The 55,168-nt window shown below is 48.6% G+C and carries 63 protein-coding genes (2 of these 63 running past the window's edge); 33 read left to right on the top strand and 30 right to left on the bottom strand.

The genetic code is table 11. From position 1 onward, the window contains the following. The 3 genes in view from CEW91_RS11550 to CEW91_RS11540 are tightly spaced (at most 32 nt apart) and all read left to right on the top strand, a layout consistent with a single transcriptional unit that may run on beyond the window. Positions 1-873 carry the 3' portion of a TrkH family potassium uptake protein gene (locus tag CEW91_RS11550; protein ID WP_088769185.1) on the top strand. The gene continues 498 nt to the left of window position 1, outside the view, so the window shows 873 of its 1,371 coding nt (coding positions 499-1,371); the start codon falls outside the window, past its left edge; the stop codon is at positions 871-873. Between the two features lie 32 nt (positions 874-905). After that, positions 906-2,798, top strand: coding sequence for a methyl-accepting chemotaxis protein (locus tag CEW91_RS11545; protein ID WP_088769184.1), 1,893 nt, complete (start codon positions 906-908; stop codon positions 2,796-2,798). Between the two features lie 27 nt (positions 2,799-2,825). Beyond that, complete coding sequence (locus tag CEW91_RS11540) at positions 2,826-3,263, top strand: DUF4399 domain-containing protein (RefSeq protein ID WP_088769183.1); 438 nt, start codon at positions 2,826-2,828, stop codon at positions 3,261-3,263. On the opposite strand, the gene dinB is transcribed toward CEW91_RS11540, so the two are convergent. After that, on the bottom strand, positions 3,260-4,330 hold the full coding sequence (dinB, locus tag CEW91_RS11535) for a DNA polymerase IV (RefSeq protein WP_088769182.1): 1,071 nt from the start codon (positions 4,328-4,330) through the stop codon (positions 3,260-3,262). The genes CEW91_RS11540 and dinB overlap by 4 nt on opposite strands. An 83-nt stretch (positions 4,331-4,413) precedes the next feature. On the opposite strand from dinB, the gene CEW91_RS11530 reads away from it, so the two are divergent. Together CEW91_RS11530 and CEW91_RS11525 are read left to right on the top strand one after the other, a co-directional pair. After that, complete coding sequence (locus CEW91_RS11530) at positions 4,414-4,839, top strand: c-type cytochrome (RefSeq protein WP_088769181.1); 426 nt, start codon at positions 4,414-4,416, stop codon at positions 4,837-4,839. A 221-nt stretch (positions 4,840-5,060) separates the two neighbouring features. After that, on the top strand, positions 5,061-7,661 hold the full coding sequence (locus CEW91_RS11525) for a sensor domain-containing phosphodiesterase (RefSeq protein WP_088769180.1): 2,601 nt from the start codon (positions 5,061-5,063) through the stop codon (positions 7,659-7,661). On the opposite strand, the gene rep is transcribed toward CEW91_RS11525, so the two are convergent. Beyond that, complete coding sequence (gene rep / locus CEW91_RS11520; protein WP_088769178.1) at positions 7,658-9,670, bottom strand: DNA helicase Rep; 2,013 nt, start codon at positions 9,668-9,670, stop codon at positions 7,658-7,660. The two genes, CEW91_RS11525 and rep, sit on opposite strands and share 4 nt — an antisense overlap. A gap of 110 nt (positions 9,671-9,780) precedes the next feature. On the opposite strand from rep, the gene CEW91_RS11515 reads away from it, so the two are divergent. Beyond that, entirely contained in the window at positions 9,781-10,026 is a 246-nt protein-coding gene (locus tag CEW91_RS11515) for an accessory factor UbiK family protein (RefSeq protein ID WP_011233471.1), read from the top strand. Between the two features lie 9 nt (positions 10,027-10,035). Beyond that, a complete protein-coding gene (locus CEW91_RS11510) occupies positions 10,036-10,776 on the top strand; it encodes a ferredoxin--NADP reductase (protein WP_088769177.1) in 741 nt (246 codons plus the stop codon). A 7-nt stretch (positions 10,777-10,783) separates the two neighbouring features. On the opposite strand, the gene CEW91_RS11505 is transcribed toward CEW91_RS11510, so the two are convergent. Genes CEW91_RS11505 through CEW91_RS11490 form a run of 4 tightly spaced genes read right to left on the bottom strand, consistent with a single transcriptional unit; the run spans position 10,784 to position 14,573 of the window. Continuing rightward, positions 10,784-11,515 (bottom strand): DsbA family protein, encoded by a 732-nt coding sequence (locus CEW91_RS11505; RefSeq protein WP_088769175.1) that lies wholly within the window; start codon positions 11,513-11,515, stop codon positions 10,784-10,786. 29 nt (positions 11,516-11,544) lie between these two features. Beyond that, entirely contained in the window at positions 11,545-12,075 is a 531-nt protein-coding gene (locus tag CEW91_RS11500) for a protein disulfide oxidoreductase (protein ID WP_232506973.1), read from the bottom strand. After that, complete coding sequence (locus CEW91_RS11495; protein ID WP_088769172.1) at positions 12,059-14,143, bottom strand: protein-disulfide reductase DsbD family protein; 2,085 nt, start codon at positions 14,141-14,143, stop codon at positions 12,059-12,061. The genes CEW91_RS11500 and CEW91_RS11495 overlap by 17 nt, the downstream gene beginning before the upstream one ends. 49 nt (positions 14,144-14,192) lie before the next feature. Continuing rightward, positions 14,193-14,573: a hypothetical protein gene (locus CEW91_RS11490; protein ID WP_088769170.1), complete on the bottom strand. Its 381-nt coding sequence runs from the start codon at positions 14,571-14,573 to the stop codon at positions 14,193-14,195. Between the two features lie 179 nt (positions 14,574-14,752). Here CEW91_RS11490 and CEW91_RS11485 point away from each other — a divergent pair, with 179 nt between their 5' ends. Further along, positions 14,753-16,309, top strand: a complete 1,557-nt coding sequence (locus CEW91_RS11485) for a YifB family Mg chelatase-like AAA ATPase (RefSeq protein WP_088769168.1) — start codon at positions 14,753-14,755, stop codon at positions 16,307-16,309. A gap of 102 nt (positions 16,310-16,411) precedes the next feature. On the opposite strand, the gene ltaE is transcribed toward CEW91_RS11485, so the two are convergent. Then, positions 16,412-17,425, bottom strand: a complete 1,014-nt coding sequence (gene ltaE, locus CEW91_RS11480) for a low-specificity L-threonine aldolase (RefSeq protein ID WP_088769418.1) — start codon at positions 17,423-17,425, stop codon at positions 16,412-16,414. Between the two features lie 128 nt (positions 17,426-17,553). Between ltaE and CEW91_RS11475 the strand changes: the two genes are divergently transcribed. From CEW91_RS11475 to CEW91_RS11455, 5 genes are all read left to right on the top strand, one after another. Beyond that, positions 17,554-18,519, top strand: coding sequence for a PLP-dependent cysteine synthase family protein (locus tag CEW91_RS11475; RefSeq protein WP_088769167.1), 966 nt, complete (start codon positions 17,554-17,556; stop codon positions 18,517-18,519). 29 nt (positions 18,520-18,548) lie between these two features. Beyond that, positions 18,549-19,721, top strand: coding sequence for a cystathionine gamma-synthase (locus CEW91_RS11470; protein ID WP_054490908.1), 1,173 nt, complete (start codon positions 18,549-18,551; stop codon positions 19,719-19,721). 200 nt (positions 19,722-19,921) lie between these two features. Continuing rightward, complete coding sequence (locus CEW91_RS11465; protein ID WP_053953218.1) at positions 19,922-20,140, top strand: hypothetical protein; 219 nt, start codon at positions 19,922-19,924, stop codon at positions 20,138-20,140. A gap of 21 nt (positions 20,141-20,161) precedes the next feature. Further along, on the top strand, positions 20,162-20,593 hold the full coding sequence (locus CEW91_RS11460) for a VOC family protein (protein ID WP_088769165.1): 432 nt from the start codon (positions 20,162-20,164) through the stop codon (positions 20,591-20,593). A 33-nt stretch (positions 20,594-20,626) separates the two neighbouring features. Next, complete coding sequence (locus CEW91_RS11455) at positions 20,627-21,235, top strand: YjaG family protein (RefSeq protein ID WP_088769164.1); 609 nt, start codon at positions 20,627-20,629, stop codon at positions 21,233-21,235. On the opposite strand, the gene CEW91_RS11450 is transcribed toward CEW91_RS11455, so the two are convergent. Beyond that, positions 21,201-21,485, bottom strand: coding sequence for a DUF1145 domain-containing protein (locus CEW91_RS11450; protein ID WP_088769162.1), 285 nt, complete (start codon positions 21,483-21,485; stop codon positions 21,201-21,203). The genes CEW91_RS11455 and CEW91_RS11450 overlap by 35 nt on opposite strands. Further along, the gene (gene rsmD, locus CEW91_RS11445; protein WP_232506972.1) at positions 21,482-22,078 is read right to left on the bottom strand and encodes a 16S rRNA (guanine(966)-N(2))-methyltransferase RsmD; all 597 of its coding nucleotides are present in this window, start codon (positions 22,076-22,078) and stop codon (positions 21,482-21,484) included. Before rsmD ends, CEW91_RS11450 begins: the two co-directional genes overlap by 4 nt. Before the next feature lie 101 nt (positions 22,079-22,179). Here rsmD and ftsY point away from each other — a divergent pair, with 101 nt between their 5' ends. The 5 genes from ftsY (at position 22,180) to CEW91_RS11420 (ending at position 26,420) form a co-directional block, all read left to right on the top strand. Continuing rightward, positions 22,180-23,481 (top strand): signal recognition particle-docking protein FtsY, encoded by a 1,302-nt coding sequence (gene ftsY / locus CEW91_RS11440; RefSeq protein WP_088769158.1) that lies wholly within the window; start codon positions 22,180-22,182, stop codon positions 23,479-23,481. 1 nt (position 23,482) lies between these two features. Beyond that, the gene (gene ftsE, locus CEW91_RS11435; RefSeq protein ID WP_088769157.1) at positions 23,483-24,160 is read left to right on the top strand and encodes a cell division ATP-binding protein FtsE; all 678 of its coding nucleotides are present in this window, start codon (positions 23,483-23,485) and stop codon (positions 24,158-24,160) included. Beyond that, on the top strand, positions 24,157-25,146 hold the full coding sequence (ftsX, locus tag CEW91_RS11430) for a permease-like cell division protein FtsX (protein ID WP_088769155.1): 990 nt from the start codon (positions 24,157-24,159) through the stop codon (positions 25,144-25,146). Before ftsE ends, ftsX begins: the two co-directional genes overlap by 4 nt. A 143-nt stretch (positions 25,147-25,289) precedes the next feature. Further along, the gene (gene rpoH, locus CEW91_RS11425) at positions 25,290-26,150 is read left to right on the top strand and encodes an RNA polymerase sigma factor RpoH (protein WP_088769153.1); all 861 of its coding nucleotides are present in this window, start codon (positions 25,290-25,292) and stop codon (positions 26,148-26,150) included. Then, positions 26,151-26,420: a YkgJ family cysteine cluster protein gene (locus CEW91_RS11420; RefSeq protein WP_088769152.1), complete on the top strand. Its 270-nt coding sequence runs from the start codon at positions 26,151-26,153 to the stop codon at positions 26,418-26,420. It begins immediately after the preceding gene. Here CEW91_RS11420 and CEW91_RS11415 read toward each other — a convergent pair. From CEW91_RS11415 to gpmI, 3 genes are read right to left on the bottom strand one after another with little or no spacing between them, the layout of a single operon-like run. Then, complete coding sequence (locus tag CEW91_RS11415; RefSeq protein ID WP_088769150.1) at positions 26,365-27,120, bottom strand: divergent polysaccharide deacetylase family protein; 756 nt, start codon at positions 27,118-27,120, stop codon at positions 26,365-26,367. The genes CEW91_RS11420 and CEW91_RS11415 overlap by 56 nt on opposite strands. Continuing rightward, positions 27,120-28,268, bottom strand: coding sequence for a murein hydrolase activator EnvC family protein (locus CEW91_RS11410; protein ID WP_088769149.1), 1,149 nt, complete (start codon positions 28,266-28,268; stop codon positions 27,120-27,122). The genes CEW91_RS11415 and CEW91_RS11410 overlap by 1 nt, the downstream gene beginning before the upstream one ends. Continuing rightward, positions 28,265-29,800, bottom strand: a complete 1,536-nt coding sequence (gene gpmI / locus CEW91_RS11405; RefSeq protein WP_088769147.1) for a 2,3-bisphosphoglycerate-independent phosphoglycerate mutase — start codon at positions 29,798-29,800, stop codon at positions 28,265-28,267. Before gpmI ends, CEW91_RS11410 begins: the two co-directional genes overlap by 4 nt. A 164-nt stretch (positions 29,801-29,964) precedes the next feature. On the opposite strand from gpmI, the gene CEW91_RS11400 reads away from it, so the two are divergent. From CEW91_RS11400 to gpsA, 3 genes are read left to right on the top strand one after another with little or no spacing between them, the layout of a single operon-like run. Next, a complete protein-coding gene (locus tag CEW91_RS11400; protein WP_088769145.1) occupies positions 29,965-30,393 on the top strand; it encodes a rhodanese-like domain-containing protein in 429 nt (142 codons plus the stop codon). 42 nt (positions 30,394-30,435) lie between these two features. After that, on the top strand, positions 30,436-30,939 hold the full coding sequence (secB, locus tag CEW91_RS11395) for a protein-export chaperone SecB (RefSeq protein ID WP_088769143.1): 504 nt from the start codon (positions 30,436-30,438) through the stop codon (positions 30,937-30,939). Positions 30,940-30,951: 12 nt separating this feature from the next. Beyond that, a complete protein-coding gene (gene gpsA / locus CEW91_RS11390; protein ID WP_088769140.1) occupies positions 30,952-31,953 on the top strand; it encodes an NAD(P)H-dependent glycerol-3-phosphate dehydrogenase in 1,002 nt (333 codons plus the stop codon). Between the two features lie 36 nt (positions 31,954-31,989). Here the strand turns inward: gpsA and slmA are convergent, their stop codons facing one another. From slmA to coaBC, 3 genes are read right to left on the bottom strand one after another with little or no spacing between them, the layout of a single operon-like run. Continuing rightward, complete coding sequence (slmA, locus tag CEW91_RS11385) at positions 31,990-32,580, bottom strand: nucleoid occlusion factor SlmA (protein WP_053953203.1); 591 nt, start codon at positions 32,578-32,580, stop codon at positions 31,990-31,992. A 28-nt stretch (positions 32,581-32,608) separates the two neighbouring features. Further along, positions 32,609-33,064: a dUTP diphosphatase gene (gene dut / locus CEW91_RS11380; RefSeq protein WP_088769138.1), complete on the bottom strand. Its 456-nt coding sequence runs from the start codon at positions 33,062-33,064 to the stop codon at positions 32,609-32,611. Between the two features lie 11 nt (positions 33,065-33,075). Further along, on the bottom strand, positions 33,076-34,314 hold the full coding sequence (coaBC, locus tag CEW91_RS11375; protein WP_088769136.1) for a bifunctional phosphopantothenoylcysteine decarboxylase/phosphopantothenate--cysteine ligase CoaBC: 1,239 nt from the start codon (positions 34,312-34,314) through the stop codon (positions 33,076-33,078). A gap of 100 nt (positions 34,315-34,414) precedes the next feature. Between coaBC and radC the strand changes: the two genes are divergently transcribed. From radC to rpmG, 3 genes are all read left to right on the top strand, one after another. Beyond that, on the top strand, positions 34,415-35,089 hold the full coding sequence (radC, locus tag CEW91_RS11370) for a RadC family protein (RefSeq protein ID WP_088769135.1): 675 nt from the start codon (positions 34,415-34,417) through the stop codon (positions 35,087-35,089). Between the two features lie 181 nt (positions 35,090-35,270). Beyond that, a complete protein-coding gene (rpmB, locus tag CEW91_RS11365) occupies positions 35,271-35,507 on the top strand; it encodes a 50S ribosomal protein L28 (protein ID WP_053953199.1) in 237 nt (78 codons plus the stop codon). Positions 35,508-35,519: 12 nt separating this feature from the next. Then, entirely contained in the window at positions 35,520-35,675 is a 156-nt protein-coding gene (rpmG, locus tag CEW91_RS11360; RefSeq protein WP_008489399.1) for a 50S ribosomal protein L33, read from the top strand. Between the two features lie 68 nt (positions 35,676-35,743). Here the strand turns inward: rpmG and CEW91_RS11355 are convergent, their stop codons facing one another. Then, positions 35,744-36,361: a 2OG-Fe(II) oxygenase gene (locus CEW91_RS11355; protein ID WP_088769133.1), complete on the bottom strand. Its 618-nt coding sequence runs from the start codon at positions 36,359-36,361 to the stop codon at positions 35,744-35,746. A 93-nt stretch (positions 36,362-36,454) separates the two neighbouring features. Between CEW91_RS11355 and CEW91_RS11350 the strand changes: the two genes are divergently transcribed. Both CEW91_RS11350 and mutM read left to right on the top strand, forming a co-directional pair. After that, positions 36,455-36,949: a hypothetical protein gene (locus CEW91_RS11350; RefSeq protein ID WP_088769131.1), complete on the top strand. Its 495-nt coding sequence runs from the start codon at positions 36,455-36,457 to the stop codon at positions 36,947-36,949. A gap of 3 nt (positions 36,950-36,952) precedes the next feature. Next, positions 36,953-37,765, top strand: coding sequence for a bifunctional DNA-formamidopyrimidine glycosylase/DNA-(apurinic or apyrimidinic site) lyase (gene mutM / locus CEW91_RS11345; protein WP_088769129.1), 813 nt, complete (start codon positions 36,953-36,955; stop codon positions 37,763-37,765). Here mutM and bioH read toward each other — a convergent pair. Further along, complete coding sequence (gene bioH / locus CEW91_RS11340; protein ID WP_088769127.1) at positions 37,762-38,529, bottom strand: pimeloyl-ACP methyl ester esterase BioH; 768 nt, start codon at positions 38,527-38,529, stop codon at positions 37,762-37,764. The two genes, mutM and bioH, sit on opposite strands and share 4 nt — an antisense overlap. A 40-nt stretch (positions 38,530-38,569) precedes the next feature. Here bioH and CEW91_RS11335 point away from each other — a divergent pair, with 40 nt between their 5' ends. The 3 genes from CEW91_RS11335 to CEW91_RS11325 all read left to right on the top strand — a co-directional run bounded on the left by CEW91_RS11335 (position 38,570) and on the right by CEW91_RS11325 (position 41,411). Next, positions 38,570-39,253 carry a ComF family protein gene (locus CEW91_RS11335; protein WP_088769417.1) on the top strand — a complete coding sequence of 228 codons (684 nt, stop codon included), beginning with the start codon at positions 38,570-38,572 and terminating at the stop codon, positions 39,251-39,253. Positions 39,254-39,325: 72 nt separating this feature from the next. After that, complete coding sequence (gene nfuA / locus CEW91_RS11330; RefSeq protein WP_088769126.1) at positions 39,326-39,904, top strand: Fe-S biogenesis protein NfuA; 579 nt, start codon at positions 39,326-39,328, stop codon at positions 39,902-39,904. A 118-nt stretch (positions 39,905-40,022) separates the two neighbouring features. Beyond that, the gene (locus CEW91_RS11325; RefSeq protein WP_088769124.1) at positions 40,023-41,411 is read left to right on the top strand and encodes a DUF4397 domain-containing protein; all 1,389 of its coding nucleotides are present in this window, start codon (positions 40,023-40,025) and stop codon (positions 41,409-41,411) included. Here the strand turns inward: CEW91_RS11325 and CEW91_RS11320 are convergent. Beyond that, complete coding sequence (locus CEW91_RS11320) at positions 41,389-42,705, bottom strand: MATE family efflux transporter (protein WP_088769122.1); 1,317 nt, start codon at positions 42,703-42,705, stop codon at positions 41,389-41,391. The genes CEW91_RS11325 and CEW91_RS11320 overlap by 23 nt on opposite strands. A gap of 60 nt (positions 42,706-42,765) precedes the next feature. Between CEW91_RS11320 and CEW91_RS11315 the strand changes: the two genes are divergently transcribed. Beyond that, positions 42,766-43,848 carry a polysaccharide deacetylase family protein gene (locus tag CEW91_RS11315; RefSeq protein ID WP_088769120.1) on the top strand — a complete coding sequence of 361 codons (1,083 nt, stop codon included), beginning with the start codon at positions 42,766-42,768 and terminating at the stop codon, positions 43,846-43,848. Positions 43,849-43,861: 13 nt separating this feature from the next. Here the strand turns inward: CEW91_RS11315 and CEW91_RS11310 are convergent, their stop codons facing one another. From CEW91_RS11310 to CEW91_RS11290, 6 genes are read right to left on the bottom strand one after another with little or no spacing between them, the layout of a single operon-like run. Next, complete coding sequence (locus CEW91_RS11310) at positions 43,862-44,476, bottom strand: SCO family protein (RefSeq protein ID WP_088769118.1); 615 nt, start codon at positions 44,474-44,476, stop codon at positions 43,862-43,864. Between the two features lie 8 nt (positions 44,477-44,484). Next, a complete protein-coding gene (gene cyoE, locus CEW91_RS11305) occupies positions 44,485-45,381 on the bottom strand; it encodes a heme o synthase (protein ID WP_088769116.1) in 897 nt (298 codons plus the stop codon). 12 nt (positions 45,382-45,393) lie between these two features. After that, complete coding sequence (locus CEW91_RS11300) at positions 45,394-46,383, bottom strand: COX15/CtaA family protein (protein WP_088769114.1); 990 nt, start codon at positions 46,381-46,383, stop codon at positions 45,394-45,396. Positions 46,384-46,395: 12 nt separating this feature from the next. After that, entirely contained in the window at positions 46,396-46,701 is a 306-nt protein-coding gene (locus CEW91_RS12420) for a hypothetical protein (protein ID WP_232506971.1), read from the bottom strand. Continuing rightward, positions 46,698-46,940, bottom strand: coding sequence for a hypothetical protein (locus CEW91_RS12415; RefSeq protein WP_232506970.1), 243 nt, complete (start codon positions 46,938-46,940; stop codon positions 46,698-46,700). The genes CEW91_RS12420 and CEW91_RS12415 overlap by 4 nt, the downstream gene beginning before the upstream one ends. Further along, on the bottom strand, positions 46,937-47,692 hold the full coding sequence (locus CEW91_RS11290; RefSeq protein ID WP_088769112.1) for an SURF1 family protein: 756 nt from the start codon (positions 47,690-47,692) through the stop codon (positions 46,937-46,939). Before CEW91_RS11290 ends, CEW91_RS12415 begins: the two co-directional genes overlap by 4 nt. Between CEW91_RS11290 and CEW91_RS11285 the strand changes: the two genes are divergently transcribed. After that, a complete protein-coding gene (locus CEW91_RS11285) occupies positions 47,670-47,885 on the top strand; it encodes a DUF2909 domain-containing protein (RefSeq protein WP_074668897.1) in 216 nt (71 codons plus the stop codon). The two genes, CEW91_RS11290 and CEW91_RS11285, sit on opposite strands and share 23 nt — an antisense overlap. 14 nt (positions 47,886-47,899) lie before the next feature. Here the strand turns inward: CEW91_RS11285 and CEW91_RS11280 are convergent, their stop codons facing one another. The 6 genes from CEW91_RS11280 to lexA form a co-directional block, all read right to left on the bottom strand. Next, a complete protein-coding gene (locus tag CEW91_RS11280; RefSeq protein ID WP_088769110.1) occupies positions 47,900-48,775 on the bottom strand; it encodes a cytochrome c oxidase subunit 3 in 876 nt (291 codons plus the stop codon). 11 nt (positions 48,776-48,786) lie between these two features. Next, positions 48,787-49,356, bottom strand: coding sequence for a cytochrome c oxidase assembly protein (locus CEW91_RS11275; RefSeq protein WP_088769108.1), 570 nt, complete (start codon positions 49,354-49,356; stop codon positions 48,787-48,789). A gap of 5 nt (positions 49,357-49,361) precedes the next feature. After that, positions 49,362-50,948, bottom strand: a complete 1,587-nt coding sequence (gene ctaD / locus CEW91_RS11270) for a cytochrome c oxidase subunit I (protein ID WP_088769106.1) — start codon at positions 50,946-50,948, stop codon at positions 49,362-49,364. A 10-nt stretch (positions 50,949-50,958) separates the two neighbouring features. Further along, entirely contained in the window at positions 50,959-52,080 is a 1,122-nt protein-coding gene (coxB, locus tag CEW91_RS11265) for a cytochrome c oxidase subunit II (RefSeq protein ID WP_088769104.1), read from the bottom strand. 298 nt (positions 52,081-52,378) lie between these two features. Continuing rightward, positions 52,379-52,810 carry an SOS-response cell division inhibitor gene (locus CEW91_RS11260; RefSeq protein WP_088769102.1) on the bottom strand — a complete coding sequence of 144 codons (432 nt, stop codon included), beginning with the start codon at positions 52,808-52,810 and terminating at the stop codon, positions 52,379-52,381. Further along, the gene (gene lexA / locus CEW91_RS11255) at positions 52,807-53,424 is read right to left on the bottom strand and encodes a transcriptional repressor LexA (RefSeq protein ID WP_088769100.1); all 618 of its coding nucleotides are present in this window, start codon (positions 53,422-53,424) and stop codon (positions 52,807-52,809) included. Before lexA ends, CEW91_RS11260 begins: the two co-directional genes overlap by 4 nt. Before the next feature lie 132 nt (positions 53,425-53,556). On the opposite strand from lexA, the gene CEW91_RS12410 reads away from it, so the two are divergent. Both CEW91_RS12410 and plsB read left to right on the top strand, forming a co-directional pair. Further along, complete coding sequence (locus CEW91_RS12410; protein ID WP_232506969.1) at positions 53,557-54,105, top strand: hypothetical protein; 549 nt, start codon at positions 53,557-53,559, stop codon at positions 54,103-54,105. Further along, positions 54,033-55,168, top strand: partial view of a glycerol-3-phosphate 1-O-acyltransferase PlsB gene (plsB, locus tag CEW91_RS11250; protein WP_232506968.1) — the 5' portion only. 841 nt of this gene lie beyond the right edge of the window; the window shows 1,136 of its 1,977 coding nt (coding positions 1-1,136); it begins with the start codon at positions 54,033-54,035; its stop codon lies off the right edge, out of view. The genes CEW91_RS12410 and plsB overlap by 73 nt, the downstream gene beginning before the upstream one ends.

Here is a 55,168-nt window from a genome sequence, read left to right as displayed (position 1 = left end):
AAAGGTTTTGTTGACGCATTGGCTGAAGCGGTATTTTACGCCATTTCTGCTTTTAACAGCGCTGGTTTTGTGCTTTCGCCTAATGGGCTTGTCGATTACGCCAGCAGTATTCCCGTAAACCTTATTGTTAGTATTTTATTCGTAATGGGTGGCTTAGGCTTTTCCGTTATTACGAATATTGCGGAAAAACGACGTTGGCATAAGTTTTCGGTTTATACCCGGGCCATTTTAATCGCGACGTTGATTATTAATGTGGTGTCGATCGCTATTATTTGGCTGTTAGAAATGGACAACCCCGCTACGTTTGCCAATTTGAGCGTAGGTGACCAAGCCATGGCGGCCTGGTTCCAGGCAACAACGCCTCGTTCAGCGGGTTTTAATACCGTTGATACCGGTGCGATGACCGAAGCGACGGCGGTTTTCACCTTGTTGCTGATGCTCATTGGTGGCGGCTCGATGAGTACTGCCGGTGGTATTAAACTCGGCACTTTTATTGTGCTGTTAGTGGCTACGTATGCTTTTCTAAGACGTCGCGAATACGTCACTTTACTGAACAGAACGGTACCACAAGAAATTGTTATGAAGGCTTTGGCGGTGACATTAGTCACTCTGACTTTGATGTTTCTGGGGATATTTCTCCTAATGATTTTGAATCCGCTGCCGTTTATAGATATAACCTTTGAAGTTTTATCGGCGTCTGCGACGGTCGGGCTCTCAAGAGGTATTACTGCTGAGATAACGGCAGCAAGCCAGGTGATACTGGTGTTTTTAATGTTTGCCGGTCGTGTCGGGCCATTAACTCTAGCGTACTTTTTAGCCACGCCACGTAAGCGACACATACGTTTCCCTGAAACCGATATTCAGGTTGGCTAAGCAAAACTTATAATAAAAAGCGATTAAAAATCATGCTGAAGAAACTGAAGTTCACTCAAAAAGTCATTGTCGCTGCATCGGCGATACTGGTGTTGGTCTTGGGTATTTTTACGTTGACTAATTTTTTGCAAATGTCGACGCAAACCAGGAGTGATCTTCAGCAGCAAATGCAGGCATTGTCGGACTCGGTGTCGAACAATATCTCACAGTGGTTTAATGACCGTATGAGCATTGTGCAGGCGACTGCCAACGTCTATGAGCCGTCTGACTCAACCGAGCGCGCGCTGGAACGCGTGCAGCAGTCGAAAGCGGCAGGTAATTTTAAAAACGTGTATTACGGACTCATTGACGGCACCTTTTTACTCGACGATACCAGTATTGACTTACCTGACGACTATGACGCCCGCAGCCGCCCCTGGTATCAGCTGGCGGTTGATGAAGGGCAGCCAACCTACACGACGCCTTATATTGACGTAACCACAGATGAGCTGACGATTACCGCCGTTGTGCCTATGGAACGGAATGGTCGCTTGGTGGGAGTGGCTGGTGGCGACATGATGCTGGATGATATTTCCGCCATTATTAACGACATCGATTTCATGGGCATGGGACAGGCCTTTTTGGTCAGTGATAGCCGAAATATTTTGGTTCATCCGAATGAAAAACGAATTGAGACCTCTTTAAATGACTACATAGGCAGCTCTGTGTCGTTCTCGTCGAGCTTTAAAGAATACCAAGTGGATGGCCAGGATAGCTTGGTCTCTTTTCATAAAATTAAAGGCATTCAAGGCGTTGACTGGTATTTGGGGGTCGTCATTGATCGCACAAAAGCCTATGCCGATGTGTCGACGTTTGGCTGGACTGCCGTTGTTTATTTAGTGCTTGGCATTGTCGCTGTTGTTGTGTCGATGAGCTGGTTGCTGAGGTTATTACTCAAACCGCTACGCCGTCTGAATGAGGCGGTAACGGATATTGCCCGAGGTGAGGGCGATTTAACGCAGCGGCTGCCGGTAGAGTCAGACGATGAGTTCGGTGTTGTGTCGCAGCGTATGAATGAGTTTATCGAGCGAATTCAGAATGCACTACAAGAAGTGACGAGCGCAGCAAAACAAGTCGAACAAAATATCAGTAGTATGACGAAAGCCAGTGACGACTCAATGCATATTGGCCATGAGCAGGCGAATAAGGCGAACTCCGTGGCAACGGCAATTAATGAGCTTGGCGCTAGTGCGACTGAAATTGCAGACAGTGCTGCGAAAGCATCGGCACAAGCGAGCGCGGGTAGTGAAAAAACAACAGCGGCACAGCAGGCCTTGCAACATAACCGTCAGCAAATTCAACACTTATCTGAACGAATGGATGCGTCGGGACAAGCAATAGGCAAGCTAGACGAAGACACGCAAAACATTGGCCAAATTATTGAAGTGATAAAAGGCATTACCGAGCAGACAAACCTGCTGGCGCTTAACGCGGCGATTGAAGCTGCGCGAGCCGGTGAAGCCGGTCGTGGCTTCGCTGTTGTCGCCGATGAAGTTCGTAACTTAGCCCAGCGCACCTCTGATTCGGCGGCTGAAGTTGAAAACATGATTGAGAAAGTTCGACAGGGCACCAAGTCAGCAGTCAGTGTGATTGAAGAGAGCCGTGAAATTAGTGACGCTTGTGTCCAGAGCGCAGAGGAGTCGGCTGAGCATATGAGCGAAATCGACGCTATTATTTCGCAAATTGACGAGGTGAACCACTCGGTTGCATCAGCAACAGAACAACAAACGTCAGTGATCCAAACTCTGGACAAAGACATTATGGATATCAGTAGTATGAACGAGCAAAGCGTCACCAACCTGAACAATACGCAGCGAGCGTGTGGAGAATTAAGCCGCGCCTTTGAGCGCTTGGAAGAATTGGTGACACAGTTTAAACTGAATTGATAGACATCAAATAAAGGAGTTATGGTTATGAATAAGGCTTGGATGATTGGCGCACTTGCGCTGATAGGGACGCCGATATTGGCAACGGCTGAAGCCGCTCAAATGGAGAGAACGGAAGCGTCAGCCGACGCACAGGCTTACATTATTTCACCTCAAGACGGTGAAGTGGTTGGCAAAACCTTCAAAGTGAAATTTGGCTTGAACGGTATGGGTGTTGCGCCAGCGGGTGTCGATGTGAAACATACTGGGCATCACCACTTATTAATCGATAAAGACGAACTGCCGGCGATGAATAAACCGATGGGTGGTGACGTGATTCACTTTGGTGGCGGTCAAACAGAAACCATGGTGACTTTGGAGCCGGGCGAACATACGTTGCAGCTTATCCTGGGTGACAAAAATCACGTACCACACGACCCAGCGGTTGTATCTAAGAAAATCACCATTACGGTAAAAGGCGACTAATCGAGCTCGAGCTCAAGTTGCAGCTGTTCACTGGGATCAGGTAATGCAGCACTGATCCCTAACAGCCTTACCCCTTTCCCTTTGCCTCGTTGCCAGGCTTCGCTCAGCAACTCATAGAACAAACTGGGCGACACAAACTGAGTGCTTCTGGAAACCGTGGTTTGAGTAAAGTCTGAGAATTTCAGTTTAAGTGTTTGGCTTCGTATGGGCTGTTCACGCCAGTGTTTTACTTTCATGCGTTCACGAAGTTTTGGCAGTAAATTTTCCTGCACGTAAGTTTGTGCCGTTGACTCTAATTTCATGTCTGACGTTAATGTTTGCTCTACGCCAACACTTTTTCGAATACGCTCAGTAACGACTTCCCGCTTATCGCGACCATGGCAGCGCTCAAACAATACATAACCAGCTTTTTCGCCCAGTATTTCCTGAAGTTGTTGCAGTTCTATGTTTTGAATGTCTTTTCCCGTCATAAGTCCATAGTTAGTGAGTACTTGCTGACTCTTCGGGCCCACGCCGGGTATTTGCTTTAGGCTAAGTGTGGCTATGTAGCTTAATACTTCGTCAGGAGGCACCACAAATTGGCCATCGGGCTTGTGCTCTTCGCTGGCAATTTTGGCGACCATTTTCTGGTTGGAAATGCCAGCTGAGCCGGTTATTCCTAATGACTTTATCCGTTCTCTTACTGCACTCATGGTTAATGTTGCACTGCCCCGGTACAGTTCGTTGTGAGTAAGGTCTAAATAGAATTCGTCAATAGAGGCCGGCTCTACCCGGTGTGTCACTTCATAAAGAACATCGAGCACTTGATTGGACAATTCCCGGTAATACGCACCATCGGGTTTGACGAAGGTTAGTTGAGGACACAGTTTTCGTGCCTGACTGCCGGGCATGGCACTGCGAACGCCGTATTGACGTGCCAGGTAATTCGCTGTGGCAACCACACCCCGCTCGCCGCCGCCACCGACCGCAAACGGGCGGTGTTTAAGCGCTGGGTTACGCAATTCTTCCGCCGATGCGAAGAAAGCATCCAGATCCAGAAGAGCAATTTTTCGGGCAATTTCAGCCAAGTGTTTATCCTTTGCGCATTTGTGGTTATAATCGCATCCACTAACTGGGCGTGCAAGAACACCAGCCATTTTAGGAGAAACCAGTGAGAGTTATGAATTCATTCTTTGTAAAAAGTGTTTTAGGTACTTTGTCTTTATTGTTTGCGCTGTCTGTAAGCGCTGCGTCAGTACAAGACGACATGTCTCGCGAAGCGATTGCTGAGCGTATTAAACCTATCGGTAAACATTATGTGGCTGGTGAGAGCAGCGCGGCGGAAGAAAGCAGCGGTCCACGTTCAGGTCAGCAGGTATATGATAAGTTCTGTACTGCATGCCATACTAGTGGCGTTATGGGTGCTCCGAAAATCAATAATGCGGCAGACTGGGAAGAGCGTCTGGCTCAGGGTATGGATACTGTATTGAAGCATGCAGTTGAAGGTTTTAATGCGATGCCGCCAATGGGTACCTGTAGCGACTGCTCTGAAGAAGAAATTCAGGCCGCAATTGACTACATGACGAAAGATATCTAAGTCAAAAGTTCTATTGTAAATGTCATAAAAGGTCGCTTTTTGCGACCTTTTTAACGTCAATTGACGTGATCCCCCAGTGTTTTTTCTCTGAATATTCAAATTTTTTCGCAAAATCTTTCCAAACGTCTGACCACTGTCTATACTACCTCTCTGTTAAAAAAATTAACATCTGTTGATTAAGTGTGCTTGGCAAGGAGTGTCGTGCTTACAGGTAAGCAAAAATGACAGAAGGAAAGGTAAACAAGACGGAAGTTCGGCAACTAGAGAGTGAAAATGAACGCCTGAAAAAGGTTGTTGATAGACTCAAGGGGCTGACCCAAAAGTACCGTTCCGCTGAAGTGGTCCAAAAGGCGCTGTTCCGTATTTCGGAACTGGCGGCTTCTGTGCGCGAAATGGATAATTTCTACCGCTCCTTGCATGGAATTATTGGCGAGCTTATGTACGCTCGCAACTTCTATATTTGCCTATATGACGCGAAACAAGAGATTGTTGACTTTGTTTATTTTGTCGATGAAATAGACCAAGACACAATTTTTGAACAAGTTCCTATCGATCAGTTAAGCAAAGGCCTTACTGGCTACGTTTTGCGAAAAGGACAGCCACTGCGTTGCCCGCCAGAAGTCTATCGACGTCTAATAGAACAAGGCGAAATTGAGGGACTAGGAGCTGAACAACAAGACTGGCTGGGTGTCCCTTTAAAGCATGGCAATGCGACTATTGGGATAATGGTGGTACAAAGCTACAACGAAGATGTTCGGTACGACAGTGCGGACGAAGACTTATTGATGTTCGTTTCTCAGCACGTTGTCAACGCGTTGGAGCGTTTGAAGCAGCGCGACCTGATGCAAAGTGAAATTGAGCATCAAACGGCAGAGCTGCGACACGTTAACGAAAGCTTAATGAGTGAAATTACGATTCGAGAGCGTGCAGAGCAGCAGACATCAGTATTATTCGCTATCTCTGAATTAACGAATACGTCAGATGATATGGGCGCGTTTTACCGGCAACTGCACCGACAAATTGGCAAGCTCATTCACGCCGATAACTTCTATGTTGCGCTACTGTCTGACGATAAAAAGTTTCTTCACTTTCCTTACCATGTCGACGAAACCGGTAACAAAGCCGAGAAAAGGCGGATCGGTAAAGGTTTAACTGAGTACGTTATTAAAAGACGCGAGCCTGCTTTTATTGACTCGAGTACACGCCAACAGTTACTCAAAAAAAATGAAATTGAGCTTGGCTATGGCGGTATGAAACTCGCGAAGCAGTGGCTCGGTAGTCCGCTGATGATGAACGGGCAAGTGTTTGGCGTTATCGCCGTGCAAACGTATGACGGTGAGTTTCTTTACAAAAGTGATGACTTAGAGCTTCTTAACTTCGTATCTCAGCACGTTGCGGTGGCGATTGATCGAAAACGTTCCGCAGAAGAGATACAGCGTGTTAACCAGTTTCTTGAAAAGAAAGTGGCGGAACGCACTGAGGAGCTGGTTTCAGAAATTGAACGTCGTAAGAAAACCGAATCGAACCTTTTCCATGCCGCGCATCATGACAATTTGACCGGACTGCCGAATCGAATCTTATTTAATGAGCGACTAAAGCAAGCCGTGGCCCATAAACGGCGCCACCCGGAGCATCATTTTGCAGTGTTGTTTGTTGACTTAGATCGCTTTAAAAACATTAACGACACCCTGGGGCATTCTGCGGGGGATGAGTTTTTATTAGAGGTCAGTAAACGTATTGGTGCCTGTGTCAGAGATAACGATATGGTTGCGCGCTTAGGTGGCGATGAGTTTGTCATTTTGCTGGATACTATTACCTCGATTGAGGATGCAAAGGACGTGGCCAAACGTATCATTCAGCAAATGAATGAACCTTTCCAGTTAAACGGCCAAGAGCATTACTCCGGCGCCAGTATTGGTATCGCTGAATGTCTTGAAAAAACCGACTCAGCTGAGCGTCTGCTGCGTGACGCCGATGCGGCGATGTATCAGGCGAAAGGCATGGGACGTGGTCGCTACGTCCTGTTTGACGACAGCATGCACGAATCATTGGTTGACAGCGTTCGTAAAGAAACAGCGTTGCGGCACGCAAAAGTTGAGAAGGATTTCGGTGTCACCTACCAGCCTATTGTGCAGCTTGATAGTGGCGAGATAACAGGTATTGAAGCGCGCATAGAATGGCAAGACCCGCGTTATTCATTCGACAGTAGTGAGTTGTTGCCGCTTGCGGAGCGCACCGGGCTTATTGTGAAGCTTGATCGTTATGCGCTAAAAACTGCCTGTCAGTGGGTAACAAAGAAAAGTCTTCCCAAAGACGTGATGTTGCACGTGAATTTATCCGTGCGCCATTTGCTTAAAACAAGTCATTTGAATGAGCTGGTTAATATCGTACTGGATAATGGCGTTAAACCGGAGCAACTGGTTTTAGAGTTTGATGAAACCTCATTAGTGCAGGACGGTCGCCGAGTGCTCGCCAGTCTGAGACGTCTATCTGAATTTGGCTTCACGTTAGCGATAGATAATTTTGGTAGTGGTTCAGGACCGCTTCAGTTCCTGTATAACTTCCCGTTCAGTATTTTGAAGCTCGACCATCATTACATTGCCCGTTTGGGCAGCAATTCGCGCGCGCAGGCCATGCTTAAGCATATTGTGACGTTGTGCAACGAGCTGGATATTCAAGTATATGCGGATGGCCTGGAAACCGAAGGTCAAAAGCAGGACGTTGAAGCTCAGGGGGTTGCAGTAGGACAAGGCCGTTTTATCGATACCCACTATGGAGTGGAACTGAAAAAGGACGATGGCAGTCACTTTGTCTGTGCCTAAGATTTCTTCAACGCATTTTTTAGCATGGCCAGCCCCTGACTTCGTTGCTCTTCCCGCTCTTCATCCGACTTTTGCTTGCGGTGTTCCCATTCTAAATCGTCCTGCGGTAATTCCAGCAGAAAACGGCTGGGCTGCGGCTCAAGCTTTTCACCGAACTGTCGGCGCTCTTTCGCCATAGTGAAGACTAACTTATGCTGTGCCCGGGTTATGCCCACATAAGCTAGCCGACGCTCTTCTTCAATGTTGTTTTCATCGATACTGCTTTGGTGCGGTAGCAATCCCTCTTCCATCCCCACCAAAAACACGTGGGGAAACTCCAGACCCTTGGAGGCGTGCAGGGTCATCAACTGTACTTGCTCGAATTGCTCATCCTCTTCATTACGGGACATCATATCGCGCAATGACAAGCGGCTGACCACCTGGTCGATTGACATCGGCTCATGCTCAGCGTCACCTTTTAGCATATCGGACACCCAGCGATGCAGTTCGTACACATTCTTAATGCGCATTTCGGCCGCTTTTGCACTGGGGCTTTGTTCAAACAACCAGTCCTCGTAGCCAATTTCGCTGAGTAACTGTCGCACTGCATCGCTGGCATCTTCCTGATGATCAGCCTGACGGGCCAGGGTATCTATCATGTTGCGGAACACGTCCACATGCTGAAAAACACCGGTGTTGAGCTGCGTTTTTAAATAGGGTGACTGGCAGGCTTCAAATAAGCTGCAACCTAATTCCTGCGACAAACGACCAATGCGCTCCACAGTTTGCGGACCAATGCCACGGCGCGGCGTGTTAATAATACGCAGGAACGCGGTGTCGTCTGTCGGGTTCACCAGTAAGCGCAGGTAAGCCATAATATCTTTTACTTCTGCGCGGGCAAAGAACGACTGGCCACCGGTGATTTTGTAGGGAATGCGGTTGTTCATCAGGGCCTTCTCAAACAAGCGCGACTGATGGTTTCCTCGGTATAAAATGGCAAAATGGTGGTAAGGGGTTTTGCGCAAAAAGCGGTGCTTTACTATTTCTGCCACCACACGTTCGGCTTCATGTTCTTCATTCCGGCCAAAGATAACACTCAGCGGTTCGCCGTATTCCATCTCAGAAAACAGCTTTTTCTCAAAGACGTGTGGGTTATTTTCAATGAGTATGTTGGCTGCTTTCAGAATACGGCCGTGGGACCGGTAATTCTGCTCCAGTTTCACCACTTCCAGTTGCGGAAAGTCCTGTTTTAACAATGCGAGGTTCTTCGGCTGCGCACCGCGCCAGGAGTAAATGGACTGATCATCGTCGCCCACTACGGTAAAACGGGCTCGCTCGCCCACCAGCAACTTGACCAGTTGATACTGGCTGGTGTTGGTGTCTTGATATTCATCCACCAATAAATACTGAAACTTTTTCTGCCAACGCGCGCGGGCGTTTTCGTTAGTTGCCAGCAATAAGGTCGGTAGACGAATCAGGTCGTCAAAGTCGACCGCATTACAGGCACTGAGATTATTTTGGTACTGCTGGTACACTTGCGCAAAAGCGTTTTCCTGATCATTATTCGCTTTTTGCAACGCCTGCTCCGGTGACAGCATGGCGTTTTTCCAGTGACCTATTTGATGCTGACAGGCTTGAATCAGGGCTTTGTCGCCCTCAAATATATCTTCAGTAAGGGCGTTTAGCAGAGCGTAAGTGTCCTGATCATCAAACAACGAAAAACCGGGTTTGAAGCCCAGTGTGCTGAGTTCGCGCCGGATAATATTCAGTCCCAGAGTATGAAAAGTGCACACGGTTAGACCGCGCAACTGCGCTTTTGGCAAGGTTTGCGCGATACGCTCTTTCATCTCTTTGGCGGCTTTATTGGTGAAAGTCACCGCACCAATTTGGCGTGCCGTGTAAATTTGCTGACGAATAAGGTAGGCAATTTTCTCGGTGATCACCCGGGTTTTACCGCTACCGGCACCGGCCAGCACCAATAGAGGTCCCTGAGTATAATGTACAGCCTGGTTCTGGCGATCGTTCAGCATGGGCGCCGCGGAGTTCCTGATTCGTGAAAAAGCCGATAAGAAGCTCGGATTTTACCTGAATCTCCTGCTAAGCTAAATGAATAAGCAACGATTTACACAAAGAGAGACTTATGGACAACAAAACCATTGAAAATATTGCTCGCCAAATTAACGACAGCATGCCAGCCGGTGTGAAAGAGCTGGCCGGAAATATGGAGCAGCGCGTTAAGCAAACCCTGCAGTCGCAGCTGTCGAAACTCGACTTAGTCACTCGCGAAGAGCTGGACGTACAGCAGCAAATGCTGTTACGCCTGCGTGAGCGCGTAGAACTGTTAGAAAAAGAACTGGAAGCGACCAAAAACCAGAATAAGGACTGAGTCAGCCGTATGATCCAATGGATTAGTGGGAAAGTTGTCGAGAATTACCGTTGGAGTTCTGGCGTTTTCAGTTTGAGAGTGGTGGCCGAGCCGTTTGACTTTAAAGCCGGGCAGTTTGTGCGTTTGGGCTTGAATGTTGGAGGTGAGCAGTTATTGCGTGCCTACTCGCTGGCCAGTGCACCCGGCGAAGCCATATTGGATTTTGTCATAGCCGAAGTCGAAGACGGCGAGGTCAGCACTAAGCTCGCTCAGTTGCAGCCGGGAGACAGTGTGAATATCACTCAGCCTGCTGGCGGCTTTTTCACGCTGGACGAAGTGCCGGACGGCGACAGCTTGTGGATGCTTTCTACCGGCACTGGCATTGGCCCGTTTATTTCCATGCTGCGAACCGAAAAGCCATGGGAACGATTCAAACGCATCAACCTCGTGCATGGTGTACGCGTGGCAGAAGATTTGGTTTATCAAGGGCAAATTGAGCAGTGGCAACAAGAATACCCCGGGCAGCTGGGCTATCAGCCGGTAGTTACCCGCGAAAGCATTCCGGGTGCGTTTTCTGCACGCATACCTGAATTGATTCGTTCAGGCCAATTAAGCGAAGCAGTCGAAACGTCTTTAGATACCAGCGCGCAAGTGATGCTTTGCGGTAACCCCGACATGATAAAGGAGTCGCGCGCCGCGCTGGCGGAACTGGGGCTTGCGAAGAATACCCGGCGCAAACCGGGCAACGTGACGTCCGAAAATTACTGGTAACGAGCGGTTAATCTAAGTCAAACTGCGTTTCGGCGATAGCCTCCAGCTTGTCATGAGGGATGTAACCCGGTGTTACCTGCTGACCAATAATAAGGGTCGGTGTGCCGCGAAATCCTAAGTCGCGAAATGCTGACATATTTTTGCGAATAACTGCCTCGTTCTCGCCGGATGGTGACAAAAAGGCCTCGGTACCCGTGACTTGCGCGACACTCCCCAGTGACTCAGCGGTGTGCATGCCCGACTTTTTCATCATTAAGTTGTGGGCTTCAAAGAACGCCTTAGGGTCATTGCGCCACAGGTTCAGCCCATAGAGTGCTGAGTTGGTTTTGAGCCCATCGACCTGCTGTTGGCGTAAAGGCACGAAAATATTCACGACCTGAATAGACGGGTATTCCTCAATCAGTTTATGCAGTCCGGGCTCTAATTCTTTGCAAAACGGACAGTTGTAGTCGGTAAACACAATGATTTTATGCGGCGCATTTTGGTCACCTAAAATTGGATGTGCCGCCGACTGATACAGCCATTCCTGGTGGTTAGCAAAGGCGTTTTTCTGCTCATTTTGCTGTTCTAAAAAGCGCTGCAAGCCCCTGTGAATGTTTGAAATTAGCTGCGGGTTTTCACGCAATAGCTGTTCGACTTTCTCCAAATCTTCTTCTTGTTGTGGGTTTAAATCTTGCGCAAATACGTTGCTGCTAAAGATAAAAGCAACGATGAAAAACGTTTTATAGATAAAATTCATACGACTTTCCTACTTAAAAATTGGTTACTTCAAAAAAACTGGTGAAACCAAAGGCGGATAAACAAACCGGAGGGCGTTGTGACTCCGGTTGTGGCCGACACAATGTCACCGTTTTTAATAATGATGATGGTGGGCGTGGCAGATACCTGCCAGCCATTAGAGACGCGGTTGAGGTTGTCGTTAACAATAGGAAACTCATACCCTTTTGCCTGTGCATAGCGAGTCAGTTTGTCACTGTTGCCGGAGCGCAAAGCCACACTAACGGTTGGGTAGTGGTTACCAACGTAGTCAACGGTAGGCGATACCGCCGGACAAACCGGGCACCAGGTCGCCCAGAAATACAGCATGACCGGACCGTCTTTGCTCAGTTCGTGTAAGTTATATTGTTTGCCGTTAATGTCTGTCAGTGACGAGAGTTCTGCCGGAACAGACTCCGGCACGTTACTATTACGAAAGGCATCGACTACGAAAGCGACGACCGAAAACAGGACAATATAAAGCGCTGCGGTTCGTAGCCGCTTTGCCCACGACGGTTTCGCTTTGTTATTGCTCACGAGCATCCTCCAGCGCGTCCATAACTTTGTTTTTACTGAGTACTACGGGCAGGGTTATACCGTCCGGAGCGCCGGGTCCGTAGACTTTGTTAAAGGGCACACCAAAGGTATTGTTGACCTTTAAGTATTGTGTAATGCTCTCGTTCGCTTTGGTCCAGTCGCCACGCAGACGGGTGACGTGCTCCTGGCCTAAAGCGGTAAATACCGGGTCTTGCAGTAATACGCCCACCTTATTGGCCTGGCAGGTCACGCACCAGTCAGCGGTCACATCCACAAACACGATTTGGCCATCGGCAACGGCCTCCTCAATCCGCTGCTGGGTTAGTGGCTGCCATTGGTGGTCCTGTGGAAGTTTGTTGACCCAGCGGTCAGCAGTAAGAATTAACGTTGTACCGACAACGGCAGCGAATACCAAAAAGCCACCAATGGATAAAAACAGCGCCTTGCGGCCATGCACCTTACCAATAATCACCAATGTCAGAACCGATAAACCGACGGTTAGCGCCAGGAATACTTCGTTGCAGATAAAGTTTTTCAGCAAGGTTGTCAGCCAAACCGTGGTTGCCAGCATCATAATGGCAAATATCGGTTTCACCCATTGTATCCAGCGACCGGGCTTGGGCAGTAACTTTGCGGTTTTCGGGAACATGGCTATAAGCAACCAGGGCAGTGCCATGCCAACGCCTAAGGCGGCAAAAATCAACAGAATAACCGATGACTCCGCGGCTAAGGCAAAGGCGACAGCGGTGCCCAGAAATGGTGCCGTGCAGGGCGTTGCCAATACGGTGGTCAGCATACCTTGCAGGAAGTGCCCTTTGTAGCTGTCATCACCAGCGGTTGCTGCACTGGTGCTTATGGAAGACGGCAATTTAAACTCAAAGGCGCCCATTAAGTTCAGTGCAAACAACCAGGTAATAGCCACCAGTGCCGCAATGAAATAGGGATTTTGGAATTGAATACCCCAGCCGACTGAACCACCGGACCAGCGAAGCACCATAAGCCCTAAAGCAATGACCAGGAATGAGCTGATAATGCCCAGCGATGAGGCGAAAAACTGCCGACGCACCACGCGGGGTTGTTGTGCTCCGGAAAGCATCAGGCTTTGTACTTTCAGGCCCAGTACCGGTAACACGCAGGGCATAATGTTCAGAATAAGGCCACCGGCTAAGGCCATGAGCAGAATAGCCCAAAGTGGCGGTGCGTTATCAGCAATAGTGCCTGCGGTTAGATGAACCTGATATTCTGCGGCGAAGTTCTCGTCACTGACCGTCGCGGTAAGTTCTGAATCGCCCAAGTCCGGCAACTCAAGCCAGTGACTGACCTCAATATCTGCCGTTAGCGTATTTCCTGTAACCTTAAGGTCAGGAGACGAAAAGGTGGCATCTGCTAAGGCTTCATCGTTACTGTGGATAAACAGCTGCGGATCTTGCCAGCCGCTATCGCGCTCTATGGTCAGTTGAATGCGCTGGTTGGCGTCAGACCAAATCGCTTGTTTCACAGCATTGCTGTTGTATTCGCGAGGCACTTTGCCCATAGCCTGGTTAAAGGCAAAGGCGCGATCGCTGTCGACGGTCAATGTGTCTAAATTAATACGCAGATCAATCGGGTAATCTGTTAACACACAAACGGTGGTACAGGACGACATGGTTAGTGTTCCGCTAATGTGCGCCTGTCGAGTATCCGGACTCAGCTCTATCATTAACGGAAAGGTCAACGACCCTTGATACCCCACGGTATCAATGCCCTGAATGCTGTAGCGTGAAGGAACCGGCCAGTGCCATTCGATGTTTTCAATATTGGATGATTCGGACGCGTCAAAAGTCGGCGGTATGCCGCCTTCGCCCGGTGAACGCCAATAGGTTTTCCAGCCCTCATCCAGCTCAACATGCAGCAGGGCGGGTAGTAGGTTCCGCTCAGCCTCATAGTGACCGGTGAGCTCCAGCTTCACCGATACCGGCGGATGATCGTCATGACTCAGCCAACCGGTAGACGGCGTTTCTGCTAGGCTTTGCGCGCTGTAAAGCAGCAACGAAGCAATAAGCGATAGCAGCCAAAACGGTAAAATTTTATTCATACATTACTCCTGAAGTTAGTATTCCAACGATAAGAATCCGTCGGAAGGGCTACTCCAGAAAGCAACAAAATACGGCGTGGGGTCGCCTTTTACAGGAAAAGGAAAAGAGCGGAGGCGCTAACTGTTTATAAACAGCGGCTTTCAACACCAACGTCAGAAGAATAAAGAAAGACAGCGCTGCATAGGTTATGTCGGACTGAAACTGCTGCAATAAATGCGCCGTTTTGTCGCAGTCGGCTTTGGCATTTTCGTGCTTTGCACCCAAGTCCGTATGGCTTTCTGCAAGCTGTTCCGCCACTGGCGCATCTTGATGGTTAGGACAGCCTTCCAGCCAACCAAAGTTTTGTCCCCAACACAGCACCAAAACCAGTAATAGCAATGGTGCTATATACCGACCTTTTCGACACTGTTGGTTCAGTTGGTGGAACATGTTGTTGGTGACCTTTGGTTATTCGGTTTGTTCTTAATTAGGGCAGGATGATGACAGAGTTGGGGGTAAAATCAAGTGAGGAAAGGCACGATGTCGGTCAACGCTTGACGTTACTGGATTACAGACGGCAATGAGGTTTGTACTTATAGTGATGCCGTTGTTCAGTCACGGAGAGACAGATGGCGTTAGCGCGAGTGCACACACGGGCATTAATAGGCATTCATGCACCGGAAATTCGGGTTGAAGTTGATCTGGCAAGGGGAATGCCAGGGTTTACTATGGTGGGCATGCCGGCCACCACGGTTAAGGAAGCGCGGGATCGGGTCAAAACTGCCTTAATGAACGCGGGCTTTGAATATCCGCCGGCGACACGTATTACCGTTAATTTAGCACCGGCCGATATACCCAAAACCGGTGCTCGTTACGACTTAGCTATAGCCGTGGGTATATTGGCTGCATCAGGGCAAATACCCGACACCATTTTAGAGCAGGCGGAATTTTACGGGGAATTGGCCTTAACCGGTGAACTGCGTGCTGTGAACGGACTCATTCCAGCACTGTTAGCCTGTCGTGAAAAAAAGCGTCAGGCGTTTGTACCCATTGCGAATCAACAGGAGGCAGGCTTAGTCCGTGAGCAAAAGAGTTGGTTAGCTGCCGATTTGGTCAGTGTGTACGAGCATTTGCATGAACATCAGCCGCTTCGAGAATCCAAGCCAATAGACTGGGGGCAGCAAGACTCGGTTAGTGAGGGTGATTTAGCGGATGTGGTCGGGCAGGAGCAGGCAAAACGTGCTTTGCTATTATCCGCTGCGGGCAAGCATCATTTATTGTTCGTTGGGCCTCCGGGTACGGGTAAAACTATGCTGGCGCAACGCTTGAGTGGACTATTGCCGTCATTGACTGAGAAAGAGGCGATGGAAATAGCCGCAGTGAAATCGGTATGTTTTGACTATCATGGTACAGAGGCATTGACGCAGCGTGAAGTGAGATCGCCTCATCATACATGCACTGCGGCGGCTCTAGTTGGAGGAGGTAGTGGATCTGGAGCTGGTCATTCAATACGTCCGGGAGAAATATCATTAGGAAACAATGGTTTAGTCTTCCTAGATGAGCTTCCAGAATTTAGTCGGCACGTTTTGGACTGTCTGCGCGAGCCACTTGAAAGCGGTGAGGTCACCATTAGCCGAGCGGGGCATAGCGTTAAATTCCCGGCCAACTTCCAACTTGTCTGTGCATTGAACCCCTCTCCTTGTGGTCAGTTCGACGGCTCCTTAGCTAATTGCCGCTCTACACCCGACCAAATTCTTAAATACCTCAATAAGCTGTCGGGTCCGCTTTTGGATCGTATCGACATTCAGGTGATGGTACCGAGAGAAACTGAATCCATGCGTTTAAATAGTGGCATTAAGCGCGGTGGCCAAATGACGACAGCTCAGGCAAAAAGCTTAGTCGAGAAAGCCCGGCAGCGCCAATTAAAGCGACAGGGCTGTTTAAACAGCGAGTTAAAACCCAAAACCTTGAAGCGGATATGCCTTTTGTCCGAACAAAGCGAAGCTTTTTTAGCAAAAGCGGCTGAGAAGATGAAACTGTCACACCGAGCCTATCACCGAACCCTTCGTTTAGCCCGAACCATCGCCGACTTAGCTGAAAGCGACACCATAGAACAGCAGCACTTGGCCGAAGCCCTCAACTATCGGGCCCTCGATCGGCTGATTGATCAGGTGCAAAGCTTGTAGCCTGATGCTATTGCATCAGGTGCGATCTACCCGCCGTCATCTATGTGTAAATAATAATCTGTGGTGGAATGTCCGACACCTAACCTGACGTAAAACGTCAGGCTACTGGAGCCACTGCTTAAACAGCTCGATAAAACGCTTGAGCTGCTCCCGGCTAACATCTAAATGACACACTAGACGTAATTTCTGCCCGCCGGGTAATTTAATATCATGCTCTGCCATAAGCTCCCGTAAGCCGTCTGCCGGTAAACTGTCTGGCAGTTCAACAAAGGTCATATTGGTGCCGGAATAGCGAACTTTAGCTTCGGTACCTGCTAGCAGCTCCGAAAGTTGTTCAAACAGCCACTTAGCATTGTCGTGGTCGTCCTGAATGCGCTCAAACTGGTGTGTTAACGCGTAATCAATGGCAACAGCGACAAACCCCGCCTGGCGCATACCGCCGCCGACCATTTTGCGCCAGCGACGGGCGCGGGCAATCAGTTCTTTGGAGCCTGCCAGTAACGATCCGACCGGAGCGCCCAAACCTTTCGAACAACACAAAGACACACTGTCAAAAGGCGCAGCCAATTCCGCCATGCTGCGACCACTGGCAATAGCGGCATTCGGTAAACGTGCGCCGTCTAAGTGCATGGACAAACCGTTCTGATCCGCCAAAATTCGGGCTTCATCAAAATAGGTCTGGTCAATTAACTGGCCGGCGTGGGTATTCTCAAATGCTAGTAAACGGGTAATAGGAAAGTGCGGGTCGTCCGGCTTTATACGCTGCTCAATGGTGTCGAGCGACAAGGTTCCGTCTGCTTCCACTTCTACTGTTTGTGGTACCACACCGCCTAAAACCGCAGCACCGCCGGCTTCATAACGATAGGTATGGTACTCCTGCCCGACAATGTACTCGTCGCCGTTCCGACAATGACTCATGATACCCAGTAAGTTGCTTTGCGTACCGGAACTGCACAGCAGGGCATCTTCTTTACCCAGTAATTCAGCGACACGCTTTTCCAGCGCGTTAATGGAAGGGTCTTCGCCATAAACATCATCGCCAACGGTTGCATCGGCTATAGCGGCACGCATAGCGGCGCTTGGAAGGGTAACGGTATCACTGCGTAAGTCCAGCATAACAGCCTCATCTGGGTATTGGTTATAACAACTATCATCCGGTTCTAAGCTCATGGTTGTTTAGCGAGCTCAGTCAAGGGATAATGCCCCATTATTGAACCAAACACACGACAACAAAGCGACCCAATATGAAAGTTTTTAATACTGTACTGGAAATGGTCGGCAATACGCCAATGGTGAAAGTAACCAACATGGACACCGGCCCTTGCGAGCTGTATTTGAAATTAGAGCTGCAGAATCCGGGCGGCTCTATTAAAGACCGTATTGCTGTGGAAATGGTTGAGCAAGCGGAAAAGCAAGGCAAGTTAAAGCCGGGCGATACCATTATTGAAGCAACCGCAGGTAACACTGGATTAGGCTTAGCGCTAGTTGCGTCAAGCAAAGGTTATCCGCTGAAAATTGTTATGCCGGATAAAATGAGTCAGGAAAAAGTAAATAACTTACGAGCGATGGGTGCCGAAGTTGTACAGACTCGTTCCGACGTGCAAAAAGGTCACCCTGAATATTATCAGGACATGGCAGCGCGCATGGCGGAAGAAAACGGTTACTACTATGTGAACCAGTTTGAGAACCCGGCAAACGTTGATGCTCATTATAAAACCACCGGACCTGAAATTTGGCAGCAAATGGACGGCAAGTTAGATGCTTTTGTCTGTGGTGTTGGTTCGGGTGGTACGTTGACGGGCATTGGTCGTTATTTGCGTGAGCAGAACAGTGACGTTGATTTGGTACTTGCAGACCCGGAAGGCTCTATTCTTGAACCGTTGGTAAACCGCAACGAAGAAGTGGAAGCGGGCAGCTGGCTGGCAGAAGGTATCGGTGAAGACTTTGTGCCAAAAATTTGCGACATCAAATTGGCGAACACGGCATTTGCGATATCGGACAAAGAAGGTCTGACAACAGCGCGTAAATTATTAGAAAAAGAAGGCGTTATGGTGGGCTCTTCAAGCGGCTACTTAATTGCCGCAGCGCTGCGCTATTGCCAACAACAAACCGAACCAAAACGCGTTGTAACACTAGCTTGCGATACGGGTAACCGTTACCTGTCCAAGCTGTTCAACGATGACTGGATGCGTTCTCAAAACCTGCTGTAATGCTTGTTGTAGATTAAGGAACTTGAATCATGGCAAATGAAAAAACAATGAAATTCGCGACGCGCGCCATTCACGGCGGGCAGTCTCCTGAGCCGGTAACGGGCGCGGTTATGCCGCCAATTTTCACCAGCTCAACCTACGCACAGGAAAGCCCGGGTCAGCACAAAGGTTTTGAATATTCGCGCTCACATAACCCAACGCGTTTTGCTTGGGAGCGTTCCGTTGCCTCATTAGAAGGTGGTAAGCAGGGTCTGGCTTTCGCGTCAGGTATGGCAGCAACCTCGACCATTCTGGAGTTATTAGATAGCGGCGATCACATCGTTGCTATGGATGATTTATACGGCGGCAGCTTTCGTTTATTCGATAAAGTGCGTGGTCGCTCTGCTGGCCTGAAGTTCTCTTATGTCGACTTAGCTGACTTAAGCGCTGTGGAAGCCAGTATTCAGGACAACACCCGCATGATCTGGGTGGAAACGCCAAGCAACCCGATGCTTAAGCTGGTTGATATTGAAGCCATCGTTAAACTGGCGAAGAAAAAGAACCCGGACATTATTGTGGTGGTGGACAACACCTTCGCGACGCCATTTAACCAGCGTCCGCTGGAAATGGGCGCAGATATGGTGATGCACTCGGCAACCAAATACTTAAACGGTCATTCAGACATGGTTGGCGGTATCGCAGTTGTTGGCGACAATGACGACCTGGTTGAGCGCATGCTGTTCTTACAGAACTCTGCAGGTGCTATTGCCGGTCCGTTTGACTCTTACCTGGCGTTGCGCGGCGTGAAAACGCTGGCATTGCGTATGCGTCACCACAACGAAGCGGCAATGGAACTGGCCAAGTGGCTTGAACAACATCCGAAAGTGGAAAAAGTGATTTATCCGGGGCTTGAAAGCCACCCTCAGCACGAGCTGGCTAAAAAGCAAATGCAGGGCTTTGGCGGCATGATTTCTATTTTGCTGAAAGGCGATTTAGAAGCGGCGCGCAAATTCCTGGAGTCGGTAGAAGTGTTCGCCTTGGCGGAAAGCTTGGGCGGTGTCGAGTCGTTAATTGAGCACCCGGCTATTATGACGCATGCTTCGGTACCGAAAGAAAACCGTGAGAAGTTAGGCATTCTGGATAACTTCGTACGTGTATCGGTGGGTATTGAAGATCTGGATGATTTGAAAGCCGATTTAGACAAGGCGCTAAACGCATTTTAATCGCCGTTAACGATTAAAAGTATAATGTTTAATAAATAAAACCGGCTATCGAGCCGGTTTTTTGCTTTTTAATTCAACAATTTATACAAAATTTTACACTTTCGTCATAATTCAGTAGAGTTATCTCAGCCGAAAAAATGTCGGCAATAAAAAGAAAAAAACGCAAAAAGCGTTACACACATAACGAGAAGGAAAGACTTATGCTATTGAGCCTAATGGTACTCCAGGGACTCGTAGCCGCATTGTTGTTTTACGTATTAGTGGGCCAACATCAGAAGAAGCCTTTGTGGAATTTACTAGCCGTGCTGACCGCCGGTTTCATTCCACCATTAAATTGGGCGCTACTGGTATTGTCGATTGGTGTCAGAATGTGGCGCCGGTCTCCCGATACAGTTGCGGCAGCAAAACTCAGTCACTAACCGGTAAGGCAAGTTAGCAGTATGTCAGACACCACCAACGTACGACCTTTTCATTTAGCCATTCCTGTTAGTTCGTTGGACAATGCCCGAGCGTTTTACGGTGATGTGCTTGGGCTTCCTCAGGGACGCAGCAGTGACGACTGGATAGACTGGAACTTCTTCGGTCACCAATTTGTCACTCACGTAGCACCCGACGTTGCAGGCTTAAAAAACCACAGCGGCGTTGATGGACACTCCGTTCCCGTTCCTCACTTTGGCGTGGTACTATTGCGCGACGACTGGGAAGCATTGGCAGAGCGAGTTAAAGCGGCGGGTATCGAGTTCGTTATCGAGCCTTATATTCGCTTTAAAGGCAAGCCCGGCGAGCAGGGTACGATGTTCTTCTACGATTACTGCGGTAATGCGTTGGAATTCAAAACCTTTAACGACGACAGCCAAATCTTCGCAACCTAAACCCTTCAGCGAACGCACTTTCGGAGTTTCAACGTGAGTCAACTTAATACGTTTCAACGTATTCGCGAGCTGCCTCGCGAACAGCAAATTGTTCTGGCACTTTACTTGTGCGAGCGCATGGTACCTAACTACGACTTTTTCCATCACCTCACTGGCTTTGGCGACAGTAAACCGCTGCACGGTTCACTCAATGCGTGTTGGGACTGGGTAGTAAACCCGAAGAAAACCAAAGTGAATTTTGCCCGTTGGCAGGAAAAGGTCGACGAACAAACACCGAGCGAGCACGGACATGACATGTTGGGCGTGTACCCCGCTATGGATGCTTGCACGGCAATAAGCACCTTACTTCAGGGATTGATGGACGATAACGCCGCTAACTTATTAGATGTTGCAAAAATATCGCAGGCGAGTGTGGCGAAATTTATTGAATTAAACGACGCTGAGGACGTGGGCACTGAAAACTTAAAAGAGCACGTCGATAACCACGAGCTGATGGAGTACGAAATCGCCATTCAGCAGGCCATGCTCAATTTTCTGGAGCAACAGCCTACAGTAAATAGCGCGCTAGTGAAACAGCTAAAAATGATGCTCAGTGATGAGGGCGTGTCTAACCTTGGTCTTGCTTTGGACGCTGAAGAATAGACAACCAGGCGAAAATACCAAACGCGAGAATTTGCCAACTGTCGCCTTTTTTCCACGGTAAATGCTGCTTCATGGTGGCAACGAATACGCCCAGAAGCAGCAGGTGCATAATGACCAAAACCGCCAACAAGACACTTAAAAGCCCTATCGACTGACTACTCAACTCACCGGTTGCACCACCTAAAATCGCAAATAGGCCCAGCCAGATAAGTGCAAACACGATTTTGCCGGCAATAATAATAACGTTCATTTGATATCCTTTGTCAGTAAACGAAAACACACTTGGCCGTGTGTCTTCTCTTTTAAAAGCTGCCAACCTTGGGGAAGCTTAAGCTCGTATTCTTTTTCAGTTTCCAAATACACCTGGTTGTCCGGCACCAACCATGAATGCTCATCGAGCAAAGCTATAGCTGACGTAGCGAGCCCCTGACGAAATGGGGGATCAATAAACACAATGTCATAGCGGCTGCTAGTTGGCGTTTTTAACCAGCTGAGTGCACTAGCGGTAACAACTTCCATACCGGTAGCTTGTAACAGTGATACATTGTCATTCAGTTGTTTGCTGACTTTATTTTCAGACTCAACCAATGTGACTTGGGCTGCACCACGCGAGCTTGCTTCAAAGCCCAGACTGCCGCTGCCGGCAAATAAATCCAGCACGTTGGCATCGACAATGTCCCACTGTAGCCAGTTAAATAGAGTTTCACGCACTCGGTCCGTTGTAGGACGCAACCCGGGGCTGTCGGCTATGGGCAAGCGCCTGCCGCGCCACTTTCCACCGATGATGCGGTAGTCGCCGGTTGCTGGAATGGGTCGGGTCTTTCCCGCACGTTTTCTGGCCACAATGAGTTCCTTTATTCAGACCGTCGTCAGTTTATAAACAGCATGGTAAACTAAAGCCATAAGTTTAACGATTCCTGCGTGTCAGTTCCAAGGAAACCTATATGTCGATGTTTTCGCTGTTTAAAAAGAAGCGTGATAAAAAAGAGTCTGAAGTCGAAAAGCCAGAAGAAGAAACGGTTGTTGAGGATCAGCCTGAGGGTGAGCAGCAAGCCGAGCCGGAAGCGTCCGATGAAGCGCAGCAAACAGAGGTAGAGCCTGAGAAAGAACCAGCAAAAGCTCCCGAAAAAGCGCCTGAAGAACTGCCAAGTGCTGCAGAAGATTGCGCACAAGTGACAGCTGAGTCTCGTGCTCAGCAACAACCCGTGCCAGAAGAATCGGCAACAGAAGAGCTGAAAGAAGTCGAGACCCCGAAAGCCGAACCCGTCGACACAAAAATTCAGGAAAAAGGACAGAAGAAAGGTTTTTGGGCGCGCTTAACGCAGGGGTTGCGTAAAACATCCGGCTCTATTGGCTCGGGTCTTATCGGCGTATTCCGCGGTAAGAAAATTGATGATGATCTGTTTGAGGAGCTCGAAACCCAGTTGCTTATGGCTGACTTAGGCGTGGCAACCACCACGAAAATTATCGACAACCTGACACAGCAAGCGGATCGTAAGCAACTGAAAGACGCTGAAGCGCTTTACGAATTGTTGCAAGAACAGCTCGCGGACATTTTAAAGCCTGTCGATAAGCCATTAGAGATTCCGAACTCTGACTCGCCATACGTTATTCTCATGACAGGTGTCAACGGCGTGGGTAAAACCACTACCATTGGTAAGTTAGCAAAACAATTCAAAGCCGAAGGTAAGTCAGTCATGCTGGCAGCCGGTGATACGTTCAGGGCTGCTGCGGTAGAACAATTGCAAGTCTGGGGAGAGCGTAATGACATACCGGTGATTGCCCAGCATACCGGTGCTGACAGTGCTTCCGTTTTATATGACGCTTTAGAAGCCGCGAAAGCGCGTGGCACAGACGTCCTTATTGCTGATACGGCAGGGCGTTTGCAGAACAAAGCGAACTTAATGGAAGAGTTGAAAAAGTTAGTTCGGGTGATGAAAAAGCTCGATCCGGAAGCGCCGCATGAAGTCATGCTGACGCTGGACGCTGGCACGGGACAAAATGCTATTAGCCAGGCTAAGTTGTTTACTGAAGCAGTGGGCGTATCCGCCATTGTTATGACCAAACTCGACGGTACCGCCAAAGGTGGTGTTATATTTGCGGTTGCAGACCAGTTTGCCATTCCAATTCGTTACATTGGTGTTGGCGAAAGTCTGGAAGATTTACGCCCATTTGTAGCGAAAGACTTTATTGCGGCGTTATTTGACCGTAATGTAGAGGCATCAGAAACCACAACGGCGAATTAATATGATCCGCTTTGAGCAAGTCAGTAAAACCTATCGGGGAGGTCATCAGGCGTTAAGCCATGTCGATTTCCACGTAAAACCGGGTGAAATGGCGTTCTTAACCGGCCACTCCGGGGCGGGAAAAAGTACCTTGCTGAAGCTAATTAGTTTGATGGAGCGTCCGACTGCGGGACGCGTGCTGATTAACGGCCATGACCTCAGAAACATTAAGCCATCACAAGTGCCTTATGTGCGCCGCGACATAGGCATGATTTTTCAGGATCACCGATTGCTCATGGACAAGACGGTGTTCGATAATGTGGCTTTGCCGCTCATCATTGAAGGCTATAGCGTCCAGGAAGCGCGCAAACGAGTACAGGCGGCCTTGGATAAAGTTGGTTTGGGGGACAAGGTTAAGCATTACCCGCAAATGCTCTCTGGCGGTGAACAACAGCGAGTGGGAATTGCCCGCGCCATTGTCACGAAACCCCCCTTACTGCTGGCCGATGAGCCTACCGGTAACCTGGACCCTAAGCTATCGATGGAAATTATCCGCTTGTTTGAGGAATTCAATAAAGTGGGGGTTGCGGTACTTATAGCAACGCACGACTTAGGCCTGATTGCGCGATTGCGTTACAGAACGCTGACGTTGAAAGACGGACGCATGATCAACGACGGTTTGGAGGATAACGAGCTATGAGTTTGTTATTTCGCAACCGCAGCGTCGAAAAAGGAGCGAGTAATCGCGGACGTTTACCCTGGTGGCGGCGCGCCATTATGGTACCGGTGCATCATGTTCAGCAAGCAATTGCCAGCCTCGGTGAGCTGTGGCGTAACCCTTTCGCGTCGTTAATGACTATGGCCGTGCTGGGCTTAAGTTTAACATTGCCGTCGTCGTTATACGTACTGGTGAAAAATACCAGTAGCATTACTGACAGTTGGCAGCAGGCGTCTGAAGTTACGCTATTTTTGAAAAAAGACCTACAAACCTCGGAAATTGAAACCTTCAAAACTCAGACGAGCCTGTCTGATAAAGTCGAATCTGTACGCTGGGTACCCAAGGACGAAGGGCTGGAGCAGTTTAAAGAGCAGTCCGGCTTTGGCGAAACGCTTGATTATTTGACGACAAACCCGTTACCCGATGTTCTCGTGGTGATACCTGCAGACAATTATCGCACGGTAGAGCAGGCTGAAGCGCTGTTGCTTGAGTTCCAGAATAAGCGCGAAGTCGCGCATGCCAAACTGGACATTGAATGGCTAAACCGGTTGCAGGCAATACTGGACTTAATTGAAGACACCTTAGGTGCATTAGCGTTAGTGTTGTGTTTGTCGGTGGTGTTGATTGTCGGTAATACCATTCGCCTTAATATACTCTCGAAACGCGATGAAATTGTCATTATGAAATTGGTGGGGGCGACGAATGCCTTCATTCAACGCCCATTTTTGTATACCGGTGCCTGGTACGGGTTTATAGGTGGAATTTTTGCCTGGCTAGTGACCATTTTATTGATCTGGTGGATTGAAAGTGCCGTATTAAATGTCACAAACTTATACGACAGTCAGTTTCAGTTAGATGGTCTGACATTTAGTGAATTAATCGCTATTTGGGTTATCGCAATTGGTCTTGGGCTGGCAGGCTCTTACCTTGCTGTAAGACGTCACATACAGAGTATCGAACCTGAATAAATTAGAGTTGCGAAAGCCATAGTCTTAGTTATACTGATTTGTCTGATCGCCAATGATCTGAACGGAACTTTTAGGCCGAAATAGGGTCTTAGACACTGACGATTAAGCGGTATTTTGTCGGTTTTTTTATTAGAGGTTGTTAAATGAGCACTGAATTAAGCACCATGGCATTATCGGTTCCCCAAGGGGGAGGACTGGACGGTTATATTCAGTCAGTCAACCGTATACCTATGCTAAGCGCTGAAAAAGAGAAAGACTTAGCAACTCGACTTTATGAAGAAGGCGACTTAGATGCAGCGCGTGAGCTTATCATGTCTCATTTACGTTTCGTTGTGCACGTTGCCCGTAGTTATTCTGGCTACGGTTTGCCACAAGCCGATTTGATTCAGGAAGGCAACATTGGCTTGATGAAAGCCGTTAAGCGTTTCAACCCGTCTGTTGGTGTCCGTTTGGTTTCTTTTGCCGTTCACTGGATTAAGGCAGAAATTCATGAATACGTTCTGCGTAACTGGCGCGTCGTGAAAGTAGCGACCACCAAAGCGCAACGCAAATTATTCTTCAACCTGCGCAAAATGAAAAAGCGTTTGGGTTGGTTCAGCCAGAAAGAAGTGGAAACGGTCGCTGAAGAACTTGGTGTGAGCACGAAAGAAGTATTGGAAATGGAGTCACGAATGAGTGCCCATGACCAAGCTTTTGAATTGAGTTCAGATGACGATGACTCTAAGGAAGGAAGCACTTATTCTCCGGCAATGTATTTGGAAGATAAGCGCTCAGATTTAGCCGCTGAAATTGAGGCAGAAGACTACGAGTCTCATAACCAACAGAAGCTGCTGACAGCGATGAGTGAGCTTGACGAACGCAGTCAGGACATCGTGCAGTCACGCTGGTTGTCAGAAGACAAAACCACATTACACGATCTTGCCGCGAAGTATGAAGTGTCTGCTGAGCGTGTTCGCCAACTTGAGCAGAACGCCATGAAGAAGCTTCGCGTTGCTATGAGCTAAATGCAGTGCCGCGTTGGTTGTGGCGCCTGCTGCGTAGCTCCATCCATTAGCTCACCTATCCCCGGCATGCCGAATGGTAAACCGGCCGGGGTTCGTTGTGTTCAACTCGATGAAAATAACTTGTGCCGGCTATTTGGTAAGCCAGAGCGTCCTGCTGTGTGTGAAGCTTTTACGGCGGACTACGATATTTGCAAAGACACCCGCGATGAAGCGCTTATTTTGCTGACGTCACTGGAAGAGGCGACATCGAACGACTCGACACAGCGGTGAGCTCAGACGCAAAAACCAACTCAATACCTCGCTCTTCCAGCTCCGGTAAATGCTTTTTTAGAAATGCCAGCGTTTCAGGGTAAGGGTGTCCAATGCCGATAGCCGAACCATGCTTCCTTGCGTGTTTTATGAGCGTTGTGAATTGCTGGGTCAGGTAAGCGTCGTCTGTCTCGTTATCTAAAAATACGTGTCGACGACTGGATTTAACGCCCAATGATCTAGCGGTCTCTTCGGCCACACTAAACTCTGTCGTGCGGCTATCCAGAAAGAATAACTGTCGAGAGGACAGGGTTTCCATGACGGCGTGCATAGGAATAGGCAACTGCGTGAGTTTACTCCCCATATGGTTATTCATACCTTCGACGTAGGGGATGGATTCCAGCGCATCAGTAAGTTGCAGTTTTATTTGCTGTGCACTCATAACCGACGTGATTTCGCCGGGACCAGACCAGATATTATCGACGGCTTCCATCGGCATGTGCAGCAAAATTTGCTTCTTCTGATGATGCGCCCGTAACGCGAACGAGCGAGCATAAGGTGTATAGGGCAGAACCGCGAAAGATACCTTACCGGGCAACAGAGCAGCGTCAAGATGACTTTTATGATTACCGATGTCGTCAATCACTATGGCAATTTTTGCGGCCTGAGTGCTACTGGCGACAAAAAACGCCAACGCTATTATCACCTGGAGGTATCTCATTAGCGTATCCAGTGACTTGGATTCTGAGGTTTACCCTGGTGACGAATTTCAAAGTACAGAGACGCTTTGTCGCGAGAGCCCGATTGACCCATAAGCGCTATTTCTTCGTCTTTCTTCACTTTTTCGCCAACGGTTCTAAGCAAGGCTTGATTATGTCCGTACAGGCTCATGTAATTTTCGCCGTGGTCAACCACAATAACTAACCCAAAACCGCGTAACCAGTCCGCATAAACAATACGGCCATCGGCAATAGAGCGAACCTCTTGTCCATTACTGCCCTCTATAAGCACCCCTTTCCAGTCAACCGGACCTTCGCGGCGTTGACCAAACACACGACGAACGTTGCCGTCACTGGGCCACTTTAATTGTGATTTAACGGGTTTTAAGCCAACCAGACGAACATCGGCCTGCCGCTCTAATGCGGCTTCAATGGCTGCTAATACTTGCTCTAATTGCTCGCGGCTTTGCTCTAACTGCTTAATTTTAGCTTTATCGCTACGCTGCTCGGCTTGCAGTTTTGCGAGAGTGTCTTCTTGAGCTCTCTGCTGGCTTTCTAACTGTTTCTTTTGTTCAGCTTGCCGTTCACGAAGTGCAACGACATCCGCCTTTTTGCTCGTCAGCTGGGCTTTGAGCTGCTCTATATCGTTTTGGGTCTGTTTTATTTGCTTGATTTCCTCAATACGAGCATCATTCATGTACTGATAGTAAGTCAGCAACCGTTCAAGCTTCGCAGGAGAACCCTGGTTAAGCAGCATCTTAAGAAAATCGTGATCACCATTGATGTAGGCTGAAGTAATTTGTTCTTCCAGCAAAGAAAGCTGCTGTTTCTGCTCCGCCTGTAAGCGCTCTAACTCTTGTTGCGCCTTGTCAATTTCCGTATTAATGCGGCGAAGCTCTGTTGAGGTTTTTTGAATAGTACCGGCGATTTCGGCGGTTTTTAGTTCTAAGCGTCGCAGCTGACTTTCAATATCAGACAGCTCTTCGTCACGGCTCTCAATGGCTTGCAGATGTTTATTTAATTCTGCGTTTAACGCTTCAATTTCAGCCTGAGTGGCCGCTTTGTCCTCTTCACTGTAAGACTGCGCAAACGCCTGGCCGTTAAGTATCAGCCAGGCGATTGACAGCATTAAAGCAAAGGCTTTTATCATGACTTTTTCAGCGTCATTAAGGTTTGTCCGGTCATTTCTTCCGGCTGCTCCATACCCATTAAATGTAAAATGGTGGGTGCTACGTCTGATAAGCGACCGTCGCGAGCCTGCGCGTTTCGGCCCACGTAAATGAAGGGAACCAACTCGTTGGTGTGCGCTGTATGTGCTTGCCCGGTCTCATTGTCGCTCATTTGCTCCGCATTACCGTGGTCAGCGGTAATTAAGCATTCACCACCAACTGCTTCCAGTGCGGAAACAACGCGGCCAACACTGTGATCAACGGCCTCGCAGGCTTTAATTGCGGCGTCAAAATTACCGGTGTGACCGACCATGTCACCGTTCGGATAGTTACAAATGATGACATCAAAGGCTTGTGACTCAATGGCATTGACGAGTTCATCGGTCAATTGCTCAGAGCTCATCTCAGGCTGCAAGTCGTAGGTTTTAACCTTCGGTGATGGAATTAATACACGCTTTTCACCTTCAAACTCCTCTTCGCGTCCACCGCTAAAGAAGAAAGTCACGTGAGCGTATTTCTCGGTTTCGGAAATTCGCAGCTGGGTTTTGCCATGTTTTTCCAACCACTCGCCGAGTACGTTATTGAGTTGCTCAGGTGGAAACGCACAGGAGGTTTTCAGAGTATCTGCGTATTCGGTCAGCATGACGAAGTCAGAGGTGTTTGCACGCGGTCCGCGTTCAAAGCCGTCGAAATCTTCATTAATAAAGGCTTGTGTCATTTCGCGTGCGCGATCCGCGCGGAAGTTCATAAAGAAAATAGCGTCGCCGTCTTTGACCGGTGCGGATTGCGCAATAACCGTAGGCTTTACGAATTCGTCAGTTTCGCCGCGTTCGTAAGCGTCTTCCAGTGCATCTAACGCATTGGGACTGGTTGTACTGGAAAGTCCGTGGTAAATCGCCTTGTAGGCTTCTTCTATGCGGTCCCAGCGGTTGTCCCTGTCCATTGCGTAAAAGCGGCCGCTGAGCGTAGCGAAACGGCCTTTTCCTAAACGGGCGAATAGGGCCTCAAATCGCTGAATTGTTGTTTTGGCTGACTTCGGTGGCGTGTCGCGGCCGTCTAAAAATGCATGCACATAAACGTCACTAGCGCCTTGTTCGACTGCCATTTCAACCATCGCAATCAAATGATCTTCGTGGCTGTGTACCCCACCCGGTGACAGCAGCCCCATGATATGCACCGCACCGGATGCATCTTTCGCTTTTGCCAATGCATTGCAAAGCACTGGGTTTTTAAAGAAACTGCGATCAGAAATTGCCTGACTAATGCGCGTAAAATCCTGATAGACGATACGACCTGCACCTAAATTAACGTGACCGACTTCTGAGTTGCCCATTTGTCCGTCAGGAAGTCCCACTGCGCCGCCCGAGCCATCGACTAAGCAATGTGGATATTGCTCCCAAAGACGGTCCATCACAGGTGTTTGAGCATTTGAAATGGCATTGTCCGGTGCGTCTTCTCGGTATCCCCAACCGTCAAGAATCAGTAGAACCAAAGGTTTAATCGTATGACTCATAAAGGGCCTCTTCGTTTAGCTTTTGCAATGCATTGTTGAGAATTATTCTACTTTATTTCTGGCGCATCCGCATCCATTCAAGATTTTACTGGCAACTGAAATTTGTACAGGTATACTCTTTGCCCGCGAGATTTTTCTGAAACCCTCTGGTAGTGGTAGCTTATATGCAAGAACTGTTAGATTTCATTAGCCGAAACCCCATGATGAGTGGCCTGTGGGTGGTGTTATTGGTTGCGCTTATTATTACTTATGTGCGTTCCGCGATGTCACCTATTAAGAGCCTACAGCCACAAGAAGCGACGGTTTGGGTTAACCGTGGCGATGGCATTTTTGTTGACATTCGTAACCAGGATGAATTCAAAAAAGGCCACATTCACGGCTCAAAGCACTTAAGCATGGACAAAATTAAACAAAAAAGCTTAACGTCTATTGAAAAGTTCAAAGACGCCCCCATTGTGTTAGTCTGTGCAACAGGAATGACGGCAAAAGCAGCCGCATCTCAGTTAACCGCTGAGGGCTATAAGCAAGTGGCGGTATTACAAGGTGGCATGAACGCCTGGCGTAATGACAAACTGCCGGTTTCGCAGAAATAATAACAACGAATTGAAAACTCATAGTGAATAGGAAGTAAAATCATGGCTGAAGAACAGCAAGCAAACGGCGCAGCAGCCGAAAACCAACAGCAACAAGCACAATTTGCTATCCAGCGTATCTATGCAAAAGACATTTCTTTTGAAACGCCAAACTCTCCGAATGTATTCCGCAAAGAGTGGAAGCCCGATCTGAAACTGGATTTAAACGTTAAGCACGAGAAAATCGAAGACGGCGTTTACGAAGTGGTACTGACGCTGACAGCGACCAACAAAGTTGAAGACGACGTTGCTTTCCTTTGTGAAGTACATCAAGCAGGTATCTTCTCAATTGGTGAAGAAGTTCAGGAAGGTCAACTGGCGCATATGCTGGGTTCTTTCTGCCCGAACATCTTGTTCCCTTATGCACGTGAGTGTGTAGCGAGCCTGGTTAACCGTGCAACTTTCCCTCAGTTGAACTTAGCACCAGTTAACTTTGACGCTATCTTTGCACGTCACATGCAGCAGCAAGCGGAGCAAGCTCAGGGTCAACAGACTGCTGACGCTTAAGCGAACGCGATAATGCAAACACCACAGGTGACGATATTAGGGGCGGGCTCTTATGGGACCGCCCTTGCTATTTGTTTTGCGCGAAAAGGCATCCCGACAATGTTGTGGGGCAGGGACTCTGAGAAAGTCGCGCTAATGAAGTCAGCCAGAGAAAACGCTGCTTACTTACCTGGCTGTCCGTTCCCTGAATCTCTGCAAGTGACCGATGACCTGGAGTTGGCGCTAAAACACGTCGACAACGTGGTTGTGGTCGTGCCAAGTCATTCATTTTCCAGCATGTTAAAGCAGGCGAAGCCGTTGCTGAAAGAGAATGCCCGAGTTGCGTGGGCAACCAAGGGTCTGGAACCGGATACTGGCCGACTTCTGTATGAAGTCGCTGAAGAGATTCTTGCGGACAAGCATCCGCTGGCGGTCCTGTCAGGGCCCACTTTTGCTATTGAAATGGCGAAAGGTCTACCTACCGCTATCTCTATGTCATCGACCGACCAAACCTTTGTCGATGAACTGTCTGACATGCTGCATTGCGACCGCTCTTTCCGTGTTTACACCAACAATGACTTTATTGGTGTTCAGTTAGGTGGGGTGGTAAAAAACGTAATAGCTATTGGCGCAGGTATGGCCGACGGCATAGGCTTTGGCGCGAATGCACGTACCGCACTGATTACCCGCGGTTTAGCTGAGTTGACTCGACTTGGTCTGAAACTAGGGGCAAAAAGCGACACCTTTACCGGTATGGCAGGTCTTGGTGATCTCATCTTAACTTGTACTGACAACCAGTCGCGCAATCGCCGTTTTGGTTTGGCTTTGGGTGAAGGTAAGTCGGTTGAGCAAGCGTTAAAAGACATTGGTCAGTCCGTAGAGGGATATCGTAACACCAAAGAGGTGGTCGCACTGGCGTCCCGAAATGGTGTGGAAATGCCCATTGCTGAGCAAATTTATGCGGTCCTTTATGAAGGCAAAGAGCCGCAACAAGCCGCTATCGATTTGTTGAGCCGGGAGCGTAAAACGGAATAACCGTTCTACGCCTCAGGCTTCATTAGCAAGGTTCGCTTAAGCACCTGCTAATTGCTGTTCCATTACTTGCCATTGCGCCGCCAGGTGCTCAGTAGGTAAGCGTTTAAAGTTCGAACGAACAAACTGACTGATTTTACCGTCGGCATAGCTTAGTAGCATATTTGCCAGAACGGCCTCATCGACAATAAACTTCTGCTGCTCCCGCATCGCTTTTTCACGCAGAACCTGCTTAATTGAGCTTTCAATACGATTAAACAAGTCTTCCATGCGACTGCGCAGGCGGTCATGTTCACCCATGAGTGCGTCGCCTGTCATAACTCGGGTAATGCCCGGGTTGCGTTCAGCGAAAGTCAGCAGTAGCTGCAAAATCATGTAACAACGAGACAGCGTATTTTTTTCTTCATTCATAATGAGGTTAATACGTGTCAGCAGGGTGTCTTCCACAAACTCAATAAGGCCTTCAAACATTCGCGCCTTAGAAGGGAAGTGACGATACAGAGCGGCTTCGGAAACTCCGAGGTTAGCCGCCAACTTAGCGGTGGTAATACGCTGACCCGGGCTGGTTTCCAGCATTGCGGCCAACGCCTGAAGTATTTCTTCGCGACGGTTACGTTTTTGTTCTGCCATGAGTGGTTATTTCCTTATGTATGGACAGTTACGAACGACCAGAGTGACCGAAGCCACCTTCGCCACGGTCTGATTCTTCAAATTCGTCGACAATGTTCATGCTGGCTTGTACCACTGGCAGAATCACCAACTGGGCAATGCGGTCACCCGGTTCAATGGTGTATGCCTTATTGCTGCGGTTCCAGCAGGATACTTTCAATTCGCCCTGATAGTCCGAATCGATAAGACCAACCAGGTTACCCAAGACCAAACCATGTTTATGACCGAGACCTGAGCGCGGCAGAATAGTCGCGGCATAGCCTGGGTCACCAATGTACATGGCAATGCCGGTGCCAATGAGTTGGGTTTCGCCTGGCTCTATGGTCAGTGGCTCGTCTAAACAAGCACGTAAATCCATGCCGGCAGAGCCGCTGGTCTCATATTTAGGAATAGGGATAGACTGACCGATACGTTCGTCGAGAATTTTAACGTCCACTTGCGTCATGAGTTGTTCACTTAGCTCCTGTTGGATGTATCAAAATAGCGCTTTGCAATAGCATCGATAACGGCAATAGCCATATCATGCTTGCTCATAGTTGGAAGTGACTGCTCACTGTCCTTGCTTAATATCAACGCACTGTTCTGGTCACTATTGAATCCCTGATGAGACTCACTGACGTCATTGGCGATGATCATGTGCAGTTGCTTACGCTGTAATTTGCTTAAGGCATTTTCTTTTAAATTCTGGGTTTCCGCGGCAAAGCCCACGGTAAAAGGACCGTTGGCAGACTGTGCCACCGTTTTCAAAATGTCAGGGTTTTGCACCAATGACAGTTTGGGCGGTTCACTGTTTTGTTCTTTCTTAATTTTATGTTCTGAGATGTTTTCTACGCGATAGTCGGAGACCGCGGCGCAGCCAATGAAGACATCGCAGTCTGTCAGCTGTTGTTTTACCGCTGTCAGCATTTGCTCAGCGGTTTCAACATCAATACGTTGCACGCCTTTCGGTGTGGCAAGCTGGGTGGGTCCGGACACCAATACAACCTTTGCTCCGGTATTCGCAGCTGCCTGAGCTAACGCGTAACCCATTTTCCCTGAGCTGTGGTTACTGATATAACGCACGGGGTCAATAGCTTCGCGCGTTGGGCCTGCGGTAATGACAAAGGTTTTACCCTGCCAGGTACAGGAAGCTGTAGAACCGTTGTCTGGCAACTTTTCGTTGAGTAGCGCTTTAACAATATCGGTGGGGTCGGTCATGCGACCATAGCCAATATCGCCACAGGCTTGTTCACCGCTTTCAGGGCCAATAAAGGTAATGCCTCTCTCTCGCAGAATAGACACATTCGTTTGTACTGCGGCGGCAGCCCACATTTGCTGATTCATTGCTGGCGCAACGCAAACCGGCGCTTTACTGGCTAACACCAGCGTACTGAGCAGGTCGTCGGAAAAACCGTGGGTAATACGGGCCAAAGTATTCGCCGTGGCCGGGGCTATAAGAATAAGGTCGGCCCATCGTGCTAGCTCGATATGGCCCATTGCGGCTTCTGCTGTGGGATCAAGCAAGTCATCGCTGACCGTAAAACCAGACACAGCCTGTAAGCTAAGTGGGGTTACAAACGCTTTGGCACTTTCGGTCATAACACAGCGCACGACGGCACCTTGTTCACGTAACCGGCGCACCAGGTCAGGTGTTTTATAGGCTGCGATGCCGCCAGTGATACCCAAAAGAATGTTTTTGTTCTGCAGTTGTGTCATGCGAACCCCTCAATGTTAACTCGTGTAAAGATAACACGAGACCCGGAAACACGGTAGATGCTCGTTATACTTATCGTCGGTTCAAACGAGGGAGAATATAATGAGTGTCAAGGAGTGGCCGGTTACAGAACGTCCGCGTGAAAAGTTGCAGTTACAGGGTGCGCAGTTTCTCAGTGATGCGGAGTTAGTAGCGGTATTACTGGGCAGTGGCCGACAAGGGCAGGATGTGGTGACCTTTTCCCGCAAGTTACTGCATCATTTTAATGGTATTGGACCGCTGTTAGTCGCTAGCCGTGAGCAACTGCTTGAGTGCGAAGGCATTGGACCAGCGCGGGTGAATCAATTGCAGGTTGTTATGGAGTTGTCGCGGCGATATTTAAAGTGGCAACTGGAACGCACGGACGGCTTTACTGAGCCGAGTATGGTTAAGGACTACCTTATTTCGAAGCTTAGGCATCACACCCGGGAGTTGTTTGTCTTGCTATTGCTTGACAGCCAGCACCGGCTGTTGCATTACGAAGAACTGTTTCAAGGCACCATCAATGCGGCACCAGTGTACCCGCGTGAAGTGATAAAACTGGTGATGAAATACAACGCAGCCGCGGTTATCTTAGCGCACAATCACCCGTCGGGCGTGGCAGAGCCAAGCCAAGCGGATCAGCGCGTGACCGAACGAGTGAAAAAAGCCCTGAGCTTAATTGATGTTTCTTTACTCGATCATTTTGTTATTGGGGCTGGCGCACCCATTTCATTCGCCGAGCGTGGATTGTTGTAGTTTTATACTGGCAGTTTGGTGAAAAATCACGTAAAATCCGCCCGAACGATCGTTAAGGATCATATTTCCGTCGTATTAGCTTGATTAGAAGGGCAGTTTGCTGTATAAAATGCGCCCTCGGATTTATAGGCAAGGTCACGTTGGGCGACAGGCGAGCTTGCAGCAATTTTGGAGTAAAGACATGTCACAAGTATGCCAAGTTACAGGTAAGCGTCCGGTAGTCGGTAACAACCGCTCGCACGCACGCAATGCGACGAAACGTCGCTTTTTGCCGAACCTTCAATCGCACCGCTTTTGGGTAGAAAGCGAGAAGCGTTGGGTTAAGCTGCGCATTTCTACTAAAGGTATGCGTATCATCGATAAAAACGGTATCGACTCGGTATTAGCGGATCTCCGCGGCCGTGGTATCAAGGTGTAAGGAAAAGATATTATGCGCGATAAGATTCGTTTGGTGTCGTCTGCGGGTACTGGTTACTTCTACACGACAGACAAAAATAAACGCACCATGCCAGAAAAAATGGAAATCAAAAAGTACGACCCAGTGGTTCGTAAACACGTGATTTTCAAAGAAGCTAAAATCAAGTAATTGGTTTTATCGCTTACAAAAAACCCAGCTTCGGCTGGGTTTTTTATTGCCTGGTTTTTACGTGCTATTTAGCGCGGTGGGTCAATAATACCGGAAACACTCGCGTTAATACGGAACCAGCCCGTGACACTGAATCGGTCACGTTTTGATGGCAATACTTCATGTACAAAGCGATCACTTAAAAACACCACTAATCGGCCTTGTTGGGGTAAAACGGTTTCCAGAACCTCCCCTTTCGCGCCGTATATCACCAGCTGTCCGCCATCGTCTTCCTGCCACTGCGGGTTTAAATAAAATACGGTGGTTAGCACTCGATTACTACGCCCTTTAAAGGCGTCTAAGTGCTTTTTATAAAACGCGCCATTAGGGTAGTGTGCCAAGTGGCATTCGTAATCGAACAAGCCCATAAACAGCGACCGGTTAAACTCAACACGCAGCTCTTCCATTATCGCTAAATAATCAGCGTGTTCAGGTTGCTCTGGGGTTAACCAGTAAATACGGTCGTTACGAACCATCGTGTTAATGGTTTGTGACTGCTGGCGACCTATGCCGGCCATATTCCAATATTGTGCCGGCAGTTGCTGCGAATAGTCATACAAGGCTTGCGATTGCTGCTGTGGCAGGAAATTATCGACAATGCAGTATCCGGTGTCGGCAACGGCGTCGATGATAGTAGGTAGCAGCATAGTAGTATGACCATATTCATTTTTTGTCGCGCGAAATATAGGGTATTCTTAACATAGCGACAAGCAAAAAATAACACACTTAGGTGCTCTTTTATGAAGGTTAACGAAAAACGCAAACTGTTTGGCGTAACAATGCGTAAACGCTCCTGGAATAACGTTCTGGTCTACGTCATTCTTATTATTATGTTTGTGTTTTGGTACGTTGCGCCCCCCATGAAAGAAGTTGATGAGACAGTGTCGGAGCCTAGCAGCGAAATTGGTCTGATTCCTGACGACGGTACCTTGGCGACCATAGAAATGCCGGATTTGATGTTGAAACGAGACAACGGTGAATGGCAATGTGCGAACGAATGCAGGCTGACTAACCAGCAAATTAGCGGAGTCGTCACTCACTGGTTATCGATAAAAATGACACCGGTCGATGTGCAGGCTACCGACAAAATTACCGATGTTTCACTGTCGTTCAATGACGGCAATACCGCTCGAGTAGAGCTTTATGCGTCGCCGTATCTTATTTTAAGGTTACCGAACCAGCAGCAAAATTTTAAAATTGAGAATTTACACGTAAGTCAGTTATTAGGACGTTAATACATGCCTGAATTACCAGAAGTTGAAGTCAGTCGGTTAGGCATATCGCCACACATAGAAGGTCACCAAATACATCACGTTAATGTCCGTGACAGCCGTTTGCGCTGGCCGGTACCCGAGACAGTGAAAGCGGTTGAAGGACAAACGTTGTTAAGCGTTAAGCGGCGTGCCAAGTATCTGCTGTTAGAGACCCATGCCGGTACGTTAATCTTGCACTTAGGTATGTCGGGCAAGTTGCGTGTGGTGCCAGTAGACACGCCGTTTTACAAGCACGATCACATCAGTATTGAATTCGATGACGGGCAAAGTTTGCGTTTGAACGATCCGCGCCGTTTTGGTGCGTTACTTTTTACCAAAGAGCAACCCGACATTCATGATTTACTAAAGCATTTAGGCCCTGAGCCGCTGACAGATGCATTCCACGCAGATTATTTGTTCGAACAGTCCCGTAAGCGCACACAGCCGGTTAAAACCTTTATTATGGATAACCGAGTGGTCGTTGGCGTTGGTAATATTTACGCAAACGAAGCCTTGTTCAAAGCCGGCATTAATCCAAAACGCGCAGCCGGAAAAATCAGTAAACAGCGCTATGAGAAGCTAGTTCCTATTATTAAAGAAACCTTAGCTCAGGCAATAGAGCAGGGCGGCACAACACTTCGTGATTTTACTCAGGTAGACGGCGCGCCGGGCTATTTTGCGCAAAAGCTTCAGGTGTACGGCCGTGGCGGAAAATTGTGCATGATCTGCAGTCGTCGACTGAAAGAAATTCGGCTGGGGCAACGCAGCACTGTGTATTGCACGACCTGCCAGCGTTAATCCTGCGAGAACTCAGTGAGTATGTGACAGAAGTCGCCTGGCTCTGATAAAAACGGCGCATGTGAGCTTTTATTAAAAGTGAACGATGTTGACTGCGGCGCCAGTTCGTCGATTTTTGCAATGGCGCGCTCTGGCACTAAACTGTCCAGGCGACCATAAAGGCGTAGAAAAGGTACCTCTATATTGGCGAGTTGTTCGCGAAGGTCGCACTCTTGTAGTAGCCGTAATGTCTCTTTTAGTACTTTTTGTTCTGGCGTTGGCTTACTAAAAATAAGCTCCCTGACTAATTTTATTTGTGCTTTAGCATCGCTGCTCCCCATCGCTTGTATTGCTAAAAAACGCTCTATGGTTTTGCGAAAGTCAGAATCGAGCTGCTGCTGAAACTGCTCAAGCACATGAGGCTTTATACCCGGCCAGCTGTCAGACTTGACAAAGTGTGGTGAAGACGCCACGGTTGTCAGCGACAGCGTTCTGGCTGGATGCTTCAGGGCAAATTGTGTAGCAACTAAGCCACCCAAGGACCAACCCATAACGTGGCACTTTTCAGGCAATGCAGGCGCTAGTGCATCGACTAAGCCGTTTAAACTCACCGTTTCTTCGAACGGCCAGGACGAGTCACCAAAACCGGGCAAATCAACACAGTACACAGTGTGTTTTTCACTTAAGGAAGGAAGAACCGGTTGCCATATATTCGAGTTCATTCCCCAGCCATGGATTACAACTAAAGGCGTTCCTGCCCCATGGCACTGAATAGATAGGCTCACTATACTTCCTCTATTTTAATAGCAAATGGTTAACGCACGTATGCTAGCGTTTTTACAAGATATCGCCAACCAGTTTGGTGGTGGCAAGTGTTGGAGTTGTGGTACCAATAGAGCGAATGGCAGCGGTTTCTGCAAATATTGTGAAGGGGCGTTGCCGCGCTGGTATCCGGCTTGTTGTCAGCATTTAGCGGACTTGCGTCATGCGTTAACCGATAGACCTTGTCGGTACTGGTTCGCCAGTCTGCGTTGGGAATCGCAAACGCGGCAGCTGATGCAGCGTTACAAGTTTCAGCATCGAGCGGAGTTGGCGTCGGTATTTGCAAGGTTGCTGGCCGCGCATATTGTGCTGTGTTATCAAAGTAAACCCTTGCCCGATGGTATTATCTCTATGCCCATGACCGAAAAGTCGTGGCATCAGCGCGGGTTTCATCAAACGGCGTTAGTTGCCAGGGAGGTGGCTAACTTGCTAAGTATTCCCTATTTATCCAATGGCTTGAGAATCGTAAGAGCGAAGCCAATGCAACATTTAACTAGCCAGCGAGATCGTTGGCATAATAGTTATAAAAGTCAGTTAGCGCTCGGTGACTTCAAAGGGCAATCGATTGCGGTTGTCGACGATGTCATAACAACGGGGGCGACCATGATGGCTGCGGCCGATGCACTTTACAGAAAAGGCGCTGAACAGGTTGACGGTTGGGCCATCGCTTATAATCAGGGTGACTAGAAACTGAATGGGATGTCAGGTACACTATACCCTAGTAATTTACTCAGGTATAAGCCGTGAGGTAATCAGTTTATGATACGTATTTCAGAAGCCGCGCAGTCACATTTTCAAAAGCTATTGGCCGACCAACCGGAAGGCACGAACATTCGTGTTTTTGTGGTAAACCCCGGTATGCCAAACGCAGAGTGTGGAGTTTCTTATTGCCCACCTGACTCAGTAGAGCCAGACGACGAGCGCTTGCCGTTTAATGGTTTCGATGCGGTTGTTGATTCTGGCAGTGCGCCATTTTTGGAAGATGCTGCCATCGACTTTGAAGAGCAGGAATTAGGTTCTCAGTTGACGTTGAAAGCGCCTAACGCGAAAGCACGTAAAGTGGCTGACGATGCGCCATTGATTGACCGTGTTGAATATGTGATTCAGGTGGAAATCAACCCGCAGTTGGCCAATCACGGCGGTCAGGTCATGGTGACGGAAATTACCGACAGCGGTGTTGCAGTGCTTCAGTTTGGCGGCGGCTGTAATGGCTGCAGCATGATAGATGTAACGCTGAAGAACGGCATTGAAAAAGAATTGCTAGAGCGCTTCCCGGATGAAATAACCGGTGTTCGCGATGTTACCGAACATGAGCACGGTGAACACTCGTACTACTAGGGTTGTAGCGTTAGACAACTTTGCGTTGTCTTTACAATTTGATGTTAAAGAAATGTGATCCCTTGCAGGTTTGTCCCTCGTAGTGATATTTGCCCTAATCAAAACGAGGAAATTAACCATGCAAGGGATCAAAACGTTGGGGATTATCTCAATCCCTCTGTTATTTCTCACCGGTTGTGACTGGTTCGACAGTGACAACGATGACAATACTACCACACCTCCGCCCGCAGCTGAATCCAGTTACGTGCGAGTTCATCATACCTCTGCCGATGCCCCGGATGTCAATGTTGTGGCAGGTGGCTCAGCACTCATTGAAGGCCTGGCGTACCAAGACTCTTCTGCCGTATTGGAAGTTGACGCCGGCGACTACGATGTGTCTGTTGAAGGTATTTTAGCGGACGGTGAAACCGTAGAAGCCATTGCGCCAACATCGCTGACATTAGCAGCTGACATGCGTTATGAAGTATTCGCTATTGGTCAGTTAGGCGACGAGTCACTTGAGCCTCTAGTTGTCGAAACAATGGTGTCTGAAATTGCCGCTGGCGAAAGTCGGATTCATGTTGTTCATGCCGCTTATGGCGCACCAACGGTTGATGTTTATCTTACCGCTCCTGATGCCGCGTTAGCGGACGAAGAGGCGGATTTAACACTCGCTTTTGGCGAAGACAGTGGTCAGTTGGATGTACCGGCGGGCGACTACCGTGTTCGTTTAACGGCTGCCGGTGAAAGCACTGCAGTTTATGACTCGGGTACGTTAGCCTTGGCCGACGGCGGTGACTACGTCATTGCGGCAACCAATAATACCGCTGCCAATACTGAAAACTCACCGGTTGCTCTTCAAGTTACCGACGGTACTGATACCTTGGTTGTTTATGACGCCGATACTGGTGCAGATGTACGTGTTGTGCACGCAGTGGCTGACGCACCGAACGTTGATGTGACGCTAAATGACGCGGCAGAACCTCAAATTGCTGACTTGCCATTTTTATCAGCAACGGGTTATTTAAACTTGGCAGCGGATGAATATTCAGTTGATGTAGCGGCTGCCGGTGGTAATCCTGTCGTTATTAGTGACGCTGCTTTAGCTGTTGAAAATGCCGTGAGCTATTCGGTGTATGCGGTTGGCGAACTGTCGACTATCGGTTTGCAAGTGATTGCAGAAAGCCGTCGTCGTGTTGCGACTGAAGCGCAAGTGCAGTTGATTCACGCTTCACCAAGCGCAGGCAGCGTCGATATCTACGTGACACCAACGACCGATATCAGTGGTGCAGAGCCCCAGTTCAGTGACATTCCGTTTGATGCTGAAGCCTTGGTCAGCACGGGCAATGTGTCTTTACCGCCGGGTGACTATGTTGTAACCGTGACAGCAACCGGCACTACAGACATTGCTATTCAAACCGGTGTATTAACACTGGAAGCGGGTGGCTTGTACACTGCTGCGGCAGTTGATGCAACAGACGGTGGCTTACCTCCACAGCTATTGCTTATGGACGACCTGGCAAACTAGTTCGCCATAACCACATAGCCTGGGTAATACCACGCATTAATAAAAAGCCGCTGAGAGCCAACCACAAGCCGTGGTTCTCCAGCGGCAATCCTAACCACCAGAGTGGTAGAAACCCAATTAAAGCGGATAGCAGCATGGTATTGCGCATCCCTTTGCTCATCGACAAGCCAATAAACACCCCGTCAAACCAATAACTCCAGTGCGCGATAACCGGCATAAGAATTATCCATGGAAGATAGTTCATGGCGGTATTCACCACTTCAGGAATGTCGGTAATTAATCGAATGATTTGTTCACCGGCAATGGCGAACACTAAGGTGTAACTGACCGCAAATAATGACGACCAAAGCAGGGTGATTTTGCACCAATAGCGGATTTTATCGGGCTTTTTCTGCCCTTTGGCGGCACCCGCTAGCGCTTCTACGGCGTAAGCAATACCGTCCAAACCTAACGATATCAGCATTAAAAACTGCATAAGAACCGCATTAACGGCAACCAGAGTGCTGCCATAGCGGGTGGCGTAGCCAGTCATGGTGGCCATACACAGCTGTAAAACCAAACTCCGAACGAAGATATTACCGTTAACCCCGAGGAAGCGTCGTAGCGCCTGTCCGCTAATAGCGAAATGCGGCAGCGACCATTGCAGCGCTCGGGCTGTCCAGTAGAAACCAATAATCGCGGTGACCCACTCAGCTATCAGCGATGCCCAGGCCGCACCTTTCACGTTTAAATCCAGGCCGATAATCAGCACCACGTCCATCACCACGTTAACGGCGTTGGTGATAATAACCAACAACATGGCTTTGCGGCTATTTTGGCGGCCCAGTAGCACACCCAAAGCCACCAACGTCATAAGAGCGGCAGGGGCTGACCATAAGCGAATACGAATGTACTCGCGTGCGTAGGGCTCTAATTCAGCCGAGGGCGCGACAACCCACATCGCAGCGTCGTTAATCCAGGGGCTGGCAAAGGCAATGGCCAAGCCCAGGATGACCGCGATAATGACCCCGTTGTTAAAGTGCTGGCGCTGTGCACTTAAGTCTTCAGCTCCGAAAGACTGCGCGATATACCCCGTGGTCGCCATACGCAGGAACACCGCCAGCAAATAAATAAAGCTGACGACCATGGCACCGACTGCAACCGCTGATAAGTAGATAGCATCGGGTAAATGACCTATGATGGCCGTATCAACCAAGCCGAGAAGCGGCGCGGCGATATTGGACACAATCATTGGTAGGGCGATGGCAAACACATGCCTGTGATCAACGGTTGGAAACCCCAAAAACGTTCGCATAAACTTTTCGTGACTTTTTAAAGTATTAATTCAAATACTTATACTGTATCAGGAGTGACTATGAAGGTGTTGAACAAATTACTGGCGGGCAGTTGCGCTGTGTTAAGTCTGGGCTGCTCCTCTGACAGCCTCGCCGCAAACGACAGTGTGGTTGTTTTGCAGTACCACCACGTGAGTGACAGTACGCCGGCGGTTACCTCTATTCATCCTGACACGTTTAAAGAGCACCTGAACTACTTAAAAGACAATAACTTTAACGTCATTGATATTAAGCAGGCGCAAGAAGCGATTGAGGGTAACGGTGAGTTACCTGAAAAAGCGGTCGTTATTACGTTTGATGACGGCTACCAAAATGTGTATGAAAACGCGGCTGACTTGCTAGAGCAATATGAAATGCCGTATACCGTCTTTGTAAACCCGGACTTAATGGCTAAGCACCAAGGTCATTATATGGGCTGGGAGGAGCTGAAAGACATTGAAACTCGAGGAGCTCGTATTGCCAACCACGGTCAGACCCATGCTCATTTAATTCGCCGTGAGCCCGATGAAACCAAAGAGCAATGGGTGGAGCGCATGCATTATGATGTCGTCAGCGCACAAGAGGCTATCGACGAAAATTTAGGAGAGCAGCAAAAGTATTTCGCGTACCCATACGGAGAATACGACAATGAGCTCAGAACGTTGCTCGATGACTGGGGCTTTCTGGCATTTGCACAACATTCGGGGCCATGGTCAAAGTGGAGCGAAGAAACGGCGATTACTCGCTTCCCGGCATCGGGTATTTACGCCAACTTAGACACCCTAAAGACAAAGCTGCGATCCAAGGCGATGCCGGTGGTCAGTTACAAGCCTGAAGAGCCACTGTTGGATTATGAAAACCTTAAACCAATGTTGGAAGTGACTTTAACGGGTGGCGAAGCGTTAAAGGATGTGCGTACGAACCAGTTGCGTTGCTTCTCAGGAGGCCAGGTGTTAGAGCCTGAGTGGCATAGTGACACGCGATTTACCGTAGAAGTAAGGACCAACTTACCGATAGGCCGTTCGCGGGTTAACTGCACGGCGCCGAGTGCATCCGAGTCACGTTATTATTGGTATTCAATAGCGCTTATTCGCCCTGATGCACAAGGTAGCTGGCCAGACTAACAGGATCTAAACGTTAGTCAGCAATAATAGCAAAGTCGCGCTTTAACTGCTCCATGTCGACCACCGGTATTTCTCCGCGCTTGTGGTCGGCATTAAAAATGGCCTTTCGGTGTCCGTTGGGATTCACCAAAATAATGGCGGCGCTGTGATTTACCAGGTAATTTTCTTCACCTTCCTCCGGTATGGAGTACATAAGCCCTAAGTCACGCACAAACGGAAACAGCGACTTATGCTCAGCACGCACACCGACAAAGTCTTCGCCAAAATAGCCAACGTATTCTTGCAGTCGCTCTATATTGTCACGCTGAGGATCGACTGAAATCATCCATACCTTAACAGGCGCTTCTGCGGTTTTTTGCAGTTCAGGAAGGGCTTGTTTTAAGTCCGACATGGTTGTGGGGCAGATATCCGGACAGAACGTGTAGCCGGTGAATAATAACGTCCACTGACCTTTTAGTGCGTCGTTTGAAACATCACCGTCATGAGTGCTGGCTAAGGTAAAAGGCTTCAGTGCGCGAGGCGGCTCGTAAATAAGGGCTTCAGGTTTCGCCTGCGGTAAGTTGCTATACACCAGCCAGCCGGCAATTAACGCAACGACAGCAACAATAACGGTAATGAAACGACTCATAAATGATCCTATACGTAGTGATCAACCAGCAAAATAACGAACAGCAGCATCAGGTGCCAAATAGAGAAGGCAAACATGTTAAAGGCTGTTTTCTTATTCGGTGCGTATTTCAGTTTCCACGCATAAGCCAGGAATATTGCGTTCAGCGCTGTAACAGCCACCAGGTAAATCATACCGGTCATGCCAATAAGGAATGGCATAAGGCAAACCACGCCTAGCAAAATGGTATACAGGAAAATACAGGTCTTAGTGAACTCGATACCATGGGTTACAGGCAGCATAGGAATTTCTGCACGGGCGTAGTCTTTGGCGCGATGCACTGCCAATGCCCAGAAATGTGGTGGTGTCCAGGTGAAAATAATCATTACCAACAGAATAGGGAAGGCCGATATTTCATTAGTAACCGAGGTCCAACCCAACAGTGGCGGTGCGGCTCCTGCTAAGCCACCAATGACGATATTCTGCGGTGTCGCGCGCTTCAAAAACATGGTGTAAATAAAGGCGTAGCCGACCATAGACGCAAAGGTTAACCAAGCAGTTAACGGGTTCACCCAAGCGTACAAGGTGACAAAGCCGATAACACCGATAGTGGTCGCAAAGGTGATGACTTTAGCGGGTGATAAATTTCCTTGAGGTAGCGGGCGACGCAATGTTCGCGCCATTTTGGCGTCGATGTGGCGATCGACCAAGTGGTTCACCGCTGCGGCAGCAGCAGACATTAAGCCAATACCGGTTAAGGCAGGCACTAATACCGACAGCGAAACAAGCTGCTCAGTGGCTAGGCACATGCCAACAACGGCAGTGAGCAGCAATAACGCGACGACACGAGGTTTGGTTAACTCAAGGTAGTCTCGCCAATGTGCGTTGCGCGTTTTTGTTATTTGTTTTGTGGCAACGGATTGCATAACTACGACTCCTTACGCTTTTCTGGACAAGTTGTAATTCAACCCGACCAAAGACAGCAGCAATAATGCCCCGACGGCATTGTGAGCGACCGCATTCCAAAGCGGCAATTGAAAGACTACGTTACTAATACCCAACGCAATTTGCAAAACTAATAACAAGCCTATAACAGACAGCTTATTGCGGAAAAATTGAGACTTCGCCTTGCCCCAGCACTTGAACAGTAACGTACATAACACTAAGAAAGTCACAATAGCGCCAATACGGTGAATAACATGCATGGTCATGCGATCATCATAGTCGTGAGCACCAAACTGGTAGGTGTCGGCTTCTGGAATACTGAACGCACCGGCAAAGTCTAAGTTTGACGTCCAGTCGCCCTCACAAAATGGCAACTCGGTACAGGCAACAGCGGCGTAGTTGGCTGCAACCCAACCGCCCAGAGCTATTTGTCCAATAACGACTAACATCGCAAAAAATGCCAAGCCTCGGTAACGTCTTAGTTCGGGGTCTCCGCCGGCTAACCGGAAGTCGGAGAGCCTCAGTGACAGCAGGTAAAGCAGCGATATAACCGAGAATCCTCCCAGCAAATGGCCCATGACGATCAGCGGTTGCAGGTTCATGGTGACTGTCCACATACCCAGAGCGGCCTGGAATATAACCAGTCCCAGCAACAGCGTGGGTAACTTAACCGGTGGCGGGTAGTGGCTTGGCTTGCGGCTGCGTATCCAAGAGGCGATCGCAATCACCAGAATAAGAAGGCCGAGTGTGCCAGCGAAGTACCGATGAATCATTTCATTCCAAGCTTTATCCTGCTCAACAGGGGCGTCCGGAAAGCGAAGTTCGGCCTGTACAATATGCTCTTCCTGCGACGGCACTTTTAAAAAGCCATAACAACCTGGCCAATCGGGGCAGCCAAGCCCGGCTTCGGTCAGCCGGGTAAAAGCACCCAGAACAATAACTACAAAGGCAAAAAATACGCTAATTTTAACCAGAGTTCTCATCAGTAACGCTCCTTATCCAATTCGGCTCAGCTTAAGCAGCTTTCTGAGGTCGGCTAACACGTTTTTGCCCTCTTTGATCATTGCTTCTTTGTCGTTGTGTGTCGGGTAGTACAGCATAACGTTGTGCATAGGGTCGATAATAAAGAGCGTATTGGCGGGTAAGTCCTTAAGCTCACGGATAATTGCAGGCGCCGTTATCGGTGTTATTTGCGGCGCATTACGCTCATAGTCTGAAAGCTGGTCGTTATTGTTGTGAAAGGTGACCGGCGTTAAGCGATCGGTATCCTTGCCAATGGCAACGTCTACCTGGTTCATCACATAAAGGGCGTTTTTACAGGTCTGTTCGCAGTTCTCCGGGGGATATAGCCCAACTTCCAGCCCTCAGGCAGCGCATCGACTTCGGAGCTTAACGTAATCGGCGGCTGTAATAACGTGCCTTTGTTGGTGCCTGCTTCATACCAGTTCTGTGACAAAATAAGCCAGGCGGCTAAGACCGGCAACAGGAACAGTAGAAATACAGTTAATATGGCCTTTTTTGAGCGATTTGGGGAGCTCATTGGGTCTCCTCTTCTTTTTTTGATTGTTTGTTAAGTTTTATAACAGCAATTACGAAAATCACCAAGCATGCGACCGCAAGAGAGAACCATTGTGTCGCATATCCGTAATGCTTTTCTGGTTTCATGACTTGTGGTTCCCAGTCTCGTTGCCAGCCGATATCTTTTGGCGTTTCAAGCAGTAGCAGGTGAGAGCGAGGTGTCAGATTGAACTCTTTAGAAAGCGCATTTGGTGACGCTTCCTGAATACGAACGGAATCATTATTTGTAGCGTATTCGAAGGAATTCTGGGTTAGCTCGTTCTGACTGGGGAAATACACATAGGCGGTGAGTGTCAAATTGCCTTTCGGTAAATCGATCTCGGGAATATCACTCCGTAATTTGGGGGCTGGAATCCAGCCCAAATTGACCAGCTGTATGGGCAGCTGGCGGGCTTCTGGTTGGAAAAAGCCCATCACATTGTAGCCAACTGTGCTGTCCAGGATTTTATTGTCGAGCAACAAAACCGGCGTTGATTGAAACTGGCCGCTGACTGACACATAAGTAAACCGATGCTGATCTTCGTTTAAGTCCTTTATCGAGCTTAAGGGCTTCGCTTCACTGGTTTGTTGCGACTCGTAGTCGGCAAATAGCTGCTGCTTTTCTTCTGCTCTTTCCAGCTGCCAAAAGCCAAGCTTGACCAACACCCCAATTGCCAGCAAAGTAATGATTGTTGCAACAAGGGGAATTTGTATGTTGGTCGTTTTTAAGGTCATTATTGTTCTACTGCTCGTGTATATGGTGGTGAATTTGTTTCGCGCATTATTTTCGATGCTACGTAACGATCCCAACAAGCCACCAATGTCTTATTATCTGGGAAAACGAGTGGGAATAGCCGCTATTATTTTAATTGCCCTAATAGCGGCCGCTTACGGCGGCTTTTTGCCGTTAAATCCACGCCCCTATTAAACGGGGCGCTTTTCTTACAGTACGTAAACCACAACAAATAAGCATAACCAAACCACGTCAACAAAATGCCAGTACCAGCTGGTAGCCTGGAATGCGAAGTGATTGTCCGGAGTGAAGTGGCCTTTAAGGACCCGCAGGAACATAATAATGAGCATGACGGTACCTAACGTCACGTGCAAACCGTGGAAGCCGGTAAGCATGTAGAAGGTATTACCGTAAATGCCTGAGTCCAGTGTTAACCCTAGCTCTTCGTAGGCGTGTACGTATTCCGCACCTTGCAGATACAGGAAGATTAAACCAAGAATAATGGTCACTCCCAGCATAGCAGTTAGCTGCTTGCGTTTATCTTGCTCAAGCCCTGTGTGTGCAAAATGACAGGTGACCGAACTGACTAACAGTATAATAGTGTTGATAGCCGGCAAGCCGTACCAACCCATTGCCTGTGTTTCTGTGCCGCCTGGCGTGTTCACTAATGGCCAATGTGCGACAAACTCGGGCCAGAGTACTTCATTGGTCATGGCGTTGTTACTGTCGCCGCCTAACCATTGAACCGCAATAACGCGGGCATAAAACAAGGCACCAAAGAAGGCGGCGAAGAACATAACCTCAGAGAAAATAAACCAGCTCATGCCTTGTTTATAAGAAACGCCTAACTGGTCGCTGTACAAACCTTTCATGGACTCGTTAATTTGATCACGGAACCAGCCAAACAGCATAACCGCTATAACAATAAGCCCGGCAATAAGCACTGTGCTGCCGTAGCCGTCTTGTTCTTTTGACATATCAATAACAGTGTGGCCAGCGCCCCACGCAATAAGTCCCAAGCCAACAGCGCCAACGATAGGCCAGGGGCTGGAAGCAGGAACATAATAACTTTGTTGTTCTGCCATAACGTCTTTCCTTATTCTGTTTTTAATAACTGAGACAGTTGCTCAGCGGACGTATTGGCTGTCATATCGTACAGCGTGTATGACAGGGTAAAGGTTGTAATGTGGTCTGGAATGTCCGGGTCGACATAAAACTGCATCGGCATTTCCGTGTCGGAGTTAGCCGCTAGTGGCTGTTGGTTAAAGCAAAAGCATTCGACTTTGTTTAAGTACAGCGATGCCTCCGCGGGCGCGACCGAGGGTATTGCCTGAGCAACCATGTCAGATCCGGTTGGGTTCGCCGCTAAAAAGTTAACGACCTTAGTTTCCCCAGGATGTATGCGCACCTCTTTTATCGAAGGTTCGAATTTCCAGGGAATACCTTGTGCATTACGCGTCAAAAACTGAACTCGAATGGTTCGTGACTCGTCGACTTCAACCATTTCGTAGGTGGCGGCTTCGTTGCTGGTGCGACCGTTGAACCCCGTTACTTCGCAAAATACGTCGTACAACGGCACCAGGGCAAACCCAAACGCAAACATTCCAGCGACTGTCAGTAACAGTCGCTTAACCAGAATGCTGTTATTCGGACGTTCTTCAGACATAGGTCTTAATCCACTTTCGGTGGTTTTTCAAAGGTGTGATACGGAGCCGGCGATGGAACTGTCCATTCCAAACCTTCCGCACCTTCCCACGGCTTGGCTTCTGCTTTTTCGCCGCCTTTCACACATTTGATAACAACCCACAAGAAAATCAGTTGTGACAGACCGAACGCGAAACCACCGATACTGGTAATTTGGTTCACATCCGCAAACTGAGTCGCGTAGTCCGGAATACGACGTGGCATACCGGCCAGTCCCGCAAAGTGCATTGGGAAGAACAGTACGTTCACTGAAATGACCGACGCCCAGAAGTGGGTTTTCGCCAGGGTTGTGTCGTACATATGACCTGTCCACTTTGGTAACCAGTAATAAGCAGCTGCCATAATCGAGAAAATAGCGCCGGATACCAGTACATAGTGGAAGTGTGCAACCACAAAGTAGGTATCGTGATACTGGAAGTCGACCGGTGTAATTGCCAGCATTAGCCCGGAGAAGCCACCAATGGTGAACAGAATGACAAAGGCCAGCGCAAATAGCATAGGCGTTTCGAATGTCATCGAGCCTTTCCACATGGTGGCAACCCAGTTAAAGACTTTCACCCCGGTTGGCACCGCTATGAGCATGGTGCAGTACATAAAGAACAGCTCGGCGAAGACTGGCATACCGGTGGTAAACATGTGGTGAGCCCACACCAGGAATGACAGTAACGCAATGGCGGCGGTTGCATACACCATCGACGAGTAACCAAACAGCCGTTTTCGCGTAAACGCCGGAATAATGGCTGAGATAATACCAAAGGACGGTAGAATCATGATGTAGACTTCAGGATGACCGAAGAACCAGAAAATATGCTGGAACATAACCGGGTCACCACCGCCCGCGGCATCGAAGAAGCTGGTGCCAAAGTACTTATCGGTCAATACCATGGTTACTGCCCCTGCCAATACTGGCATAACAGCAATCAGCAGGAATGCGGTAATTAACCAAGTCCAGACGAACAACGGCATCTTCATGTAGTTCATGCCTGGAGCACGCATGTTCATGATGGTCACAATGACGTTAATCGCCCCCATAATGGATGAAATACCCATAATATGAACTGAGAACACGAACAGTGCGGTAGAGTCTGAACTGTAAGTGGTTGAAAGCGGTGCGTAGAATGTCCAACCGAAGGCAGGACCGCCACCTTCCATGAACAAAGAACCCAGCAGAATAATGAAAGCAAATGGAAGAATCCAGAAGCTCCAGTTATTCATGCGTGGCAATGCCATGTCCGGTGCACCAATCATCATTGGAATCATCCAGTTAGCCAAGCCGGTAAAGGCTGGCATAACGGCACCAAAGACCATGATAAGACCGTGTACCGTGGTCATTTGGTTAAAGAAGTGCGGGTCAACCAATTGTAAACCGGGTTGGAACAGCTCCGCGCGGATAACCATTGCCATGGCACCGCCAGTTAAAAACATAATAAAACTGAACCATAAATACATTGAGCCAATGTCTTTATGGTTGGTTGTAAATAGCCAACGACCAATACCAGACGGCTTATGATCGTGGTGTGCGTCGTGATGGTTTGCTTCGACTGCTGTGCTCATCACCGTCTCCTTATTGATTCATGACTTCGTTGATATCGGCTGCCTGTACCAGGTCGCCGGTGTCGTTACCCCAGGCATTACGCTCGTAGGTGATAACGGCGGCCAGCTCACGCATACTGAGCTGTTGGCCAAATGCCTGCATGGCTGTTCCAGTAACACCATTAACAACGATGTCGATGTGTTTAGCTTTGGCGTCTGGGTCGACGGATACGCCACTTCCTGCTAGTGCAGGGAATACGCCGTTGACACCTTGGCCTGTCGGTTGGTGACAAGCTGCACAGGTACTGTTATATACTTTTTCACCCAAATCCATGAGTTCGTCTTCTGACATTTCCATGGCTAAAAGCTCTTGCTCACGCTCGCGAGCGGCTTGTTGTTCGGCCTCAAGCTCTGTTATCCACTTTTCGTATTCAGCAGGCTCTTTGGCGATAACCACAACCGGCATGAAGCCGTGATCCTGACCGCAAAGCTCAGCACACTGACCACGATAGATACCAGGCTCGTCTACTTTGGTCCAAGTTTCGTTTATGAAGCCGGGGTTAGCGTCTTTCTTAACCGCAAAGTCAGGCACCCACCAACTATGAATAACGTCGTCAGAAGTTACTAAAAAACGGACTTTTTGACCCGTAGGAATAACCAAGGGGCGGTCGACTTCGAGTAAGTAGTTTTCGCTTTTGTCGAATTTATTGTCGATTTGTTCTTGCTGTGTCGCCAAACGACTGAAGAACTCAACATCATTCTCGAAATACTTGTAGTGCCATTTCCACTGAGACCCCGTTACCTGGATAGTGACATCGGCGTCTGACGTATCTTCCATGGCAATAAGAGTTGTTGTTGCCGGAATGGCCATACCCACAAGAATGAGGAGTGGAATAATGGTCCAGGCAATTTCAACTTTTACGTTCTCATGGAAATTCGCTGGTTTAGGGTTTTTCGATTTGCGATGGCGAATCATCGAAATGAACATTAAACCGAATACGACCACACCAATGGCACAACAGATATAAAATATCGTCATGTGCAGGTCATATACCCGGTTACTGACTTCGGTAACACCTTTGGTTAGGTTGAGTTGGTTTTCCGCGCTCGCAGGTAAGCTCAACATAGCCAACAGTGCCCACAGAGGCTTCATTTTCACGTGACTTCTCCTCTTATTCTTCAATGAGACCGAAAGGCTAATTCCGATCAAAATTCGAAGAACAAAGAGGTAAGCAGAAAAAGGAACAGCATCTCCCCAGAAATCACTTTCTCCACAGACTCTTTGTTATAATTATCGTTGTTATAATATTTTTATAGTCGGGTAGTACATTTATTAACTAATTTACAAAGAAAGATCCAGATCAAATCAAACAAATGGTCAATAAATGAGCTGATCTGTTAAAAAAGGCTGCCGAAGCAGCCTATCAAGGAAGAAACACACTAACGAGGATTTAGTGGAGGTGGGATGTTAGTGTGTTTTTATCAAACAGGAAGTATTGAGTGTGACTTAACTTACTGGCCATTTTGGCGCGCTGCCAGGTGCGGCTTGACACAGAGTCAAGGTAGGCAATAACCATGCTGCTGTTTCCGGCCAGCAATGCTTGCTCTAATGCCCATTCGCAACGCTCCGCAGAATGGCTGCGTAACCAACGAATTTGGTGCTCCGCAACGCCTGATTCAATAAGTTCAGTAATGACATTTTTGTCCCCACCGATAACAGTGACCCACTCACTTGGCTTTTGTTGTAAAGCATTTTGAACAGCGGGTGATAATGCGTCCGATTCTGTCGATTCCGTATGAGCTTCCGGCTCAAATTTAATATCCGTAGGTGCAGCTTTCCACAAACCAGGGTGGTGTAATTTCGTGTTTTGTTGAGTCTTCATAATGCAGCTCCGTTTCTGATAACACCAACCGCCAGACCTTCAATAGCGAATACTTGTGACGCTAAGTCAACGGTGATGGTGGAGAAATCTGGGTTTTCCGGATGTAATAAGACAGTGCGTCCTTTGCGCTCAAAGCGCTTTACTGTCACTTCGTCTTCTACCCGAGCAACAATGACTTGGCCGTTTCTCGCTTGCTCCGTTTTATGCACAGCGAGTAGATCGCCGTCGAGAATGCCGATGTCTCTCATGCTCATGCCGTTTACTTTTAGTAAAAAGCTGGCGGCAGGCTGGAATAATGATTCGTCGACTTTGTAATGCCCTTCAACATGCTGTTCAGCCAGCAATGGCTCACCAGCAGCGACCTGACCAATCAGTGGCAGCCCTTCAGCGATATCAAAGTCGTCACCAACTAACCGAATACCACGCGACATGCCCGGCATAATTTCGATAACACCTTTACGCGCCAATGCCTTTAAATGCTCTTCTGCAGCGTTAGCAGAACGAAAGCCAAGCTTCGACGCGATTTCCGCGCGCGTTGGTGGCATACCGGTCGCGTGCAGGTTGTCTTTAATCAGCTCTAATATTTCAGACTGTCTCGGTGTTAAAGGGCGCATATTCGAACCTGTGTTTATGTACAGTGATACTGTGAGTATATACAGGTATTTTCATTTCGCAAGTCATTTCATCAACGACTTTTATTTTTTAAGTTGGTATCCTATAGCTCTGTTTAAAACAGAGGTCGATGTATGAGCAAAAAAAGCCCTTTTTATGCGGTGTTGAAGTATCCATTACGCTGGCTAACACGGTTCGAAGAAATTTGGGACGGCGATGAAACCGATCACAACAGCACGGTACAAAAGCCGGTGGCTTACGTTATGCGCTCGACATCTTCAGCGGATCTTTCCATATTGCAGCGTGCGGCGAAAAAGCGCGGCCTGCCTGATCCGCTCGAGCCACTTGAAGTGAATGGCAAGGAATACAGTCGGGTCATGTACCTGGAAGAGTTTGCCAATGAAACTTCTGAAGAGGCAGTGAAGGAATTTCATCAATTACTAAAGCTACATAAAGACGATACTAAGCTCGATTTGCAGCTGATACCTGCCGGTGTGTTCTGGGGACGTCAGGCGGGTCAGGAAGCGACAGCCGGTAAAGCCATGACAGGCGATCTCGACAATCCGGGGCGCTTCGTAAATTCTGGTTGGTACTCTTCTCAGGTCGTCATGTGTTACTGCGTTTATCACGTAGTGTCAGTCTTGGAAAAATGGCGCATGACTACGGCGCTGATATGCGCATAGCCCATAAATTGGCGCGTGTTGCCCGCGTTCACTTTGTTCGTATGCGCCATGCGGTTGCCGGACCGAAGTTGAGTCATCGCAAAGAGCTCATGGCGCAGTTAATTAACACACCAGCGCTTAAAAAGGCCGTGGCAGACGAAGCGAAAGGTAAGAAAATCAGTGAAGAAGAGGCTCGCAAGAAAGCACTTTCTTACATCGATGAAATTGCCGCAAATTACAGCTCAACGCTGGTACGTCTGCTGGACCGTTTTATGACCTGGATGTGGAATCGCATTTATAACGGGATCCATGTAAAAGGAGGGGAGCGCATACGTCGTTTGGCCCAACAAGGGCACGAAATTATTTATGTGCCGTGCCACCGTAGTCACATGGACTACTTACTACTGAGTTATGTCATTTATAAAGAAGGCCTGGTACCACCGCACATCGCCGCCGGTGTTAATCTGAATTTCTTCCCGGTTGGCGGTATCTTCCGCCGTGGTGGTGCATTCTTTATACGCCGCAGCTTCCGCGGCAACAAGCTTTATTCTGCCGTATTCCGTGAGTACTTGTGCTGGCTATTCCAAAAAGGTTACCCCGTCGAATACTTTAGCGAAGGTGGACGCTCACGAACAGGCCGCTTACTGCCACCGAAAACCGGCATGCTGGCGATGACTGTGCAAGGAATGCTGCGCGACCAGCAACGTCCGGTATCGCTAGTCCCAGTTTACCTGGGCTATGAACACATTATGGAAGTCGCTACTTACCTGAAAGAGCTCAAAGGTAAGGACAAAGAAAAGGAATCGGTTTTCCAAATTCTGAAAACGATTACCAAGCTACGTAATTTCGGTCAGGGCTTTGTCACCTTTGGCCAGCCTATCGACTTGAAGCACACGCTCGATTGCAACGCGCCGGACTGGCATAAGTCAGTGACCCGGGGTGCCGAGGAACCATTAAGACCGAACTGGTTAACGCCGGTGGTCAATGGGTTGGCCGAACGTGTGATGCAGGGGATTAATGATTCGGCAGCGGCAAACAGCGTGAACCTAACCGCTTTGGCATTACTCAGCTCCGAACACCATGC

It is taken from the genome of Idiomarina piscisalsi (assembly GCF_002211765.1).
In the GTDB taxonomy this organism is placed as follows: Bacteria; Pseudomonadota; Gammaproteobacteria; order Enterobacterales; family Alteromonadaceae; genus Idiomarina; species Idiomarina piscisalsi_A.
This window is presented reverse-complemented; position numbering and strand designations above follow the sequence as displayed.

Bases quoted from the DNA above. Each gene is read 5' to 3' on its own strand.
- CEW91_RS11545 (WP_088769184.1), top strand. From the start codon at position 906: ATGCTGAAGAAACTGAAGTTCACTCAAAAAGTCATTGTCGCTGCATCG.
- CEW91_RS11540 (WP_088769183.1), top strand. From the start codon at position 2,826: ATGAATAAGGCTTGGATGATTGGCGCACTTGCGCTGATAGGGACGCCG.
- CEW91_RS11525 (WP_088769180.1), top strand. From the start codon at position 5,061: ATGACAGAAGGAAAGGTAAACAAGACGGAAGTTCGGCAACTAGAGAGT.
- rep (WP_088769178.1), bottom strand. From the start codon at position 9,670: ATGCTGAACGATCGCCAGAACCAGGCTGTACATTATACTCAGGGACCT.
- CEW91_RS11515 (WP_011233471.1), top strand. From the start codon at position 9,781: ATGGACAACAAAACCATTGAAAATATTGCTCGCCAAATTAACGACAGC.
- CEW91_RS11510 (WP_088769177.1), top strand. From the start codon at position 10,036: ATGATCCAATGGATTAGTGGGAAAGTTGTCGAGAATTACCGTTGGAGT.
- CEW91_RS11505 (WP_088769175.1), bottom strand. From the start codon at position 11,515: ATGAATTTTATCTATAAAACGTTTTTCATCGTTGCTTTTATCTTTAGC.
- CEW91_RS11500 (WP_232506973.1), bottom strand. From the start codon at position 12,075: ATGCTCGTGAGCAATAACAAAGCGAAACCGTCGTGGGCAAAGCGGCTA.
- CEW91_RS11495 (WP_088769172.1), bottom strand. From the start codon at position 14,143: ATGAATAAAATTTTACCGTTTTGGCTGCTATCGCTTATTGCTTCGTTG.
- CEW91_RS11490 (WP_088769170.1), bottom strand. From the start codon at position 14,573: ATGTTCCACCAACTGAACCAACAGTGTCGAAAAGGTCGGTATATAGCA.
- CEW91_RS11485 (WP_088769168.1), top strand. From the start codon at position 14,753: ATGGCGTTAGCGCGAGTGCACACACGGGCATTAATAGGCATTCATGCA.
- ltaE (WP_088769418.1), bottom strand. From the start codon at position 17,425: ATGCTGGACTTACGCAGTGATACCGTTACCCTTCCAAGCGCCGCTATG.
- CEW91_RS11475 (WP_088769167.1), top strand. From the start codon at position 17,554: ATGAAAGTTTTTAATACTGTACTGGAAATGGTCGGCAATACGCCAATG.
- CEW91_RS11470 (WP_054490908.1), top strand. From the start codon at position 18,549: ATGGCAAATGAAAAAACAATGAAATTCGCGACGCGCGCCATTCACGGC.
- CEW91_RS11465 (WP_053953218.1), top strand. From the start codon at position 19,922: ATGCTATTGAGCCTAATGGTACTCCAGGGACTCGTAGCCGCATTGTTG.
- CEW91_RS11460 (WP_088769165.1), top strand. From the start codon at position 20,162: ATGTCAGACACCACCAACGTACGACCTTTTCATTTAGCCATTCCTGTT.
- CEW91_RS11450 (WP_088769162.1), bottom strand. From the start codon at position 21,485: ATGAACGTTATTATTATTGCCGGCAAAATCGTGTTTGCACTTATCTGG.
- ftsY (WP_088769158.1), top strand. From the start codon at position 22,180: ATGTCGATGTTTTCGCTGTTTAAAAAGAAGCGTGATAAAAAAGAGTCT.
- ftsE (WP_088769157.1), top strand. From the start codon at position 23,483: ATGATCCGCTTTGAGCAAGTCAGTAAAACCTATCGGGGAGGTCATCAG.
- ftsX (WP_088769155.1), top strand. From the start codon at position 24,157: ATGAGTTTGTTATTTCGCAACCGCAGCGTCGAAAAAGGAGCGAGTAAT.
- rpoH (WP_088769153.1), top strand. From the start codon at position 25,290: ATGAGCACTGAATTAAGCACCATGGCATTATCGGTTCCCCAAGGGGGA.
- CEW91_RS11420 (WP_088769152.1), top strand. From the start codon at position 26,151: ATGCAGTGCCGCGTTGGTTGTGGCGCCTGCTGCGTAGCTCCATCCATT.
- CEW91_RS11415 (WP_088769150.1), bottom strand. From the start codon at position 27,120: ATGAGATACCTCCAGGTGATAATAGCGTTGGCGTTTTTTGTCGCCAGT.
- CEW91_RS11410 (WP_088769149.1), bottom strand. From the start codon at position 28,268: ATGATAAAAGCCTTTGCTTTAATGCTGTCAATCGCCTGGCTGATACTT.
- gpmI (WP_088769147.1), bottom strand. From the start codon at position 29,800: ATGAGTCATACGATTAAACCTTTGGTTCTACTGATTCTTGACGGTTGG.
- CEW91_RS11400 (WP_088769145.1), top strand. From the start codon at position 29,965: ATGCAAGAACTGTTAGATTTCATTAGCCGAAACCCCATGATGAGTGGC.
- secB (WP_088769143.1), top strand. From the start codon at position 30,436: ATGGCTGAAGAACAGCAAGCAAACGGCGCAGCAGCCGAAAACCAACAG.
- gpsA (WP_088769140.1), top strand. From the start codon at position 30,952: ATGCAAACACCACAGGTGACGATATTAGGGGCGGGCTCTTATGGGACC.
- slmA (WP_053953203.1), bottom strand. From the start codon at position 32,580: ATGGCAGAACAAAAACGTAACCGTCGCGAAGAAATACTTCAGGCGTTG.
- dut (WP_088769138.1), bottom strand. From the start codon at position 33,064: ATGACGCAAGTGGACGTTAAAATTCTCGACGAACGTATCGGTCAGTCT.
- coaBC (WP_088769136.1), bottom strand. From the start codon at position 34,314: ATGACACAACTGCAGAACAAAAACATTCTTTTGGGTATCACTGGCGGC.
- radC (WP_088769135.1), top strand. From the start codon at position 34,415: ATGAGTGTCAAGGAGTGGCCGGTTACAGAACGTCCGCGTGAAAAGTTG.
- rpmB (WP_053953199.1), top strand. From the start codon at position 35,271: ATGTCACAAGTATGCCAAGTTACAGGTAAGCGTCCGGTAGTCGGTAAC.
- rpmG (WP_008489399.1), top strand. From the start codon at position 35,520: ATGCGCGATAAGATTCGTTTGGTGTCGTCTGCGGGTACTGGTTACTTC.
- CEW91_RS11355 (WP_088769133.1), bottom strand. From the start codon at position 36,361: ATGCTGCTACCTACTATCATCGACGCCGTTGCCGACACCGGATACTGC.
- CEW91_RS11350 (WP_088769131.1), top strand. From the start codon at position 36,455: ATGAAGGTTAACGAAAAACGCAAACTGTTTGGCGTAACAATGCGTAAA.
- mutM (WP_088769129.1), top strand. From the start codon at position 36,953: ATGCCTGAATTACCAGAAGTTGAAGTCAGTCGGTTAGGCATATCGCCA.
- CEW91_RS11335 (WP_088769417.1), top strand. From the start codon at position 38,570: ATGCTAGCGTTTTTACAAGATATCGCCAACCAGTTTGGTGGTGGCAAG.
- nfuA (WP_088769126.1), top strand. From the start codon at position 39,326: ATGATACGTATTTCAGAAGCCGCGCAGTCACATTTTCAAAAGCTATTG.
- CEW91_RS11325 (WP_088769124.1), top strand. From the start codon at position 40,023: ATGCAAGGGATCAAAACGTTGGGGATTATCTCAATCCCTCTGTTATTT.
- CEW91_RS11320 (WP_088769122.1), bottom strand. From the start codon at position 42,705: ATGCGAACGTTTTTGGGGTTTCCAACCGTTGATCACAGGCATGTGTTT.
- CEW91_RS11315 (WP_088769120.1), top strand. From the start codon at position 42,766: ATGAAGGTGTTGAACAAATTACTGGCGGGCAGTTGCGCTGTGTTAAGT.
- CEW91_RS11310 (WP_088769118.1), bottom strand. From the start codon at position 44,476: ATGAGTCGTTTCATTACCGTTATTGTTGCTGTCGTTGCGTTAATTGCC.
- cyoE (WP_088769116.1), bottom strand. From the start codon at position 45,381: ATGCAATCCGTTGCCACAAAACAAATAACAAAAACGCGCAACGCACAT.
- CEW91_RS11300 (WP_088769114.1), bottom strand. From the start codon at position 46,383: ATGAGAACTCTGGTTAAAATTAGCGTATTTTTTGCCTTTGTAGTTATT.
- CEW91_RS12415 (WP_232506970.1), bottom strand. From the start codon at position 46,940: ATGAGCTCCCCAAATCGCTCAAAAAAGGCCATATTAACTGTATTTCTA.
- CEW91_RS11285 (WP_074668897.1), top strand. From the start codon at position 47,670: ATGTTGGTCGTTTTTAAGGTCATTATTGTTCTACTGCTCGTGTATATG.
- CEW91_RS11290 (WP_088769112.1), bottom strand. From the start codon at position 47,692: ATGACCTTAAAAACGACCAACATACAAATTCCCCTTGTTGCAACAATC.
- CEW91_RS11280 (WP_088769110.1), bottom strand. From the start codon at position 48,775: ATGGCAGAACAACAAAGTTATTATGTTCCTGCTTCCAGCCCCTGGCCT.
- CEW91_RS11275 (WP_088769108.1), bottom strand. From the start codon at position 49,356: ATGTCTGAAGAACGTCCGAATAACAGCATTCTGGTTAAGCGACTGTTA.
- ctaD (WP_088769106.1), bottom strand. From the start codon at position 50,948: ATGAGCACAGCAGTCGAAGCAAACCATCACGACGCACACCACGATCAT.
- coxB (WP_088769104.1), bottom strand. From the start codon at position 52,080: ATGAAGCCTCTGTGGGCACTGTTGGCTATGTTGAGCTTACCTGCGAGC.
- CEW91_RS11260 (WP_088769102.1), bottom strand. From the start codon at position 52,810: ATGAAGACTCAACAAAACACGAAATTACACCACCCTGGTTTGTGGAAA.
- lexA (WP_088769100.1), bottom strand. From the start codon at position 53,424: ATGCGCCCTTTAACACCGAGACAGTCTGAAATATTAGAGCTGATTAAA.
- CEW91_RS12410 (WP_232506969.1), top strand. From the start codon at position 53,557: ATGAGCAAAAAAAGCCCTTTTTATGCGGTGTTGAAGTATCCATTACGC.